The 57,517-nt window shown below is 55.9% G+C and carries 54 protein-coding genes (2 of these 54 cut by a window edge); 24 read left to right on the top strand and 30 right to left on the bottom strand.

The features are described 5' to 3' along the window. The 6 genes from V5P19_RS17845 to mdcA form a co-directional block, all read right to left on the bottom strand. Positions 1 to 470, bottom strand: partial view of an AEC family transporter gene (locus tag V5P19_RS17845; RefSeq protein WP_334405657.1) — the start only. 490 nt of this gene lie to the left of the window's left edge; the window shows 470 of its 960 coding nt (coding positions 1-470); the start codon lies at positions 468 to 470; the stop codon falls past the left edge of the window. Positions 471 to 596: 126 nt separating this feature from the next. After that, the gene (gene mdcE, locus V5P19_RS17840) at positions 597 to 1,397 is read right to left on the bottom strand and encodes a biotin-independent malonate decarboxylase subunit gamma (protein WP_334405699.1); all 801 of its coding nucleotides are present in this window, start codon (positions 1,395 to 1,397) and stop codon (positions 597 to 599) included. Beyond that, positions 1,397 to 2,230, bottom strand: a complete 834-nt coding sequence (locus V5P19_RS17835) for a biotin-independent malonate decarboxylase subunit beta (protein ID WP_334405655.1) — start codon at positions 2,228 to 2,230, stop codon at positions 1,397 to 1,399. Before V5P19_RS17835 ends, mdcE begins: the two co-directional genes overlap by 1 nt. Then, complete coding sequence (mdcC, locus tag V5P19_RS17830; RefSeq protein WP_334405653.1) at positions 2,223 to 2,522, bottom strand: malonate decarboxylase acyl carrier protein; 300 nt, start codon at positions 2,520 to 2,522, stop codon at positions 2,223 to 2,225. Before mdcC ends, V5P19_RS17835 begins: the two co-directional genes overlap by 8 nt. A gap of 9 nt (positions 2,523 to 2,531) precedes the next feature. Beyond that, positions 2,532 to 3,389 (bottom strand): triphosphoribosyl-dephospho-CoA synthase, encoded by an 858-nt coding sequence (locus V5P19_RS17825; protein ID WP_334405651.1) that lies wholly within the window; start codon positions 3,387 to 3,389, stop codon positions 2,532 to 2,534. Then, complete coding sequence (mdcA, locus tag V5P19_RS17820; protein ID WP_334405649.1) at positions 3,389 to 5,044, bottom strand: malonate decarboxylase subunit alpha; 1,656 nt, start codon at positions 5,042 to 5,044, stop codon at positions 3,389 to 3,391. Before mdcA ends, V5P19_RS17825 begins: the two co-directional genes overlap by 1 nt. A 228-nt stretch (positions 5,045 to 5,272) precedes the next feature. Between mdcA and V5P19_RS17815 the strand changes: the two genes are divergently transcribed. From V5P19_RS17815 to V5P19_RS17805, 3 genes are read left to right on the top strand one after another with little or no spacing between them, the layout of a single operon-like run. Further along, a complete protein-coding gene (locus V5P19_RS17815; protein WP_334405647.1) occupies positions 5,273 to 6,295 on the top strand; it encodes a hydrolase in 1,023 nt (340 codons plus the stop codon). Then, complete coding sequence (locus V5P19_RS17810) at positions 6,292 to 6,510, top strand: YheU family protein (protein WP_334405645.1); 219 nt, start codon at positions 6,292 to 6,294, stop codon at positions 6,508 to 6,510. Before V5P19_RS17815 ends, V5P19_RS17810 begins: the two co-directional genes overlap by 4 nt. A gap of 30 nt (positions 6,511 to 6,540) precedes the next feature. Next, positions 6,541 to 7,410 (top strand): phosphoribulokinase, encoded by an 870-nt coding sequence (locus tag V5P19_RS17805; protein ID WP_334405643.1) that lies wholly within the window; start codon positions 6,541 to 6,543, stop codon positions 7,408 to 7,410. A gap of 65 nt (positions 7,411 to 7,475) precedes the next feature. Here the strand turns inward: V5P19_RS17805 and V5P19_RS17800 are convergent, their stop codons facing one another. Continuing rightward, positions 7,476 to 7,880, bottom strand: coding sequence for an OsmC family protein (locus V5P19_RS17800; RefSeq protein WP_119937652.1), 405 nt, complete (start codon positions 7,878 to 7,880; stop codon positions 7,476 to 7,478). Positions 7,881 to 8,190: 310 nt separating this feature from the next. Between V5P19_RS17800 and crp the strand changes: the two genes are divergently transcribed. Then, positions 8,191 to 8,823, top strand: coding sequence for a cAMP-activated global transcriptional regulator CRP (gene crp / locus V5P19_RS17795; RefSeq protein ID WP_000242758.1), 633 nt, complete (start codon positions 8,191 to 8,193; stop codon positions 8,821 to 8,823). A gap of 57 nt (positions 8,824 to 8,880) precedes the next feature. Continuing rightward, on the top strand, positions 8,881 to 10,968 hold the full coding sequence (locus V5P19_RS17790) for a YccS/YhfK family putative transporter (RefSeq protein WP_334405697.1): 2,088 nt from the start codon (positions 8,881 to 8,883) through the stop codon (positions 10,966 to 10,968). Here the strand turns inward: V5P19_RS17790 and V5P19_RS17785 are convergent. The 4 genes from V5P19_RS17785 to ppiA all read right to left on the bottom strand — a co-directional run bounded on the left by V5P19_RS17785 (position 10,965) and on the right by ppiA (position 14,129). Next, positions 10,965 to 12,185 carry an aspartate aminotransferase family protein gene (locus tag V5P19_RS17785; protein ID WP_334405640.1) on the bottom strand — a complete coding sequence of 407 codons (1,221 nt, stop codon included), beginning with the start codon at positions 12,183 to 12,185 and terminating at the stop codon, positions 10,965 to 10,967. The two genes, V5P19_RS17790 and V5P19_RS17785, sit on opposite strands and share 4 nt — an antisense overlap. Positions 12,186 to 12,271: 86 nt before the next feature. Beyond that, entirely contained in the window at positions 12,272 to 12,835 is a 564-nt protein-coding gene (pabA, locus tag V5P19_RS17780) for an aminodeoxychorismate synthase component 2 (protein WP_334405638.1), read from the bottom strand. 29 nt (positions 12,836 to 12,864) lie between these two features. After that, positions 12,865 to 13,449 (bottom strand): putative adenosine monophosphate-protein transferase Fic, encoded by a 585-nt coding sequence (locus V5P19_RS17775; RefSeq protein ID WP_334405636.1) that lies wholly within the window; start codon positions 13,447 to 13,449, stop codon positions 12,865 to 12,867. A gap of 107 nt (positions 13,450 to 13,556) precedes the next feature. Then, positions 13,557 to 14,129 (bottom strand): peptidylprolyl isomerase A, encoded by a 573-nt coding sequence (gene ppiA / locus V5P19_RS17770; protein WP_334405634.1) that lies wholly within the window; start codon positions 14,127 to 14,129, stop codon positions 13,557 to 13,559. 279 nt (positions 14,130 to 14,408) lie between these two features. Between ppiA and tsgA the strand changes: the two genes are divergently transcribed. Then, entirely contained in the window at positions 14,409 to 15,593 is a 1,185-nt protein-coding gene (gene tsgA, locus V5P19_RS17765; RefSeq protein ID WP_334405632.1) for an MFS transporter TsgA, read from the top strand. A gap of 4 nt (positions 15,594 to 15,597) precedes the next feature. Here tsgA and V5P19_RS17760 read toward each other — a convergent pair whose 3' ends face one another. After that, on the bottom strand, positions 15,598 to 16,914 hold the full coding sequence (locus V5P19_RS17760; RefSeq protein ID WP_334405630.1) for a cytosine deaminase: 1,317 nt from the start codon (positions 16,912 to 16,914) through the stop codon (positions 15,598 to 15,600). A gap of 237 nt (positions 16,915 to 17,151) precedes the next feature. On the opposite strand from V5P19_RS17760, the gene nirB reads away from it, so the two are divergent. From nirB to V5P19_RS17740, 4 genes are all read left to right on the top strand, one after another. Beyond that, entirely contained in the window at positions 17,152 to 19,695 is a 2,544-nt protein-coding gene (nirB, locus tag V5P19_RS17755) for a nitrite reductase large subunit NirB (protein ID WP_334405629.1), read from the top strand. Further along, on the top strand, positions 19,692 to 20,018 hold the full coding sequence (nirD, locus tag V5P19_RS17750; protein ID WP_334405627.1) for a nitrite reductase small subunit NirD: 327 nt from the start codon (positions 19,692 to 19,694) through the stop codon (positions 20,016 to 20,018). The genes nirB and nirD overlap by 4 nt, the downstream gene beginning before the upstream one ends. 135 nt (positions 20,019 to 20,153) lie before the next feature. Continuing rightward, a complete protein-coding gene (gene cysG, locus V5P19_RS17745) occupies positions 20,154 to 21,527 on the top strand; it encodes a siroheme synthase CysG (RefSeq protein WP_334405626.1) in 1,374 nt (457 codons plus the stop codon). A 143-nt stretch (positions 21,528 to 21,670) separates the two neighbouring features. After that, positions 21,671 to 21,841, top strand: a complete 171-nt coding sequence (locus tag V5P19_RS17740; RefSeq protein ID WP_334405624.1) for a YhfL family protein — start codon at positions 21,671 to 21,673, stop codon at positions 21,839 to 21,841. A gap of 103 nt (positions 21,842 to 21,944) precedes the next feature. Here the strand turns inward: V5P19_RS17740 and trpS are convergent, their stop codons facing one another. From trpS to V5P19_RS17680, 12 genes are all read right to left on the bottom strand, one after another. Further along, entirely contained in the window at positions 21,945 to 22,949 is a 1,005-nt protein-coding gene (trpS, locus tag V5P19_RS17735) for a tryptophan--tRNA ligase (RefSeq protein WP_010436358.1), read from the bottom strand. After that, a complete protein-coding gene (gph, locus tag V5P19_RS17730) occupies positions 22,942 to 23,703 on the bottom strand; it encodes a phosphoglycolate phosphatase (RefSeq protein ID WP_334405623.1) in 762 nt (253 codons plus the stop codon). Before gph ends, trpS begins: the two co-directional genes overlap by 8 nt. Beyond that, complete coding sequence (gene rpe, locus V5P19_RS17725; protein WP_334405621.1) at positions 23,696 to 24,373, bottom strand: ribulose-phosphate 3-epimerase; 678 nt, start codon at positions 24,371 to 24,373, stop codon at positions 23,696 to 23,698. Before rpe ends, gph begins: the two co-directional genes overlap by 8 nt. Positions 24,374 to 24,414: 41 nt before the next feature. Next, entirely contained in the window at positions 24,415 to 25,227 is an 813-nt protein-coding gene (dam, locus tag V5P19_RS17720; protein ID WP_334405619.1) for an adenine-specific DNA-methyltransferase, read from the bottom strand. Between the two features lie 67 nt (positions 25,228 to 25,294). Continuing rightward, a complete protein-coding gene (damX, locus tag V5P19_RS17715) occupies positions 25,295 to 26,599 on the bottom strand; it encodes a cell division protein DamX (protein WP_334405617.1) in 1,305 nt (434 codons plus the stop codon). 92 nt (positions 26,600 to 26,691) lie between these two features. Beyond that, positions 26,692 to 27,780, bottom strand: coding sequence for a 3-dehydroquinate synthase (gene aroB / locus V5P19_RS17710; protein ID WP_334405615.1), 1,089 nt, complete (start codon positions 27,778 to 27,780; stop codon positions 26,692 to 26,694). A gap of 57 nt (positions 27,781 to 27,837) precedes the next feature. After that, positions 27,838 to 28,359 carry a shikimate kinase AroK gene (gene aroK / locus V5P19_RS17705; RefSeq protein ID WP_010436374.1) on the bottom strand — a complete coding sequence of 174 codons (522 nt, stop codon included), beginning with the start codon at positions 28,357 to 28,359 and terminating at the stop codon, positions 27,838 to 27,840. Positions 28,360 to 28,649: 290 nt separating this feature from the next. Beyond that, the gene (hofQ, locus tag V5P19_RS17700; RefSeq protein WP_334405611.1) at positions 28,650 to 29,885 is read right to left on the bottom strand and encodes a DNA uptake porin HofQ; all 1,236 of its coding nucleotides are present in this window, start codon (positions 29,883 to 29,885) and stop codon (positions 28,650 to 28,652) included. Beyond that, a complete protein-coding gene (locus tag V5P19_RS17695) occupies positions 29,800 to 30,192 on the bottom strand; it encodes a HofP DNA utilization family protein (protein WP_334405609.1) in 393 nt (130 codons plus the stop codon). The genes hofQ and V5P19_RS17695 overlap by 86 nt, the downstream gene beginning before the upstream one ends. Then, the gene (locus tag V5P19_RS17690; protein ID WP_334405695.1) at positions 30,182 to 30,631 is read right to left on the bottom strand and encodes a HofO; all 450 of its coding nucleotides are present in this window, start codon (positions 30,629 to 30,631) and stop codon (positions 30,182 to 30,184) included. Before V5P19_RS17690 ends, V5P19_RS17695 begins: the two co-directional genes overlap by 11 nt. A 9-nt stretch (positions 30,632 to 30,640) precedes the next feature. Continuing rightward, entirely contained in the window at positions 30,641 to 31,135 is a 495-nt protein-coding gene (locus V5P19_RS17685; protein WP_334405607.1) for a PilN domain-containing protein, read from the bottom strand. Further along, positions 31,132 to 31,908, bottom strand: coding sequence for a DNA utilization protein HofM (locus V5P19_RS17680; RefSeq protein WP_334405605.1), 777 nt, complete (start codon positions 31,906 to 31,908; stop codon positions 31,132 to 31,134). Before V5P19_RS17680 ends, V5P19_RS17685 begins: the two co-directional genes overlap by 4 nt. Before the next feature lie 120 nt (positions 31,909 to 32,028). Here V5P19_RS17680 and mrcA point away from each other — a divergent pair, with 120 nt between their 5' ends. Then, the gene (gene mrcA / locus V5P19_RS17675) at positions 32,029 to 34,581 is read left to right on the top strand and encodes a peptidoglycan glycosyltransferase/peptidoglycan DD-transpeptidase MrcA (RefSeq protein ID WP_334405603.1); all 2,553 of its coding nucleotides are present in this window, start codon (positions 32,029 to 32,031) and stop codon (positions 34,579 to 34,581) included. 95 nt (positions 34,582 to 34,676) lie between these two features. Here the strand turns inward: mrcA and nudE are convergent, their stop codons facing one another. Continuing rightward, a complete protein-coding gene (nudE, locus tag V5P19_RS17670) occupies positions 34,677 to 35,237 on the bottom strand; it encodes an ADP compounds hydrolase NudE (protein ID WP_334405601.1) in 561 nt (186 codons plus the stop codon). A 324-nt stretch (positions 35,238 to 35,561) separates the two neighbouring features. Between nudE and V5P19_RS17665 the strand changes: the two genes are divergently transcribed. The 5 genes from V5P19_RS17665 (at position 35,562) to pckA (ending at position 41,707) form a co-directional block, all read left to right on the top strand. Then, positions 35,562 to 37,700: an intracellular growth attenuator family protein gene (locus V5P19_RS17665; RefSeq protein ID WP_334405599.1), complete on the top strand. Its 2,139-nt coding sequence runs from the start codon at positions 35,562 to 35,564 to the stop codon at positions 37,698 to 37,700. A gap of 64 nt (positions 37,701 to 37,764) precedes the next feature. Beyond that, positions 37,765 to 38,448 (top strand): GMP/IMP nucleotidase, encoded by a 684-nt coding sequence (gene yrfG, locus V5P19_RS17660; RefSeq protein WP_334405693.1) that lies wholly within the window; start codon positions 37,765 to 37,767, stop codon positions 38,446 to 38,448. Then, positions 38,445 to 38,846, top strand: coding sequence for a ribosome-associated heat shock protein Hsp15 (gene hslR, locus V5P19_RS17655; protein ID WP_334405597.1), 402 nt, complete (start codon positions 38,445 to 38,447; stop codon positions 38,844 to 38,846). Before yrfG ends, hslR begins: the two co-directional genes overlap by 4 nt. Before the next feature lie 24 nt (positions 38,847 to 38,870). Then, positions 38,871 to 39,749, top strand: coding sequence for an Hsp33 family molecular chaperone HslO (gene hslO, locus V5P19_RS17650; RefSeq protein WP_334405595.1), 879 nt, complete (start codon positions 38,871 to 38,873; stop codon positions 39,747 to 39,749). A gap of 338 nt (positions 39,750 to 40,087) precedes the next feature. Continuing rightward, a complete protein-coding gene (gene pckA / locus V5P19_RS17645; protein WP_334405592.1) occupies positions 40,088 to 41,707 on the top strand; it encodes a phosphoenolpyruvate carboxykinase (ATP) in 1,620 nt (539 codons plus the stop codon). Positions 41,708 to 41,804: 97 nt separating this feature from the next. Here pckA and envZ read toward each other — a convergent pair whose 3' ends face one another. Next, positions 41,805 to 43,151, bottom strand: coding sequence for a two-component system sensor histidine kinase EnvZ (gene envZ / locus V5P19_RS17640; RefSeq protein ID WP_008503047.1), 1,347 nt, complete (start codon positions 43,149 to 43,151; stop codon positions 41,805 to 41,807). Then, the gene (gene ompR / locus V5P19_RS17635; RefSeq protein WP_001157751.1) at positions 43,148 to 43,867 is read right to left on the bottom strand and encodes a two-component system response regulator OmpR; all 720 of its coding nucleotides are present in this window, start codon (positions 43,865 to 43,867) and stop codon (positions 43,148 to 43,150) included. The genes envZ and ompR overlap by 4 nt, the downstream gene beginning before the upstream one ends. Positions 43,868 to 44,100: 233 nt before the next feature. Here ompR and greB point away from each other — a divergent pair, with 233 nt between their 5' ends. The 5 genes from greB to feoC all read left to right on the top strand — a co-directional run bounded on the left by greB (position 44,101) and on the right by feoC (position 50,095). Continuing rightward, positions 44,101 to 44,574, top strand: a complete 474-nt coding sequence (gene greB / locus V5P19_RS17630; RefSeq protein WP_014072116.1) for a transcription elongation factor GreB — start codon at positions 44,101 to 44,103, stop codon at positions 44,572 to 44,574. 87 nt (positions 44,575 to 44,661) lie between these two features. Next, a complete protein-coding gene (locus V5P19_RS17625) occupies positions 44,662 to 46,992 on the top strand; it encodes a Tex family protein (RefSeq protein ID WP_334405588.1) in 2,331 nt (776 codons plus the stop codon). Between the two features lie 275 nt (positions 46,993 to 47,267). Continuing rightward, positions 47,268 to 47,495, top strand: a complete 228-nt coding sequence (gene feoA, locus V5P19_RS17620; RefSeq protein WP_010436417.1) for a ferrous iron transporter A — start codon at positions 47,268 to 47,270, stop codon at positions 47,493 to 47,495. Between the two features lie 30 nt (positions 47,496 to 47,525). Beyond that, complete coding sequence (gene feoB, locus V5P19_RS17615; RefSeq protein WP_334405585.1) at positions 47,526 to 49,844, top strand: Fe(2+) transporter permease subunit FeoB; 2,319 nt, start codon at positions 47,526 to 47,528, stop codon at positions 49,842 to 49,844. Between the two features lie 11 nt (positions 49,845 to 49,855). Next, entirely contained in the window at positions 49,856 to 50,095 is a 240-nt protein-coding gene (feoC, locus tag V5P19_RS17610) for a [Fe-S]-dependent transcriptional repressor FeoC (protein WP_334405583.1), read from the top strand. On the opposite strand, the gene bioH is transcribed toward feoC, so the two are convergent. After that, positions 50,067 to 50,849: a pimeloyl-ACP methyl ester esterase BioH gene (bioH, locus tag V5P19_RS17605; protein ID WP_334405581.1), complete on the bottom strand. Its 783-nt coding sequence runs from the start codon at positions 50,847 to 50,849 to the stop codon at positions 50,067 to 50,069. The two genes, feoC and bioH, sit on opposite strands and share 29 nt — an antisense overlap. A 36-nt stretch (positions 50,850 to 50,885) precedes the next feature. Between bioH and gntX the strand changes: the two genes are divergently transcribed. The 3 genes from gntX (at position 50,886) to gntT (ending at position 53,820) form a co-directional block, all read left to right on the top strand. Continuing rightward, positions 50,886 to 51,569 (top strand): DNA utilization protein GntX, encoded by a 684-nt coding sequence (gene gntX, locus V5P19_RS17600; RefSeq protein ID WP_334405579.1) that lies wholly within the window; start codon positions 50,886 to 50,888, stop codon positions 51,567 to 51,569. A gap of 61 nt (positions 51,570 to 51,630) precedes the next feature. Beyond that, entirely contained in the window at positions 51,631 to 52,206 is a 576-nt protein-coding gene (nfuA, locus tag V5P19_RS17595; protein WP_014072124.1) for a Fe-S biogenesis protein NfuA, read from the top strand. 297 nt (positions 52,207 to 52,503) lie between these two features. Further along, positions 52,504 to 53,820, top strand: coding sequence for a gluconate transporter (gene gntT, locus V5P19_RS17590; protein ID WP_334405576.1), 1,317 nt, complete (start codon positions 52,504 to 52,506; stop codon positions 53,818 to 53,820). A gap of 72 nt (positions 53,821 to 53,892) precedes the next feature. Here the strand turns inward: gntT and malQ are convergent, their stop codons facing one another. Both malQ and malP read right to left on the bottom strand, forming a co-directional pair. Next, positions 53,893 to 55,974, bottom strand: a complete 2,082-nt coding sequence (gene malQ / locus V5P19_RS17585) for a 4-alpha-glucanotransferase (RefSeq protein WP_334405574.1) — start codon at positions 55,972 to 55,974, stop codon at positions 53,893 to 53,895. Between the two features lie 9 nt (positions 55,975 to 55,983). Further along, positions 55,984 to 57,517, bottom strand: partial view of a maltodextrin phosphorylase gene (malP, locus tag V5P19_RS17580; RefSeq protein ID WP_334405572.1) — the 3' portion only. The gene runs 860 nt beyond the window's last position; the window shows 1,534 of its 2,394 coding nt (coding positions 861-2,394); its start codon lies beyond the right edge, outside the window; its stop codon occupies positions 55,984 to 55,986.

The following is a 57,517-nucleotide window of genomic DNA, read 5'->3' as shown; positions in this document are numbered from 1 at the left end:
GCGCGCGCTTTTTCACGCTCCAGGATCAGCAGGCAGAACGGGGTCATCAGCACTGAGCCGCAGGCAATAGAGACCGCGACGGACAGTGACGTGGAAGAACTTTCGCCCAGCACGCTGCCCAGAATCGGCAGGCCAAGCGCCGCGTAGTTTGGCAACGCTACCGTCAGCGTCAGCACGGCGGCATCCTGTGGCGATTTTTTAAAGACTTGTGTTGCGAGGAAGTAGATGGCCGCATAGGTTATCCACATCGCCAGGGTCAGCACCAGGATCAGCGGTGACTGAGCCACAATGCCGGTCCACGGGGTTTGCACGGTGGCGCTAAACAGCGCGGCAGGCAGTGCAAAATCCATGACGAAAATATTGAGCAGGGAAACATTTTTGTTATCGACCATCTTTGCCTTACCGGCCCAGAATCCCAGCAGCATGATGACGAAAATCGGTGCAAGAGCATGAACAATTACGTAAGTCATAAATCACCTGTAGTAAAAAAAGTTTTAGCACTGGCGCGATGATTATTATTTTTCAGGATGCAGGCCCCCACGCGGGCACGACAAGGGCGCCCACGGGGTTATGCATCTGGCAGGTCTCTTTTTTACTTACCAGCTCGCGCGCATACGTTCGCGTACGAGAGCAGAGCTGCGGCGGTTGTCAGCACCCAGACGATTTTTCAACGTGGTGTCCTGACGAGCGTCACTGATGGCCTGTTGCAGGGTTGTTTTCACCTGCGCCAGATCGTTATCGGACGGAGCATCCGGGTTGCTGATGTCCAGCAGGTTGGAGAGCAGCCCCAGCGTTGCGTAGTTGCTGATGTCATACGCCATTGGCGGGATCGTCGCCGCCAGTTTTTCCAGCGCCTCGACGGTGCGCAGCGTAATACGCGCGGCGGACTCTTTACCCATGGCGTGGATCAGCACGCCTTTGTCGTTAAAGGCAATCAGGCGGTTAGCCTGGTAGCCGTGTGCCAGAAACGCACCGGACATCGCCTTACCGACAATCAGCCCAATCACCGGATGTCCGGCCAGACGCGCGTTAGCATAGGCTGCCGCCGCACCGGCCAGCGCCTGATGAATACCAAATCCTTCTTCACGGCGGCCGTAGGCCTGGCTTGGGACGTCAATCACCGCCACAATCGGGCGCTTAACGGCTTTATCGGCATCCGCTGCTACGGTTTCACTGACGACTTTCGCCAGCGTCCAGCCTTCCAGCAGACCGACTTCACCTTTCGCCGCGCGTGGGAAGTGGTTATTGGCGTCTGGCACTACCGCAACAAAGCGCACCGCTTCGCCGTTAAGTTCACCGTCTGCCGCCTGTACGGACGGGCATAACCCTTCCACACGTTTTGCATTCGGGGCGAGGATATCCAGCCAGAGTTCGCCACGACTAATTGAGTGAGTCATCATTTCACCTCCCGGGCAAAAAGCGCGTTAATTTGTTCGGCATCGGCCTGTTTGCGGGTGTCGAAATTCGTTAGACGCTGCAGGTAATCGTCATAGTTATCGGTGCGATGTTTCGCCGGAACGCCTTTGGCAATCGCGTCGTTCATCGCCTGTTTCACCGCGTTGATACCGTCACCGACCAGCGCATCCACCAGCCCGCTTTGATAGCGCACTTCGCCGCCGGTCATGCTCCAGATAAACGGACGGTCGCGAGAGTCGTACTCTTCAATGCCCGCTTCCTGCTCGATAACCTGCGGACCGTTCAGGCCGAGACGCGCTTCGCGGGTCACAATCAGGTAACTGCACAGCGCGGCGGCGATGGACATACCGCCGAAGCAGCCCACGGTTCCGGCCACAATCCCGACAACCGGCGTGTAGCGACGCAGGTCAACAATTGCAGCGTGGATATCGGCAATCGCGGCCAGCCCGAGGTTCGCCTCCTGCAGACGCACGCCGCCGGTTTCGAGGCACAACACAGCCTGAGTCGGAATGCCGTTGCGGTTATCTTCTGCTGCCAGCTCTAGCGCTGCTGCCATTTTGGCGCCGGACACTTCGCCCATGCTGCCGCCCTGAAACGCACCTTCAATCGCAACGACAACGGCTGGCTGGCCGTTGATCGTGCCTTTCGCCACCACCATGCCGTCGTCCGCCTGCGGCACAATACCTTGCGGCCCAAGCCACGGAGAGATAATGCCTTCAAACGGATCCAGCAGTTCGCGGTAGCTGCCCTCGTCGAGCAGGGCCTGCGCACGCTGGCGCGCTTTTAATTCGATAAAGCTGCTGTCATCACGCATGGCTCACCCCCTCAAAAACCTGTTCGATACGAATACGGGCCACGCCCGGCGTCGCGCCGAAATCATGAATAGTCAGCTTTCCTGCCGGCAGGCTGCTGACGGTTTGCAGGCGGCTAAAGAGCGCCTCCCAGCGACCACGGCTGTTGTCGACTGAGGTGGTGATATCAATGGTTAACGTCTGGCCCGGTTCGGCGGTGAAGAGCACCTCCATATCCCCGGAGCCGACTACCCCTGCCAGTGCCCTGCCGCTTAACGCGCGGCTGGCTGGCACGGTCAATGTAATTTTTTCCATAACATCCTCTTAATGCTTTGAATAAGGCGTTTCGACGCGATCGAGAAACAGCGTGGCGGCAAGCAGGTCGGCAGCACCGCCCGGGGAGGCATTAAGTGCCAGCATCTGACGATCCAACATCGTCAGCGCCAGCTGGCCCGCGGCTGTCGCACAGCCACCGGCGTTCAGCACCGCACGTGCGCCGTCCTGCATCACGTCCAGCCCCTCCATCCCGGCGCGCGACAGCACGCAGGTATCGGTGAGCGAGGTCATAATGGCCATCAGCGCGTCGAGCCTGGCCTGAGCTTCAGTGCTGCCGTTCAGGCGGCTCAGGCGAAGCTGCGGCAGCGCGCGCTGCATCACGTGCGGAAACGCCTGCTGAGCCTCTTCACGGGCGCCCGGCACGCGATAACGGTGCGTAGCGCGCAGGCCTTTGCTGAACACCTTCGGCGCCGCATCGTCTGGCAGTCTTGCCAGCTGCGCGGCGGTGCTGGCAACGTCGTGCGCACGGGCATCTCCGCCCAGCATCGCCACCGCGCTAACCAGCAAACCCAGCGCCCAAATCGCGCCGCGATGGGTATTTACGCCACCGGTTGCGGCCATCATTTGCTGCTCGCCTTCGCGGCCGAGCCGCCCTACGGTTTGCCGAAGCGCAATGTCTGCCGGGCGCCGCCAGCTTTGCTGCGCCAGCGCCTGAAACGTGGAGGTCAGGCTGTGGGCGGAGCACTCCATCAGCGCAAGTGAAAGATCGTGGTGCGCGCCGTTCCCCCGACTGTCCACCAGACCGGGTTTCGGGCTTAAACGTGCTTCGTCAATCAGACACTGCGTGGCGGTTCGCGCCAGCCATTCGGCACCGCCTTCAACCTGAATCTGGGGCAGAAGTTTCATTACCAGCTCCGGAATTTCGCAGGTGGGTTATAGAGTCCGCCGGACCATTCCACCAGGTCAGACACGCTGCCAGCCGCCAACAGAGAGCGGGTGGCATCAGTACGGCGAATGCCCATGTCTTCCGGGTAAAGCACTTTGCCGCTCTGACGCAGTTCGGCCACGCGTTTGGCATCTACGCCCAGACCGATATCGGTGATCCCTGCGACGGCCGCGACCATGGCGCGACGTTCTTCCAGATCTTTCGCCCGGTAGAGGTAGGCAATCCCCTCTTCCGTCAAGACGTGCGTTACGTCATCGCCGTAGATCATCACTGGCGCCAGCGGCATACCGGAGGCTTTCGCCACGTCAACGGCATCGAGTTTCTCCACGAAGGTTGGCTTCACGCCCGCCTGGAAGGTTTCCACCATCTGCACGACGAGTTTTTTACCGCGCTGCATCGGGTCAGGCTCGGTGATCATGTTCAGCCAGGCCGGGGTAGCGTGACGACGACCATGCGGGTCATGGCCCATGTTTGGCGCACCGCCGAAGCCGGAAAGACGACCGCGCGTCACCGTTGAGGAGTTGGCGAAACCATCAACCTGCAGGGTTGAGCCGATGAACATATCCACCGCGTACTGGCCTGCCAGCTGGCAGAAGGCGCGGTTGGAGCGCATAGAGCCGTCGGCACCGGTAAAGAACACGTCAGGACGGGCACGGATGTACTCTTCCATCCCCAGCTCGCCGCCGAAGCAGTGCACGCTCTCGACCCAGCCGCTTTCAATGGCCGGAATCAGCGTCGGATGCGGGTTCAGCGTCCAGTGCTTACAGATTTTGCCCTTCAGGCCGAGCTGTTCACCGTAGGTAGGCAGCAGCAGCTCAATTGCCGCGGTGTTAAAGCCGATCCCATGGTTCAGGGACTGCACCTGGTGTTCAGCGTAAATGCCCTTGATGGCCATCATCGCCATCAGGATATGTTCCTGTTTAATCAGGCGCGGGTCGCGGGTAAACAGCGGTTCGATAAAGAACGGTTTGTCCGCCACCACCACGTAGTCAATCCAGGAGCCCGGAATATCGACGCGCGGCAGATCGCACTCGTCGTCCACCAGCTCGTTCACCTGCGCGATAACGATCCCGTCGTGGAATGCGGCAGCCTCGACCAGCGCCGGGGTATCTTCAGTACTGGCTCCGGTATAAAGGTTCCCTTTGCGGTCCGCTTTAAAACCGGCGATCAGCGCCACGTTTGGGGAAAGGTCGACATACAGACGCGAATAAAGCTCAATGTAGGTATGAATGGCACCAATTTCGAGCTGACCATCTTCCAGCAGCTGCGAGATACGCAGGCTCTGCGTCCCGGAGAAGGAGAAGTCCAGCTTGCGGGCAATGCCTTTCTCAAAGATATCCAGATGTTCGCTGCAGCCCACGCTTGGCATGATCATATGCAGGTCGTGCACGATTTGCGGGTTCACTTCAGCGAGGGAGCGGGAAAGGAAATCTGCCTGCTTCTGGTTGTTGCCTTCCAGAACGACTTTGTCGCCTGGTGCGATCAGTTTCTCCAGCATGGCGACAAGGTCGCCGGTTGGCAGTACCTTGCCCTGCACCGGTACGGACGCCAGGCGACGCGCTTTCTCGGTGCGTCGCGTGTTCCATTGCCGGGTGGGTGTTTGCCCAGATAACATTATTAACCTCCTGATTCAGCTAATCATTTTGATTTGCTTAACGTTGAGTAAAGTGTGCGCTCTGGTGAGAAAGGCATCAATTAAGCGTAGAGCGTAATCATTAGCCTGAGAGTAATAATCAAGGTAAAGATTTGTGATCGGGATCAGTTCATGTTTCGGAAAACCAGGCTAAACGGGGTACAATTCGGAAAGTATCGTTAATAACAGGCAATAATTAGCATCACCGTTATGACCCAAATCATTCCATCAGACTTCAACATTGCAGGCGAAGAGAGCGCAGAGTTTGTGCCCATGCGCGGCGTGGCCAATTGCCACCTGCAGACCATGCTGCCGCGCCTGATCCGCCGCAAAGTGCAGTTCACTCCGCACTGGCAACGGCTGGATTTGCCGGACGGTGACTTTTTGGATCTCGCCTGGAGCGAAGCGCCGGAGCAGGCCAAACATAAACCCCGTCTGGTGGTCTTTCACGGGCTGGAAGGCAGTCTGCGCAGCCCGTACGCCCATGGTTTAATCCAGGCGGCCAAAGCGCGCGGCTGGCTCGGCGTGGTGATGCACTTTCGCGGCTGCAGCGGCGAACCAAACCGCCAGAAGCGCATCTATCACTCTGGTGAAACCGAAGACGGCACCTGGTTTTTACACTGGTTGAGAGAAAACTTTGGCACGGTGCCGACGGCGGCCGTGGGCTATTCGCTGGGCGGTAATATGCTGGCCTGCCTGCTGGCGAAAGAGGGCAATACGGTACCGCTAGAGGCGGCGGTTATTGTCTCAGCCCCCTTCATGCTGGAGCAGTGCAGCTATCATATGGAAAAAGGGTTTTCCCGTGTGTATCAGCGTTATCTGCTTAACCTGCTGAAAGCCAACGCGGCGCGTAAGCTCAAGGCCTACCCTGACACTCTGCCGGTAAGCCTGCGACAGCTGAAAAAAGTGCGCCGAATTCGCGAGTTCGACGACCTGATCACGGCTAAAATTCACGGGTTTGCCGATGCGATTGATTACTATCGCCAGTGCAGCGCGATGCCGCTGCTCAGCAAAATCACCCAACCGACGCTCATCATTCATGCCAAAGATGACCCGTTTATGGATCATCATTCCATCCCCGCCCAGGAATTTTTGCCTGCCAACGTCCACTACCAGCTGACCGAGCATGGCGGCCACGTAGGATTTGTCGGCGGTACGTTGCGTCGGCCAACAATGTGGCTGGAGACGCGTATTCCTGACTGGTTAACCGCTTATCTGGACGGTGCTCAATGATTATTCCCTGGCAAGATCTCGCTCCCGAAACGCTCGATAGCCTGATTGAAAGCTTTGTATTACGTGAAGGCACCGATTATGGTGAACATGAACGTTCTCTTGAACAAAAGGTCAGCGATGTAAAACGCCAGCTTAAAAGCGGCGACGTGATATTGGTATGGTCTGAACTCCACGAGACAGTCAACATCATGCCCCGCAGCGCGTTTCACGGCTGATCGTTAAACCTTTCCAGTCAGGGAGTTGCTATGTCTGCCAGACATCCGGTTATTGCCGTTACGGGCTCAAGCGGTGCGGGAACCACCACCACCAGCCTCGCCTTTCGCAAGATTTTCGCCCAGCTGAATCTCCGGGCGGCAGAGGTTGAGGGCGACAGCTTTCATCGCTACACGCGCCCTGAAATGGACATGGCCATCCGTAAGGCACGCGATCTGGGTAAACACATCAGCTACTTTGGCCCGGAAGCCAATGACTTCGGCCTGCTGGAACAAACGTTTCGTGAATACGGCCAGAGCGGCAAGGGTCAATCCCGCAAGTATTTGCACACTTACGATGAAGCCGTGCCCTGGAACCAGGTACCCGGCACCTTTACGCCCTGGCAGCCGCTGCCGGAACCCACCGACGTGCTGTTTTACGAAGGGCTGCACGGCGGCGTGGTGACCCCTCAGCACGACGTGGCGCAATATGTGGATCTGCTGGTGGGCGTGGTGCCGATTGTTAACCTTGAGTGGATCCAGAAGCTGACCCGTGACATCAGCGAACGCGGTCACTCGCGCGAGGCGGTGATGGATTCGGTCGTCCGCTCAATGGAAGACTACATTAACTTCCTGACGCCGCAGTTCTCCCGCACCCATATCAACTTCCAGCGCGTCCCCACGGTGGACACCTCCAACCCGTTCGCCGCCAAAACGATACCCTCTCTGGATGAGAGCTTTGTGGTGATTCATTTCCGCAATCTCGAAGGGATCGATTACCCGTGGCTGCTGGCGATGCTGCAGGGCTCGTTTATTTCGCACATGAATACGTTGGTGGTGCCGGGCGGAAAAATGGTGCTGGCGATGGAATTAATCATGACGCCGCTGGTACAGCGGTTGATGGAAGGTAAGCAGATCGCGTGATCCTATTCCCTCTCCCACACGGAGAGGGTTAGGGTGGGGGCATCAGAACGCACGATGCCCCTTCATTAGGCCTCGATCACTTCATACGAATGCGTAATGTTCACCGCTTTCTCCAGCATTAACGCCACCGAACAGTACTTCTCCGCGGACAGATCGACCGCGCGTGATACCGCCGCATCCTTCAGTTCTTTACCGGTAACGATAAAGTGCAGGTTAATGTGGGTGAACAGGCGTGGCGCCTCTTCGCGACGTTCTGACGTGAGCTTAACTTCGCAATCGGTCACATCATGACGACCTTTTTGCAGGATCGAAACGACGTCGATCGCGCTGCATCCCCCCGCCGCCATCAGCACCATTTCCATAGGGCTTGGCGCTTTGTCACCGGAGTTACCATCCATCAAAATCTGGTGTCCTGAAGCGGACTCGCCCAGGAACGTTAAACCTTCAACCCATTTCACACGCGCTTGCATATACATAACTCCGACGTTGCATTTTTGGTGACAGATTACGCGTGCGTTACAATTCTCGCAACGGAAGGCGACCTGCATCATGCTGAAGCGAGACACCAGGAGACACGCGGCAAAAGCTATGCTAAAACACTCTGGATGCTACAGTAATACATTGACGTTACACATGTATGCAGAGGACATCAAACTTTACTGGCTGCGAAACGTTACGACAGCCGACTTCCCAGGGTATGGGTAAGAATTCGATTGCAACCCCAGAGTCCGGATGCATCTTATGGCTCTGGTGACAGCTTATAACAGAGGATAACCGCGCATGGTGCTTGGCAAACCGCAAACAGACCCGACTCTCGAATGGTTCTTGTCTCATTGCCACATTCATAAGTACCCATCGAAGAGCACGCTGATTCACCAGGGTGAAAAAGCGGAAACGTTGTATTACATCGTTAAAGGCTCGGTGGCAGTGCTGATCAAAGATGAAGAAGGGAAAGAGATGATCCTTTCTTATCTGAACCAGGGCGACTTCATCGGTGAACTGGGCCTGTTTGAAGAGGGCCAGGAACGTAGCGCCTGGGTTCGTGCAAAAACTGCATGTGAAGTCGCTGAAATTTCTTATAAGAAATTCCGTCAGCTGATTCAGGTTAACCCTGACATCCTGATGCGTCTTTCTTCGCAGATGGCACGCCGTCTGCAGGTCACGTCAGAGAAAGTGGGTAACCTTGCCTTCCTGGACGTTACCGGTCGCATCGCGCAGACACTGTTAAACCTGGCGAAACAGCCAGACGCCATGACCCACCCGGACGGCATGCAAATTAAAATTACCCGTCAGGAAATCGGTCAGATCGTCGGTTGCTCCCGTGAAACAGTGGGTCGTATCCTGAAAATGCTGGAAGACCAGAACCTGATCTCTGCCCACGGTAAAACTATCGTGGTCTACGGGACCCGTTAATTCCGGTAAAACGGCGTGTCATCGCAAGGTGACACGCCGTTTTTGTCTCTATTCCCCATGTGGCGCAGGCTGATTTATCACCCGGAAGTTAACTACGCACTGCGACAAACGCTGGTGTTGTGCCTTCCTGTGGCCGTAGGTCTGCTCCTCGGACACCTGCAACAGGGTCTGCTGTTTTCCCTCGTGCCCGCCTGCTGCAACATCGCCGGTCTGGACACGCCGCATAAGCGCTTTTTCAAACGCCTGATTATTGGTGGCAGCCTGTTTGCAGGATGTAGCCTCGCCGTGCAGCTGTTGCTTGCCCGGGACATTCCTCTCCCTCTGATATTAACCGTGCTGGCGATGACCCTCGGCGTGACTGCCGAAATCAGCTCGCTGCATGCCCGCCTGCTTCCCGCCTCGCTCATTGCCGCCATCTTCACGCTGAGCCTTGCTGGGAATATGCCGGTATGGGAACCGCTGCTGATCTACGCCCTTGGCACGCTGTGGTACGGGCTGTTTAACTGGTTCTGGTTCTGGATGTGGCGGGAGCAGCCGCTGCGCGAATCCCTGAGCCTGCTCTACGTGCAGCTTGCGGACTATTGCGACGCTAAATATACCCTGCTCACCCAGCATACCGACCCGGAAAAATCGCTACCGCCGCTGCTCGCGCGTCAGCAAAAAGTGGTCGATCTGATCAGCCAGTGCTATCAGCAGCTGCACATGCTCGCCGCCAACCGGAATCATGATTACAAACGGCTACTGCGCACCTTCCAGGTGGGTCTGGATCTGCAGGAGCATATCTCCGTTAGCCTGCATCATCCGCAGGAGGTGCAAAAGCTGGTCGAGCAAAGCCACGCCGAAGCGGTGATCCGCTGGAATGCGCAAACCGTGTCGGCGCGCCTGCGCGTGCTGGCGGATGACATTCTCTATCATCGCTACCCCACGCGCTTTAACATGGAAAAACAGCTCGGTGCGCTGGAAAAAATTGCGCGCCAGCACGCGGAAAATCCGGTCGGCCAGTTTGCCGCCTGGCACTTTAGCCGCATCGCGCGCGTCTTGCGAACGCAGCGTCCGCTCTATCCCCGCGACCTGATGGCCGACAAACAAAAACGCCTGCCGCTTCTGCCTGCGCTGAAAAGTTACCTCTCCCTGAAATCTGCCGCGCTGCGCAACGCCGCGCGGATTAGCGTGATGCTCAGTATCGCCAGCCTGATGGGGATGGCCCTGCATCTGCCGAAGCCCTACTGGATATTAATGACCGTGCTGTTTGTCACACAAAACGGCTACGGTGCCACGCGGGTTCGTATTCTGCATCGGGCGGGCGGGACGTTGGCCGGGCTAATTATTGCGGGTGTGACGCTGCACTTCCACGTCCCGGACGGCTATACGCTGGCGGGTATGCTGGTAATTACGGTAGTGAGCTACCTGATTATTCGCAAAAATTACGGCTGGGCGATGGTGGGCTTTACCGTGACGGCGGTATACACCTTGCAGTTGCTCACGCTCAATGGCGAACAGTTTATTGTCGCCCGACTGGTCGATACGCTAATTGGCTGTCTGATTGCCTTCGGCGGCATGGTCTGGCTGTGGCCGCAGTGGCAGAGTGGGCTGTTAAGGCAGAACGCCCACGATGCGCTGGAAGCGGACCAGCAGGCCATACGCCTGATCCTGAGCGACGATCCGCAGCCCTCGCCGCTGGCGTATCAGCGGATGAAGGTCAACCAGGCGCATAACGCCCTGTTTAACTCGCTGAACCAGGCGATGCAGGAACCCGGGTTTAACGCGCACTATCTGGCAGATATGAAGCTTTGGGTTACCCACAGTCAGTTTATCGTCGAGCATATCAACGCCATGACCACGCTGGCGCGCGAGCACACCATGCTGACGCCGGATCTGGCGCAGCGCTATTTGCAGTCGTGTGAAATTGCCCTGCAGCGGTGTCAACAGCGTCTGGAGTATGACGCTCCGGGCGAGGCGGGAGATTCGAACATTCTGGAAGCGCCTGAAACGCTGACCCACGGCCCCATGAGCACTCTGGAGCAGCATTTGCAGCGCATATTGGGGCATCTGAACACCATGCACACCATTTCATCAGTGGCATGGCGTCAGCGTCCGCATCACGGGATTTGGTTAACCCGTCGGCTGAAGCGAACCGAGTATTAGCCTTTCACGATCTTCGCGACCGCCGCTGCAAAACGAGCTAACCCGTCTTTGATATCTTTCTCTTCCACCACCAGCGATGGCGCAAAACGCATCACGTCCGGCCCGGCATTAAGCACCATCACCCCTTCGTGAGCCGCTGCATGCAGGAAATCGCGCGCGCGGCCTTTGTACTGCGGCTTCAGCTCAGCACCTATCAACAGTCCCATGCCGCGGATCTCGCTGAACACGTCGAACTGGTCATCTATCTGCTGCAAATGCTTCACGAACAGCTCGCGCTTCGCGTTCACACCGTTCAGCACTTCCGGCGTATTGATGATGTCGAATGCCGCACCGGCAATGGCGCAGGCCAACGGGTTACCGCCATAGGTAGAACCATGCGACCCCACGTGGAACGCCGAAGCGATGTCCTGAGTGGTCAGCACCGCACTTACCGGGAAGCCGCCGCCAAGCGCTTTGGCGCTGGTCAGAATATCCGGCGTCACGCCGTAGTGCATGTAAGCGAAGAGATCGCCGGTACGCCCCATCCCGCTCTGAACTTCATCAAACACCAGCAGCGCCTGATGCTCATCGCACAGCTCGCGCAGCCCTTTCAGGAACGCCGGGGTTGCCGCCGTTACGCCACCTTCCCCCTGAATCGGCTCGACCACCACCGCGCAGGTATGATCGTCCATCACCGCTTTCACCGCATGCAGATCGTTAAACGGTACGTGGATGATATCGGCAGGTTTTGGGCCAAAACCGTCGGAATACTTCGGCTGACCGCCAACGGAGACGGTAAACAGGGAACGACCGTGGAAGGCGTTATGGAAGGCGATAATTTTGGTTTTGTACGGGCTATGGCGCGTGGAGGCATAATAGCGCGCAAGCTTGAAGGCGGTTTCGTTGGCTTCGGTGCCCGAGTTCATAAACAGCACGCGCTCAGCGAAGGTCGCCTCGATGATCTTGCGGCCAAGACGCAGCGCCGGTTCGTTGGTGAACACGTTGCTGGTGTGCCACAGGGTTTCGCCCTGGGTTTTCAGCGCCTCCACCAGCGCAGGATGACAATGGCCCAGCGCCGTCACCGCAATCCCGCCCGCGAAATCAACATACTCTTTACCCTGCTGATCCCAGACTCGGCTGCCTTTCCCTTTTACCGGGATAAACTCAGCTGGCGCATAAATCGGCAGAATCACTTCATCGAAAGTCGCGCGGGTAATTGCAGGTTGTTCAGTTGCCATGTCATGCCCATCCATTTTATGTCACATCGATTGTGAAAATATAATCACAAAATATGCATAAAAAATCACAACAAGGCAATAGATATTCAGCGATTAAGGAAATTCGCCAGCAGCTGATGGCCCTGTTCGCTAAGGATGCTCTCCGGGTGGAACTGCACCCCTTCAAGATCCCATTCATGGTGCAGAATCCCCATGATCTCACGGGTATCGCTCCAGGCCGTCACCTCAAAGCATGCGGGCAACGTTGGCGGGTCAATCACCAGAGAATGGTAGCGCGTCACGGTTAACGGATTATTCAAACCTGCGAACACGCCCGTTCCGGCGTGCGTAATGGGGGAGGTTTTGCCGTGCATCACTTTTGCAGCCCGCACGATAGTCGCCCCAAAGGCTTGAGCAATAGCCTGATGGCCAAGGCAAACGCCGAGAATCGGCAGCGTACCGGCATACTCGCGGATAACATCCAGCGAAACGCCGGATTCGGAGGGCGTACACGGCCCCGGCGAGATAACAATTTTCTGCGGGGCCAGCGTTTCAATCGCGGCCAGGCTGATGTCGTCATTACGGCGAACAATAACCTCAGCGCCCAGCTCGCAAAAGTATTGGTAAAGGTTCCAGGTGAAGGAATCGTAGTTATCAATCAGCAGGATCATGGCGGCTCCAGAACAAAGGCCGCCCTATTCTACTCAGTTTCTCGCGCGTCGCTCACTACTTTGGCAAAGATAGCGGACAAGTCGGTCAAATCGCCCGTTGCACCGCTTCGGTTAGCTGCCACCCACAGTTCGGGATCGATATCGCGCCAGTCCAGCGCATAACCCGCGTGGATCGCCAACTGCTCAAAGAAAACGCGTTGGGCAATACCGTTGCCGCGCATAAAAGGATGCAGCATATTGATTTCGCAGTAATAGTGGCTAACTCTGTCAATAAACGCCTCTTTCTGAAGGCCTGCCAGATACCTGTCACTTTCCAGCGCCGCCATCAGCTCATTACCCATCTTCTCGATGTATTCAAAATGGCAGAAGGGAATATCACCTTTAAAAATATCGTCGGTACGGAACTCGCCTGCCTGCTTCATCTCTCTGCGGTACAAATGGCGATGAATAAGGCACAGATGGGGTAAGCCGGGCGCGGGTGGCCCAAGTTCCAACGTCTCAATATTGGGTTCTGAGGGACCATTACCTTTTTCAAGGAGACAACTGGCCTGAAGATTGACGTTACGCTGCTGCTCCCAGAGACGGGATTTTTGCTTGTCGGTGAGTTTTTTCACTTAACGCCTCCCTGAATGTATCCGTTTGCCACAAGTATAAGCAGCAAAACGCGCTTTCGCAGGGAGGGTTAACTAACACGGGCGAGAATTGCCCGTGTATAAGAAGATTACGGCAGCACTTTCGCGGAGAGGATAACCACCGGTTTTGACGGCACATTCTGGTACGGGCCGACGTCATGGGTTGGTACCTGAGAAATCTTGTCAGCCACGTCCATTCCTTTCACAATTTTACCGAAAACGGCATAACCGAAATCACGCTGGCCATGATCCAGGAAGGCGTTGTCCGCCACGTTGAGGAAGAACTGGCTGGTTGCGCTGTCTTTATCTGCGGTGCGCGCCATAGAGATGGTACCGCGCTTGTTCAGCAGGCCGTTGTCCGCTTCGTTTTTGATCGGTGGGTTAGGCTGTTTCTGCTGCATCTGTTCGTTAAAACCGCCGCCCTGCACCATGAAGCCCGGGATCACGCGGTGGAACGTGGTGTTGTTGTAAAAGCCACTGTTCACGTAGTCGAGGAAGTTTTTCACCGATACAGGAGCTTTCTGGCTATTCAGTTCCAGCTCAATATTCCCGGCGGAGGTGGTCAGCAGGACGTGAGGGTCACCCTTAGCTGCCAGCGCAGCAGGGGAAATGGCAGAAAGAGCAAACACAGCTGCGACAGCCGCCAGTGTTGATTTGAGCATGAGAATTCCTTAACAAAGCGCAGTATAAAAAGCGAATGGCTTGATTCTAAAGAGCAGTATGAACGGAGACCAGCCTTTTACCTAATTTTACGAAATTGAAACAGTTGTTACCGCGCAAACGATTGGTTATCGCGCCATTTAATGTGATGCTGATCACATAAAAATCTGCAATAGCGCTCATATTTCCTTTAAAAGATAGGAATAGATCACTTTCGAGACTAAAATCTGCCCGCTCTCAGCGCCTGATGGGCGCTCTTCTTTATCTTGAACAGGCCAGACATGACTAACAGCAATCGCATCAAGCTCACATGGATCAGCTTCTTCTCCTACGCCCTTACCGGTGCGTTGGTGATCGTCACCGGGATGGTGATGGGAAATATCGCAGACTATTTCCAGCTCCCCGTCTCCAGCATGAGTAACACCTTCACCTTCCTCAACGCGGGGATCCTGATCTCCATCTTCCTGAATGCCTGGCTAATGGAAATCGTTCCGCTGAAAACGCAGCTGCGTTTCGGCTTTGTGCTGATGCTCGCCGCCGTCGCGGGTCTGATGCTGAGCCACAGCATCGCCCTGTTCTCTGCAGCCATGTTCGTACTCGGTCTGGTAAGCGGTATTACCATGTCGATCGGTACGTTCCTGATTACGCACATGTATGAAGGCCGCCAGCGCGGCGCGCGCCTGCTGTTTACCGATTCGTTCTTCAGCATGGCCGGGATGATTTTCCCGATGGTGGCTGCCGTCCTGCTGGCGCGCAGTATTGAATGGTACTGGGTGTACGCCTGCATTGGTCTGGTTTACGTCGCTATCTTTATCCTGACCTTTGGCTGCGACTTCCCGGTTCTGGGCAAAAAGGCGCAGAGCACGGCTGAACCCGTCGCGAAGGAAAAGTGGGGAATTGGCGTGCTTTTCCTCTCCCTCGCCGCCCTGTGCTACATCCTCGGGCAGCTGGGCTTTATCTCCTGGGTACCGGAATATGCGAAAGGCCTGGGCATGAGCCTGAACGACGCGGGTAAACTGGTGAGCGATTTCTGGATGTCTTACATGTTCGGCATGTGGGCGTTTAGCTTTATTCTGCGTTTCTTCGATCTGCAGCGCATTCTGACCGTGCTGGCGGGCCTGGCAACAGTGCTGATGTATCTGTTCATCAACGGCTCCCCGGAGCATATGCCGTGGTTCATTCTGACCCTGGGCTTCTTCTCAAGCGCGATTTACACCTCGATCATTACGCTGGGTTCTCTGCAGACCAAAGTGGCTTCGCCGAAGCTGGTGAACTTCGTGCTGACCTGCGGCACCATCGGCACCATGCTGACCTTCGTGGTCACGGGCCCGATCGTCGCCCACAGCGGCCCGCTGGCGGCGCTGCATACCGCTAACGGCCTGTACGCCGTCGTGTTCCTGATGTGCTTCGCTCTGGGCTTCGTGACCCGCCACCGCCAGCATAACGCGGCAGTGACGTCTCACTGATCCCCTACGCCCCTTTGCGCTCAGCAGAGGGGCTGTTTCTGGCAAAGCTCACCTCTTCTCCCCCGCTGTCCATCTGAATCCACGTCTGCGCCAGCTGGGTTGTGGCGATAATCCTCCCCTGACGAATCGACCAGCGTACCGGAACCTGACAACGCACCGCTTCAAACCCGCTCTCGGCAGGCAGAACGATCAGGTTCGCCGGATTCCCCGTCTCGATACCGTAATCACTCAGACCAAAGGTTCGGGCGCTGTTATGGGTAATCAGATTCAGGCCGCTGTCGATTTGCGGATAGCCCATCATCTGACACACGTGTAGCCCCATGTGCAGCACCTGCAGCATATTGCCGGTACCAAGCGGGTACCACGGATCAAAGACATCGTCATGACCAAAGCAGACGTTAATCCCGGCGGCCTGCAGCTCCTTCACCCGGGTGATCCCCCGACGTTTCGGATAGTCGTCAAAGCGCCCCTGCAAATGAATGTTCACCAAAGGGTTAGCGACAAAGTTAATCCCAGACATCTTCAGCAGGCGGAAGAGTCGCGATGTGTACGCGCCATTGTAGGAATGCATGGCCGTGGTGTGGCTGGCCGTAACCCGATCGCCAATACCGGCCTCATACGCCAGCGTTGCCACCGTCTCCACAAAGCGGGACTGTTCGTCATCGATTTCATCGCAGTGAATATCCAGGGGACGGTCATATTTCTTCGCCAGCTCAAAGGCGATATGCAGCGATTGCACACCGTACTCGCGGGTGAACTCGAAGTGTGGGATCGCCCCCACCACATCGGCGCCCAGCCGTAAGGCCTCTTCCAGCAGCGCCTCACCGTTGGGATAAGAGAGGATACCTTCCTGCGGGAAGGCAACGATTTGCAGCGTGACCCACGGCGCGACCTCCTGCTTCACCTCCAGCATCGCCTTCAGGGCGGTCAGCGTGGGATCGGAGACATCGACGTGGGTGCGGACAAACTGAATACCGTTGGCAATTTGCCACTTCAGCGTTTTCCACGCGCGCGCTTTGACATCCTCATGGCTGAGCATCGCCTTGCGCTCGGCCCAGCGCTCAATGCCTTCAAACAGCGTACCGGACTGGTTCCAGTTCGGCTCGCCTGCCGTCTGGGTAGTATCAAGGTGAATATGCGGCTCAATAAACGGCGGGATCGCCAGCCCGCCGCGGGCGTTTAAAATCTCGTAACTTTCGGCGTGCGTGTCGTCCATCGGCGTGATGTCACCAAAACGACCGTTCTCAATGGCGATTTGCCACAGCCCTTCCCGACCCGGTAAACGCGTATTCTGGACAAGCCAAAGCGGTGTTGTAGACATATCTCTTCCCCGAAAAACGCAGCTGATATTTGGGCGCTCTCATTTTTTAAAACGCCACTCTTTTGTACACAAAATCGACGAACGCGAAAAGCCAACAATTTCCATAACTTATAAAAATCCTGACAAATCAGTCATATACTACCTAAGGAGTAGGCGAAGGCGTATTTGATTTGCATCAATAAGTGCCCCTGCTGAATCGTTAAGGTAGGCAGTAATAGAAAAGAAATCGAGGCAAAAATGAGCAAAGTCAGACTCGCTATCATCGGTAACGGCATGGTCGGTCACCGCTTTATCGAAGATCTTCTCGATAAAGCCGATGCCGATCGATTCGACATTACCGTGTTTTGTGAAGAACCCCGCAAGGCTTACGACCGCGTGCACCTGTCTTCCTACTTCTCCCATCATACCGCCGAAGAGCTCTCTCTGGTGCGTGAAGGTTTCTACGAGAAGCATGGCGTAAAGGTGCTGGTAGGCGAACGCGCTATCACCATTAACCGCCAGGAAAAAGTGATCCACTCCAGCGCCGGCCGCACGGTTTTTTACGACAAGCTGATTATGGCGACGGGCTCTTATCCGTGGATCCCGCCTATCAAAGGCTCTGACACGCAGGATTGCTTCGTTTACCGTACCATTGAAGACCTTAAGGCTATCGAAAATTGCGCCCGCCGCAGCAAACGTGGCGCGGTCGTTGGCGGCGGTCTGCTTGGTCTTGAAGCGGCTGGCGCGCTGAAAAATCTCGGCGTTGAAACCCACGTCATCGAATTTGCCCCGATGCTGATGGCTGAACAGCTGGACCACATGGGTGGTGACCAGCTGCGCCGTAAAATTGAAAGCATGGGCGTGAAAGTTCACACCAGCAAGAACACCAAAGAAATCGTTCAGGAAGGCACCGACGCGCGTAAAACCATGCGCTTTGCCGACGGCAGCGAGCTGGAAGTGGACTTTATCGTCTTCTCCACCGGTATTCGCCCGCGCGACAAGATGGCCACCCAGTGCGGCCTGGCCGTTGCGCAGCGTGGCGGGATCATGATTAACGACGCCTGCCAGACCTCCGACCCGGATATCTATGCGATCGGCGAATGCGCCAGCTGGAACAACCGCGTCTACGGCCTGGTCGCACCGGGGTACAAAATGGCGCAGGTTGCCGTTGACCATATTCTCGGTACCGAAAACGCCTTCACCGGCGCAGATATGAGCGCCAAGCTGAAGCTGCTGGGCGTCGACGTCGGTGGCATCGGCGATGCGCACGGCCGCACCCCGAACGCCCGCAGCTACGTTTATCTCGACGAAAGCAAAGAAGTGTATAAACGCCTGATCGTCAGCCAGGACAACAAAACCCTGCTCGGGGCGGTACTGGTGGGCGACACCAGCGATTACGGCAACCTGCTGCAGCTGGTGCTGAACGCCATTGAGTTACCGGAAAACCCGGACGCACTGATTCTCCCAGCTCACGCCTCCAGCGGTAAGCCGTCGATTGGCGTCGATAAACTGCCGGACAGCGCGCAGATTTGCTCCTGCTTCGACGTCACCAAAGGCATGTTGATTTCTGCCATCAACAAAGGTTGCCACACCGTTGCGGCGCTGAAAGCCGAAACCAAAGCCGGTACCGGCTGCGGCGGTTGTATTCCGCTGGTGACGCAGGTGCTAAACGCCGAACTGGCGAAACAGGGCATCGAAGTGAACAACAACCTGTGCGAGCACTTCTCGTATTCTCGCCAGGAGCTGTACCACCTGATCCGCGTGGAAGGCATTAAATCTTTCGATGAACTGCTGGCGAAGCACGGTCAAGGCTACGGCTGCGAAGTGTGTAAACCGACTGTCGGTTCTCTGCTGGCATCCTGCTGGAACGAGTATGTTCTTAAACCTGAACATACTCCGCTGCAGGACACCAACGACAACTTCCTGGCGAATATCCAGAAAGACGGAACCTACTCTGTTATCCCACGTTCAGCGGGCGGCGAAATCACCCCGGAAGGGCTGGTGGCCGTGGGCCGCATCGCACGAGAATTTAATCTCTACACCAAAATCACCGGCTCCCAGCGTATCGGCCTGTTCGGTGCGCAAAAAGACGACCTGCCGGAAATCTGGCGTCAGCTGATTGAAGCCGGCTTTGAAACCGGCCATGCCTATGCCAAAGCGCTGCGTATGGCGAAAACCTGCGTGGGTAGCACCTGGTGCCGTTACGGTGTCGGCGACAGCGTAGGCTTCGGCGTAGAGCTGGAAAACCGCTACAAAGGCATCCGTACGCCGCACAAAATGAAGTTCGGCGTCTCCGGCTGTACCCGTGAATGTGCCGAAGCGCAGGGTAAAGACGTGGGGATTATCGCCACCGAGAAAGGCTGGAACCTGTACGTATGCGGTAACGGCGGGATGAAGCCACGCCATGCTGACCTGCTGGCGGCGGATCTGGATCGCGATACGCTGATTCAGTATCTCGATCGCTTCACGATGTTCTACATTCGCACCGCCGATAAGTTAACCCGTACCGCCTCCTGGCTCGATAACCTGGAAGGCGGTATCGACTACCTGAAATCGGTCATCATTGACGACAAGCTGGGCCTGAACGAACAGCTGGAAGCCGAGATGGCACGCCTGCGTGACGCGGTGATTTGCGAGTGGACCGAAACCGTCAACACCCCGGCGGCGCAAACGCGCTTCAAACACTTTATTAACAGCACCCAGCGCGACCCGAACGTGCAGGTTGTGGCAGAACGCGAACAGCATCGTCCGGCGACACCTTACGAACGTATTCCTGTGACTCTGGTGGAGGAAAACGCATGAGCCAGTGGGTAAACATCTGTAGCATTAACGACATTCTGCCGGCAACCGGCGTCTGCGCGCTGCTGGGCAAAGAACAGGTTGCCATTTTCCGCCCGCGTCACGACGAACAGGTTTATGCCATCAGCAATATTGACCCGTTCTTCGACGCCAGCGTCCTCTCTCGCGGGTTAATTGCCGAGCATCAGGGTGAACTGTGGGTCGCCAGCCCGCTGAAAAAGCAGCGCTTCCGCTTAAGCGATGGGTACTGCATGGAAGATGAGAGTTGCTCAGTGAAGCATTACGACGTCCGCGTGAAGGACGGCAAGGTGCAGCTGAAAGGCTAACCCCCTCGCCTTTCCGATTGGAAAGGCTTATGCCCCTTATGGGTAACGGCAGGAAAAACCGTATGTTCTGCGCGATTCCTGCTGTTATCCTGACGTCAATTCTTACCCCCTCCATGAATGCTGTGAGGTAATGTCGTGGATCACCTGCCGATTTTTTGTCAATTACACAACCGCGACTGCCTGCTCGTGGGCGGCGGCGATGTGGCTGAACGCAAGGCACGCTTGCTGTTAGAAGCAGGCGCTCGCCTCACCGTCAACGCCCTCGCCTTTGCCCCACAGTTTGAAGCCTGGGCAAAAGAAGGGTTGCTCACGCTCATGCCGGGTGAGTTCAATGAATCCCTGCTTGATACCTGCTGGCTGACCATAGCGGCCACGGATGACGATGAAGTCAACCAGCGCGTCAGTGACGCCTGCGAATCTCGCCGTATCTTCTGTAACGTGGTGGATGCGCCAAAAGAAGCGAGCTTTATCATGCCGTCGATTATCGACCGCTCGCCGCTGATGATCGCGGTCTCTTCCGGCGGCCGCTCTCCCGTTCTGGCCCGACTGCTGCGGGAGAAACTGGAAGCATTGCTGCCCCAGCATCTTGGCCAGATTGCACACTATGCCGGACAATTACGCTCACGCGTGAAGCAGACTTTCGCGACCGTAAGTGAACGCCGCCGCTTCTGGGAAAAATTCTTCGTGAATGACAGGCTGGCGCAATCGCTGGCGAATCAGGATCGGGACGCGGTAGAAGAGACAACAGAACACCTGCTCGCCGAGCCGCTGGATCATCGTGGTGAAGTGGTCCTGGTAGGCGCGGGGCCGGGCGATGCAGGCCTGCTGACGCTAAAAGGGCTACAGCAGATCCAGCAGGCAGATACCGTCGTTTATGACCGTCTGGTTTCCGATGAGATCATGAATCTGGTGCGCCGCGATGCTGACCGCGTGTTTGTGGGCAAACGCGCGGGCTATCACTGCGTTCCGCAGGAAGAAATTAACCAGATCCTGCTGCGTGAAGCGCAGAAAGGGAAACGCGTGGTGCGCCTCAAAGGTGGCGATCCCTTTATCTTTGGGCGTGGCGGCGAAGAGCTGGAAACGTTGTGCAATGCTGGCATCCCGTTCTCGGTGGTTCCAGGGATCACAGCCGCCTCCGGCTGCTCGGCCTACTCCGGTATCCCGCTGACCCACCGCGACTACGCGCAGAGCGTGCGCCTGGTGACGGGTCATCTTAAGACCGGCAGTGAACTGGACTGGCATAACCTGGCCGCTGAAAAACAGACGCTGGTGTTCTATATGGGCCTTAACCAGGCCGCCACCATTCAGGCAAAACTGCTGGAACACGGCATGGATAAAGAGATGCCCGTCGCGCTGGTAGAAAACGGTACGTCCATTAAACAGCGCGTGGTGGACGGCGTGCTAACGCAGCTAGGCGAACTGGCGCAACAGGTTGAAAGCCCGGCGCTGATCGTTGTGGGTCGTGTGGTTGAGCTGCGCGAAAAGCTTAACTGGTTCTCCAGCCACTAACGCATAACCTCCCTGCCTGGGGTAGTCCTTAACCGGACTACTCCCCTCTTACCGCTATCGATAACATACCGCCCGCGAAATGGAACTTTTCCATTTATTCCCTCGTGTTACATCCAACTTTCGTTTTAAGACAAGGATTGCGTATGTTCAAACTGGCAAAGGCTGCCATTCTGGTAGGCCTGTTATCGACTCTGACCGCCTGCACCGGTCACGTTCAAAATACCAAAAATAACTGCAGCTACGATTACCTGCTGCACCCGGCGATCTCTATTTCGAAGATCATCGGCGGTTGCGGAGCAGCGGCACAGCAATAAGCGTTTATCAGACGTAAAAAAACCGGGAATTTCCCGGTTTTTTTGTTTAAGGAAGAGAGTTCAAACCCTAAAAACGGTAACGCCATTACCGTTTTTCTTTTACCTACGGCTTAGCCACAAACCCAATCGCTTCGTACACCGCTTTCAGCGTTTCTGACGCGCGGGCGCTGGCTTTCTCTGCGCCGTCTTTCATCACTTTCTGCAGGAAAGCTTCGTCGTTACGGTAGCGGTTGTAGCGCTCCTGCAGTTCGGTCAGCATGCCGGAGACCGCATCGGCAACTTCGCCCTTCAGGTGGCCGTACATCTTGCCTTCGAAGTGCTGCTCCAGCTCAGGAATGCTCTGACCGGTTACACCGGAGAGGATATCCAGCAGGTTGGAGACGCCCGCTTTGTTCTGCACATCGTAACGCACAACAGGTGGCTCGTCGGAATCGGTCACCGCACGCTTGAGCTTCTTGACCACGGATTTCGGATCTTCCAGCAGGCCGATAACGTTGTTGCGGTTATCGTCTGACTTAGACATCTTCTTGGTTGGCTCCAGCAGTGACATCACGCGCGCGCCTGATTTCGGAATAAACGGCTCAGGCACTTTGAAGACATCGCCGTAAATCGCATTAAAACGCTGGGCGATATCGCGGCTCAGCTCCAGGTGCTGCTTCTGGTCTTCACCGACTGGAACCTGGTTGGTCTGGTACAGCAGGATATCTGCCGCCATCAGCACCGGGTAGTCAAACAGCCCGGCGTTGATGTTTTCAGAGTAGCGCGCAGATTTATCTTTGAACTGGGTCATGCGGCTCAGTTCACCAAAATAGGTGTAGCAGTTCAGCGCCCAGCCCAGCTGTGCATGCTCCGGTACGTGAGACTGAACAAAGATGGTGCTCTTTTCTGGATCGATACCGCAAGCCAGATAAAGCGCTAGCGTATCAAGCGTGGCTTTACGCAGTTTCTCAGGATCCTGACGCGCAGTAATCGCATGCAGATCCACGATGCAATAAATGCAATGGTAGTCGTCCTGCATGCTTACCCACTGACGCAACGCACCCATGTAGTTACCAATGGTCAATTCACCTGACGGCTGTGCGCCACTAAAAACGATGGGCTTAGTCATTTTTCAATTCCTGATGTTCACTGTGCGAAAGCCCGAGTGCGGGCAACAAATCGTTGAAGCGATCGAACACAACGTCCGGCTCACTCAGCGTGATGGATTCACCGTAGTTGTAGCCATAGGTTAATCCAACGGAAGGACATCCTGCCGCTCTGGCCGCCAGAATATCATTGCGTGAATCACCGACAAAGAGCAGCTCCGCGGGCGTTAAGGATAATTTTCCTGCCACCAGCAGAAGCGGTTCCGGATGCGGCTTTTTGTTCTTCACGTCATCGCCGCCCACAATCACGGAGAAATACTTCGCGATATCCAGCGCGACAAGCAGCGGGGCGACAAACGGGGTCGGCTTATTCGTCACCAGCCCCAGCGGAATGCCTTGGGCATGGAGCGCGTTCAGAGTTTCTGCCACGTCCGGGAACAGGAAACTGCCCTCTTCGACAGTCTCTTCGTAGTAACGGTCGAACAATTTACGCAGAACACGCTGCTGCTCTTCCTGTGGAATAGCGGCGTGATCGACGCTGGGTTTACCTTGTGCCGCGCGCTGCGACGCACGCTCCTGGCGAGCCCAGGTCAGGGCGCGTTCCATCAGCACATCGGCACCGTTACCAATCCACGTCACGACACGCTCTTCGCCCGCAACGGGAAGTTCAAGGGCATACAGCGCCTGGTCGACGGCGCTGCTTAAACCTGGCGCGCTATCGACCAGCGTGCCGTCGAGGTCGAATGCTACACCCCGAATTGCCTGCAATTTATTCATGACTTACCTTTGCCAGTTCGTGGCGCATTTCATCAATAACTTTTTTATAGTCCGGCTGGTCGAAGATCGCTGAGCCTGCAACAAACATATCCGCGCCCGCTGCGGCGATGTCACCAATGTTATTGACCTTCACCCCGCCATCCACTTCCAGACGGATGTCATAGCCCGATTCATCGATGCGGCGGCGCACTTCACGCAGCTTATCGAGCGTCTGAGGGATAAACGACTGGCCACCAAAGCCCGGGTTCACGGACATCAGTAAAATAACATCCAGCTTATCCATCACGTAATCGAGATAGCTTAGCGATGTTGCCGGGTTAAAGACCAGGCCCGCTTTACAGCCGTTCTCTTTGATCAGCTGCAGCGTGCGGTCTACATGTTCGGACGCTTCCGGATGGAAGGTTATGATGCTGGCTCCCGCAGCGGCAAAATCAGGCACGATGCGGTCAACAGGTTTCACCATCAGATGGACATCAATCGGTGCGGTAATGCCGTAATTGCGCAGCGCCTTAAGCACCATAGGACCGATGGTCAGATTCGGAACGTAGTGGTTATCCATAACGTCGAAATGGACGACATCCGCGCCAGCCGCAAGTGCTTTCGCAGTGTCTTCGCCCAGGCGGGCAAAGTCGGCCGACAGAATTGAGGGAGCAATCAAAAACTGTTTCATCCGCATCTCCTTGAAATGTGTTTACCGGCGGGCAAAACGGCTCAGGGGCGATAAAGAGCCAGAAGTTCATCCACCTTTTTACGTGTGCCGCCGTTGCTGCTTATGCTACGCCGCACTTTGACCTGAAAATGCTTCGCGGCTTTGTACCATTCACGCGTATCAGGGGTATCGTGATTCGAAATTAACACCGGAATTCTTTTGCTGACCAGCTTTTCCGCCATCTCCGCCAGACGAGCCTGCTCGGCCGGGCTGAAGCTGTTGGTGTGATAAGCGGTAAAATTGGCTGTCGCAGACAGCGGTGCGTAAGGTGGATCACAATAGACCACCGAATTTGCATCCGCCTGTTCCATACATGCTTCATATGAGAGGCAGTGGAATTCTGCATTCTGCGCTTTTTGGGCAAAGTGATACAGCTCGGCCAGCGGAAAATAGGGACGCTTATAACGGCCAAACGGCACGTTAAATTCACCGCGCAAATTATAACGGCACAGGCCGTTGTAGCCATGACGGTTAAGATAGAGGAAAAGCAACGCGCGACGGAACGGATCCTGGCTCTGATTAAACTCAGTGCGGAACTGATAGTAAACGTCCGGGTTATTGTTCTCTGGCGTAAATAGCTTACGCGCCTCATCGACGTACTCATCGGTACGCAGCTTTACGATGTTATAGAGGCTGATAAGGTCGCTGTTGATATCCGCAAGAATATAGCGAGAAAAGTCGGTGTTCAGGAACACCGACCCAGCACCCACGAAGGGCTCGATAAGACACTCGCCTTTCGGCAGGTGCTTTTTAATATCATCGAGCAGGGGGTATTTCCCCCCTGCCCACTTCAGAAAAGCGCGATTTTTTTTCATGCTGACTAACTGATTACACCTTCTCCGGCTGTGGAGAAAGCTCCGACAGCATCCTGCGCTTTAAACATTACTTCAGATCTGACTGAACCTGATGAATCGGCTTCGCCCACGGGTTCTTCGCCTGAACGTCGGCTGGCAGAGTGGCAACGGCACGTTTCGCTTCATCTTTAGAAGCATACACGCCGCTTACCAGCACATACCACGGCTGACCGTTACGGGTGGTCTGATAAACCACGTAGTTTTTCAGATTCGATTTCTTCGCCCAACTGTTGAGGTTGTCATAGTTAGACGAACTGCTCAGCTGCAGCGTGTAGTTGCTTGATGGCGCAGATTTCAGAGAACCGACGTTGCCTGCCGTTTTACCTGCTGCGGTGCTGGACGCTGTAGCGGTAGCAGCCGGTGCTGCAGTCGCGGCAGGTGCAGTGGTCGTCGCCGTAGCTTTCGGTGCTGTCTGCGTCACTGGCGCTTTCGCCGGTTCGCTGACCGCGGCAGTTTCAGTGTGTTTAGTCTGAGCCGGAGCCTTCACTTCAGGCGCTTTTACCACTGACTGAGGTTTGGTTTCACGTTTCGGTTCAATCACGGTCTGCTTACGTTCCTGACGTGGGGCAGTCTGAGTTTGAGTCTGACGTGGCTTAGTTTCGGTCGCAGCAGTTTGCGGTTGAGCGTTGCCGCCACGGATCGGGGCAACGGTTGCGGGTTCAGTTGGCAGCGTAGAGTTAACCACTACGTTATTCACCTGATCCTGGTTTTGCGGTTGCGTCAGCGCATTGTTCAGGTCGCCCTGAACTTCTACACGCTGTTGGCCTTCTGGCGTAACAGGTGCCTGACCCTGAGCTGGCGTAGAAGAAACTGGCGGCAGAGAAACATCCTGCGGCGTCGTGGTGTTTCCGGCGGTCTGCTCTGCGGAGGTGGTCCCCGGCGCTGGCTGTACGCCATTCGCCTGATCGGCCGCATCGTTACCAGACAGGTTGATGCTCTTCTCAGCGGAAGCCGTTGGCTCTGTTGAATTCGTTGACGGTGCTTTGAGCGCGGAACCGATGCCGACAATCAGCAGCACGAGAACCAGGATACCTAGCCCCATCATGATGTACTGGCGGGAAGCTGGCTTCGCCGCTACCGCTTTTTTACGTTTCCGCGGGCGACGCTCTACAGGCTCTTCGTCCATTGAATCTTCTTCGGACTCATAACCCTCTTCTTCTCGCTCATCACGCGCGTTGCGACTGCGCGAAGGGCGACGATCGTCTGCATCCAGATCAACATCGTCAAAGTTGATCTGCGGCTCGTTATCACGTTCTGAAGATTGACGAGAACGACCAGTACGACGATCGCTGGGATCGGGTTTCAGCTCGTCTTCTGGTTTGAATTCATCCATTTAACACCCCACTCAAAGGCTTATGCTAACGACTTTGCATTTCGCCTGAAGCTAAACGACCACCTTTAACGGTGGCCTGACCTTTCTAGTTGTTACGCCTGCTGACAATCAGCGATAGCGCCAAGAACGACATCGTGCGGCACTCCGCCGCGCACTTCACTCTTCCCTATTGCAAGCGGGAGTACAAGACGCATCTCACCTGCTAATACTTTTTTATCGCGCATCATGTGGGGTAAATACGCGTCTGCCGACATCTCCTTCGGCCCGGTAACCGGTAAGCCAGCACGCTCAAGAAGTGCAATAATGCGTACTGTCTCTTCAGCTGTAAATTGACCCAGGCGCTCAGATGCACGTGCCGCCATGACCATACCGGCAGCAACGGCTTCGCCGTGCAGCCAGTTGCCATAGCCCATTTCGGCTTCAATGGCGTGGCCAAACGTATGCCCCAGATTCAGTAAAGCACGTAAGCCGGTTTCACGCTCGTCTGCAGCAACAACTTCCGCTTTCAGCTCACAACAACGGCGAATACAATACGCCAATGCCTGACCGTCAAGGCCAAGCAGGGCGTCCATATTCTCTTCTAGCCAGTTGAAGAACTCGCCGTCAAGAATAATGCCGTATTTGATGACTTCAGCCAGGCCAGAAGCCAGCTCGCGTTTTGGCAGGGTTTTCAGACAGTCGAGATCCACCACCACCGATGCGGGCTGGTAGAACGCGCCAATCATGTTTTTCCCAAGGGGATGGTTGACTGCCGTTTTGCCACCGACAGAAGAGTCGACCTGAGACAGCAATGTGGTGGGAATTTGAATAAAACGAACACCACGTTGATAGCTTGCGGCCGCAAACCCCGTCAGATCGCCTACAACACCACCGCCCAGGGCAAGCAGTGTCGTATCACGACCGTGCGGTTTTTGCAGTAATGCGGTAAAGACGGTATCCAGTACCGCCAGGCTTTTATACTGCTCGCCATCAGGCAGAATCACACTGTCGACTTTCACGCCCGCCTGCTCAAGCAGGTGGCGAACACGGTCGAGATAAAGCGGAGCCAGTGTCTCATTGGTGACCAGCATTGCCTGATCACCCGCTTTCAGTGGTAAGAAGGAAGCTGGGTCGTTAAACAAACCAGCCGCGATGGTGATAGGGTAACTACGTTCCCCGAGAGTAACTGTAATCCTCTCCATGACGCGACATCCACCTTAAATGCTTTTACCCGCAGGCGAGTGTATATAAAGCCAGAATCAGTTGCTTTCCAGCATATGAATAATCTGGTTTGCAACCACTTTAGCGCTCTGATCGTCAGTACGAATGGTCACATCAGCAATCTCTTCGTACAGAGGATTGCGTTCACCGGCCAGGGCTTCCAGGACTTCGCGCGGCGGCGTTTCAACTTGCAGCAGTGGGCGCTTTTTATCGCGCTGCGTGCGTGCCAGCTGTTTTTCGATGGTCGTCTCAAGATAGACCACAACGCCACGGGCGGAGAGACGGTTGCGGGTTTCGCGAGATTTCACAGAGCCGCCGCCAGTTGCCAGCACAATGCCCTGTTTTTCCGTGAGTTCGTTGATCACTTTTTCTTCTCGGTCACGGAAACCTTCTTCGCCTTCTACATCGAAGACCCAGCCCACATCAGCTCCGGTTCGTTTCTCAATCTCTTGATCAGAATCGTAAAATTCCATATTGAGTTGTTGAGCTAACTGACGCCCAATAGTGCTTTTGCCGGCACCCATAGGCCCAACCAGAAAGATATTGCGTTTCTCTGCCATTTTTTCGGTACTACTAAGACTATTCGTTAATGGTAATCCCCGCTTCGCAGACACCTCGCGTAGCAGGACATGAACTGAAACCTCATATGCAATAGAGCGAGAGTCAGACTAAAAATTATCTCAATACTCCGGCTTGTTTGGCAACTGATTAAATCACCGTTCCAAACGCATAAGGAAATAAGACAGTCGTAAGCCCAACTCAAATCGGTACTCCTTGTATGCTAATTCATGCCCCACGTCAAACATCTGCAACAAACTGAAGGAAAAATCATTAGGAGGATCGCTGCCCTTTAGCGAATGCCGACCAGGCGTGGCGTGATAAATACCACTAACTCGCGCCGTTCGTTGTCTTTTCCATCATGGCGAAAAAACTGCCCAAGCCAGGGGATTTTTCCAAGTCCCGGTACGCTATCGCTTCCGGTTTTATTCTTTTGCGAGAAAATACCGCCCAGCGCCAGCGTTTCTCCGCTTTTTACCTCTACCTGCGTTTCTATTTCTTGCTTATCGATAGCCAGAGTTTCGCCATCTGCCTGTTGCAGCACCTGGCCCGGCATATTTTCGCTGATGTGGAGTTTCAGGCGTACGCGTCCGCCCGGTAGGACAACCGGCGTGACCTCCATTCCCAGCACGGCCTCTTTAAATTCCACGGAGGTCGCACCGCTCTCACCGCTGGAGACCTGATAAGGAATTTCACTGCCCTGTTTGATACTGGCCGGTTGCATATGCGAGGCCAGCAGTCGCGGGCTGGCAATGATATCGACCTGCTGCTTTTGTTCGAGCGCCGACAGCTCCAGATCCAGCAGTCTGCCGTTAATGCGCCCGATATTAAAACCCACGTGCGTGGAGGCACTGGCAACGGATAAATCAGCACCCAGCGTGGTGATTTGCCCCACGTTGCTCACTCCCGCGGCGTCTGCGAGATTCCACTTCACCCCCAGTTCTCGGAGGCTTTTCTCATTGATGGTCACAATATGCGCCGCCAGTTCTACCTGTTCGACAGGAATATCCATCTGCACTGCCCAGCGTTGCAGCGTATCCAGTACCGACTGGTTATCCCGCACCAACAGACGGTTGGTGCGCTTGTCGAGCGATAAACTCCCTTTTGGGCTAAGAAGCTTTTCCGCCGCTTTTTGCAGCTCTCCGGCATCAGCATATGAAAAGGGAATGCTGTGTGAGACCAGCGGCGCATCGAGCTGTAAACGCGCCTGTTCCTGTTCCTTGCGGTCTTGCTGTTCACGCTGCCACGCCGCGGTGTGGACGTAAAAAATCCCTCTCTCTTCCCGCAGAACAAGCCCGGCGCTGGTAACAACCGTCTGCAGCGCCTGCCGCCACGGAACGCGCGTAAGATTCAGAGACAGCGAACCACTCACATCAGGCGACACCACCAGATTACGCTCCTCCTGTGCGACCAGCGCCTGTAAGACCTGAACCACGGGGACATTATCCACCACCAGCGTGACTGGCTTTGGTGCGGCGTTCAGCGGGCTGCTGAGCGCCAACAGCACTAGCATTATCCTTAAATTCATTTTTATTCGTTCCTTCTCGTTGCCATGTCCATTGCGTGGGGTCGCATTTTTCACCCACGCTTACGACGAGTTCAGCTTCATTCATCGAAATGATCTGCCAGCTAGCCGGTAAGCGCGCCTGCGTTTTCACACGGTGCCAGCGCGTTAGCCCGTCTTGCAAAATGCCAATGCCGCCCACCATTCCGCGGTAGTGCCACTGTGCCAGCTCACCGACGGCACACGGATCGTCCGGCGGATGAAAGGGATCGCGCATTCCGGTTAATAAGAGCGCAGAGCACACCAGCAGGTATCGTGCGCTATCTCGCATGGTCTTTCTCCAGCGCCACCCGCAGGCGTAACGCTGCACCTTGAGGCGAGAGGGTGAAAGCAGTAACCCGCACAGCCCGCTGGGCCAGCGCGGAAAATACCGCGGGGATCGCCTGCCAGTCTGCATCCAGCGTGAGTTCCCCGCCGCTTTGGAGCGGCTTCCAGTTAACCAGCCGGGTACCCGTGGCCTGAAAATCAAGCGGAGAAAAGGGCCGCAAAACCGCCACGTCAGGCGCGACGGGCTGTTGCGGCACCTTGCGCGCAGCGGGCCACAACGAGGCATTGGTCCGTTCAGCGTGAAGCAGCTGGCGCGCAGCAAGCTGCTCATGTGTCGGCCTGAGCAGCGCCCCCCATGCCGTCACTCCTAGGCTAAGTACGCTCAGGAACCAGCAGAGCACCCGCTGCCAGGGACGACATTGACACCAGCGTTCAACCATCATGTCCACGTGTTACTCCTGGTTTTTAAGCTGAAAAGTGAACATCCATCGACCCTGGCTATCCTGATACAGCTCCCCTGCCTCGCCCGCAGTAAATCCCGCTATTTTCCCGAGCGCATCATGCATCGCCGAAAGCGCCGGGAATGCGGTGGCATACCCGATAACCATCAGCGAAGGCGGTTGATAACGAAGTTCTGTCAGCCATGCCTGCGACGGCATCACGTTGGAGAGGGATTCCAGCACCGGTTGCCACGCCAGGCGTTGAGGCTGTTGCGGGGAAATCTGCGCCGGGGCATTCTGCTTCTGGCGAGACAGAAGCCCGTTCTGCACCGACTGCGCTCCCGCCAGCTGACGGTGCAGGGCATTCAGCAACAGAACGTTATGCATTCGCTGGCTGCACACGCCCGCCAGCGTCAGCAGGACCGCTGCCGCAAACATGCCTCCCCAGAAACGCAGGCATCGCCTGCGACGTTGCTGTCGCCACGGCAGCAGGTTGGGCATGCTCATTCAGGCACCTCGCTCATGGCCAGCGCCAGCGCGACGGTATAATCGGCACCACATTCAGGCAGCGGCGGCTGGCATCGCGCCAACATTTCCCACGGATCGCGGTGGGTGTCAAACAGGGCGATGTCGTCCGGCGCGAGGGCAAGCAGCGCCGCCAGTTCAGGCACATTGTCTGCTTCAGCGGTGAAGCGTCGCCCCCACTGATGGCGCATCGCCCATAGCCACTGGTGCTCATCTCTCCAGGCGACACACGTCGCGGGCACAATGGCAGGAAGAAGATTCGCCAGCGCGCTGGCATCCGGCGTAATGGCCACCAGCCGCAAGCGCAGCGTTTTCGCCATCGTCAGAAGCGTTTCAACCTCCTTGTTCTGAGCGGCGGTCACATGGAATGTGTTGCTGAACGTGTCTTGCGCATAATCGAAGCACAACGCATCGGCGGGCATCTCCAGCTCGCGTGACAGCGCCGCCCCTAGCCATGAGAGCTGCTCGCTGTCACGCAGCACGATTGCCGGGCGAGGGAGCGATCTTTGCAGGGTACGTGCCGACGGAAACGAGAGAAACACCCGATGGTGGTGAGGCAACGTTCTTCGCCAGTCGCGTAACGCATCAACCAGTTGTTCTGGCTGACAAATTTTACCGTCGCGGAGGATACCGTCGGCAAGAGGTACAGCCCACCAGCGGCGCAAGCACCAGGCTGATTTGTCACGCACCAGGGAGACAATCAGTACTTTATCTTGTTGAATATGAACGCCTGTTTGCCATGTTTTGAAAGCCATGCTTCACGATCTCCTTATCGCCCGTCAGAGTGACGGCTATATCAATGAATCAGGCTTGCCTTTATACTACCGCGCGATTGTTTAGAAACTGCCCAAGTGAAACCAAATGGGAAATCTCCGGTGAAGTTCGTAAAGTATTTATTCATCCTTGCAGTCTGTTGCATTCTGCTGGGAGCAGGCTCGATTTACGGTTTGTACAAATATATTGAGCCACAGCTACCTGATGTCGCCACGCTTCGTGATGTGCGGCTCCAGATCCCTATGCAGGTCTATAGCGCCGATGGCGAATTGATGGCGCAATACGGTGAAAAACGCCGTATTCCGCTGACCTTAAACCAGGTTCCACCCATTATGGTGAAAGCCTTTATCGCCACCGAAGACAGCCGTTTTTACGAGCATCACGGTGTCGATCCTGTGGGGATTTTCCGTGCCGCAAGCGTTGCGCTGTTCTCGGGGCATGCCTCTCAGGGTGCCAGTACCATTACCCAGCAGCTGGCGCGTAACTTCTTCCTGAGCCCTGAAAAGACGCTGATGCGTAAGATCAAAGAGGTGTTCCTCGCGATCCGCATTGAGCAACTGCTGAGCAAAGACGAGATCCTCGAACTTTATCTCAACAAGATTTACCTGGGCTACCGCGCTTACGGCGTTGGGGCGGCCGCGCAGGTGTACTTCGGGAAACCGGTAGAACAACTGACCTTAAGCGAAATGGCGACCATTGCCGGCTTGCCGAAAGCCCCCTCAACGTTTAACCCGCTCTATTCGCTGGATCGCGCTACGGCACGCCGTAACGTTGTCCTGTCGCGTATGCTAAGCGAAGGCTACATCAGCCAGGCCGAGTACGATCAGGCGCGCAACTCAGCCATCGACGCCAACTACCATGCGCCAGAAATTGCCTTCTCCTCTCCGTACCTCACTGAGATGGTTCGCCAGGAGATGGTTAGCCGCTATGGTGAGAAGGCCTACGAAGATGGTTATCGCGTCTACACCACGGTGACCCGTAAAGTCCAGCAGGCGGCGCAGCAAGCGGTGCGTAACAACGTGATGGACTACGACATGCGTCACGGCTACCGCGGCCCGTCTAACGTGTTGTGGAAAGTGGGCGAAGGCGCGTGGGACAGCAAGAAAATCACGGACTCTCTGAAAACACTGCCTACCTATGGGCCTCTGCTGCCTGCCGTTGTGACGCAGGCCGATCCGCAGGAAGCCATCGCGATGATGGCCGATGGCACGTCAGTATCGCTGCGCATGGACGGAGTTCGCTGGGCGCGGCCATACCGCTCAGACACTCTGCAAGGCCCAACGCCGCGTAAAGTGACCGATGCGATACAAACGGGGCAGCAAATCTGGGTACGCCAGGTGGGCGATGCCTGGTGGCTTGCACAGGTGCCGGATGTAAACTCCGCGCTGGTCTCAATCAATCCGCAAAACGGTGCGGTAATGGCATTGGTCGGCGGGTTTGACTTCAACCAGAGCAAGTTTAACCGTGCCACTCAGGCGCTGCGTCAGGTTGGCTCTAACATCAAGCCGTTCCTCTACACCGCCGCTATGGATAAAGGGTTAACGCTCGCCAGTATCCTCAACGACGTACCTATCTCTCGCTGGGATGCCGGTGCCGGTTCCGACTGGCAGCCGAAGAACTCCCCGCCACAATATGCCGGTCCAATCCGTCTTCGCCAGGGTCTGGGACAGTCGAAGAATGTGGTAATGGTTCGCGCAATGCGTGCGATGGGCGTGGATTATGCAGCAGAGTATCTGCAGCGATTTGGCTTCCCGGCGCAGAACATTGTGCACACCGAATCTCTGGCACTCGGTTCTGCCTCCTTTACCCCGCTGCAGGTAGCGCGCGGATACTCGGTGATGGCGAACGGCGGGTTCCTGATTGACCCGTACTTCATCAGCAAAATCGAGAACGATCAGGGCGGAGTGCTGTTCGAAGCAAAACCGAAGATTGCCTGCGCGGAATGTGACATCCCGGTGATTTACGGCGATACGCAGAAGTCCAACGTGCTTGAGAACAAAGACATGGAAGACGTTGCCATTTCTCAGGAGCAACCGAACACCGTGGCGCCGCAACCTCAGCTTGAACAGGCTAACCAGGCACTGGTCGCCCAAACCGGCGCGCAGGAGTATGCCCCGCACGTGATTAACACGCCGCTGTCATTCCTGATCAAAAGTGCGCTGAACACCAACATCTTCGGTGAGCCAGGCTGGCAGGGAACCGGATGGCGCGCAGGGCGTGATTTGCAGCGCCGCGACATCGGCGGTAAAACCGGGACTACCAACAGCTCCAAAGATGCGTGGTTCTCTGGTTACGGGCCAGGCGTGGTGACCTCCGTCTGGATCGGCTTTGACGATCACCGTCGCGATTTAGGTCGTACAACCGCCTCTGGCGCGATCAAAGATCAGATTTCCGGCTACGAAGGCGGTGCGAAGAGCGCGCAACCGGCGTGGGATGCGTACATGAAGTCTGTGCTTGAAGGCGTTCCGGAGCAGCCGCTGACGCCGCCGCCGGGCATCGTGACCGTCAATATCGATCGCAGCACCGGGCAGTTAGCCAACGGCGGGAACAGCCGCGAAGAGTATTTCATTGAGGGTACGCAGCCAACAACGCAGGCGGTGCATGAAGTGGGTACAGAGATTATTGATAACGGCGAAACGCACGAGCTGTTCTGATGCTCACAAAAAAGCCGGGTAGCGGCGACGCCTGACCCGGCCTACATTTCTAATGCAAAACGGCAACCTTATGGTTGCCGTTTTTACGGATGACGCTACAGCCGCCCCTGCCCCTTCAACCACTCGCGCACCAGGAATAATGCGCTCACGTTTCGCGCCTCGTTAAAGTCAGGCTCTTCCAGCAAATCCATCATATGTGCCAGCGGCCAGCGAACCTGCGGCAGTGGCTCCGGCTCATCTCCTTCCAGCGATTCTGGATAGAGGTCTTCAGCCACCACGATATTCATTTTGCTTGAAAAATATGAGGGCGCCATGCTCAGTTTTTTCAGGAACGACAGCTCGTTTGCGCCAAAACCGACTTCTTCTTTTAACTCACGGTTCGCGGCTTCAAACACCGTCTCGCCCGGATCGATAAGCCCTTTCGAGAACCCTAGCTCGTAAGACTCCGTTCCCACAGCGTATTCGTGGATCAAGATCAGATGATCGTCGACAATGGGTATTATCATCACCGCTTCGCGTGACGAGGGGCGCATACGTTCATAAACGCGACGCACACCGTTGCTGAACTCCAGGTCCACACTTTCGACATTAAACAGGCGCGATTTGGCGACGGTTTCAACATTCAGAATGGTGGGTTTTTGTAGTGGTTTGCTCATCGTGATGGGTCTTTGCTGTGTGAACTGGCTTTATTGTGCGATATGCCGCACGGTTTCGGCAATGTCAATTGTTCTTTATTTACATTTGTGCAACGTAACAAGAATCAATCCTCATTTCAAAACAAAAGTCAAGAGGTTGAAATGTTTCCAGGAATTTGCTGATATCGCGCCATCACAGGCTTTGCTATCATCACCGGTCACTGGGATGCGCTTCAGAATGCTCAAGTTCGACTCCATGCTTGCCGATAGCCAACCACAGACTCTCATTCACTGTTAAGGTGCAACTGACTACACCTGTAAGAAGAAAAGTAAGATGGGGAATGCATGAGCACCATTTTGATTGTTCTCGCTGCTATGCTGGCCGGCGTGCTGGTTGCAGTGTGGGCGTACAGACGCCGCATACAGCGGCGATATCGGCTGCCCTTTTTGAATGCCTTTGCCGGTGCGTCCACGCGCAAGCTTACGCCGGAAGAGCGCGGAGCCGTTGAACATTATCTCGAGACGCTAAACCGTTCTCAGTTGACGCCTGGGCCAACGGGAGCCACTGCTGCTCCGGTCTCACTCAGCCTGAATGCACAAAGCGACACGGTGCTCTGCGTCACGCGCTCTATCACCCGCTATGGCATCACCACCGACGATCCCAACAAATGGCGCTACTACCTCGATTCTGTCGAAGTCCATCTGCCGCCCTTCTGGGAACAGTACATCAATGACGAAAACAGCGTTGAGCTGATCCACACCGACTCGTTGCCGCTGGTTATCTCGCTTAACGGCCATACCCTGAATGAATACGTCCAGGAAGCGCCACGATTTGCGTTGGAGCGCGCAAGCTCAACCCAGGCCTCCATCCGCGGAGAAGAAACAGAGCAGATTGAGCTACTGAACATCCGTCAGGAGACCCATGAAGAGTATGCGTTGAGCCGCCCGGATGGCATCCGTGAAGCGATACTGATCGTCGCCGCCTTCCTGCTCTTTTTCTTCTGCCTGCTGACGCCTGACGTGTTTGTCCCGTGGCTGGCGGGGGGCGCAATGCTGCTTCTGGCTGCCGGGCTTTGGGGCATGTTTGCCCCACCGGCTAAAACCTCGTTGCGCGAAATCCACTGCCTGCGCGGCACACCAAAACGCTGGGGTTTGTTCGGCGAGAACGATCAGGAACATATCAACAATATTTCGCTCGGCATTATCGATCTCATCTACCCGCGCCACTGGCAGCCGTGGATTGCCCAGGATTTAGGGCATCAAACTGATATTGATATCTACCTTGACCGCCACGTTGTGCGTCAGGGGCGCTATTTATCCCTGCATGATGAAGTGAAAAACTTCCCGCTGCAGCACTGGCTGCGCAATACGATCATTGCAGGCGGTGCGGCGCTGGTGTTTGCCATGCTGCTCCTCTGCGTGCCGCTGGATATGCCGATAAAATTCACGCTGTCGTGGATTAAAGGTGCGCAAACCGTTGAAGCCACCAGCGTTAAGCAGTTGGAAGAGGCGGGCGTGCGGGTCGGGGATACGCTCCGCCTGAAGGGGACGGGGATGTGTAATATTCATACCCCTGGTGCCTGGAACACGCGCCAGAACTCTCCGTTCACGCCGTTCGATTGCTCTCAGATTATCTGGAACGAAGCGCCGCCGCTGCCGCTGCCGGAATCGGATGTCGTCACAAAAGCGACGGCGCTCACCCAGACGCTCAGCCGCCAGCTGCACCCGAAAACGGAAGATGATTCACGCGTTAGTCCTGCCCTGCGCTCGGCAATTCAGAAATCAGGCATGGTACTGCTGGACGACTTTGGTGAAATCGTCCTGAAAACGCAGGATTTATGTTCCGCTCAGGATGAGTGCGTGCGCCTTAAGAATGCCCTGGTAAACCTCGGCAACAGCAAAGACTGGGACGCGCTGGTTAAACGCGCGGAAGACGGACGACTGGACGGCGTCAACGTGTTGCTGCGTCCGGTCAGCGCCGAATCGCTGGAAAACCTTGTCGCTACCTCCACCTCACCGTTCGTGATGCGTGAAACGACCCGCGCGGCTCAGGCACTGAACAGCCCGGCACCGGGTGGCTTTGTGATTGTCAGCGACGAGGGTAGCGATTTGGTCGATCAACCTTATCCGCAGATCGCCCTGTATGACTACCCTGCTCAGGAGCAATGGGGTGAATTCCAGCGTCTGGCACAGATGTTGATGCGAACGCCGTTCAGCGCCGAAGGGATCGTCACGGGTATCTACACGGATGCCAACGGCACGCGCCATATCGACCTGCACCGGATGCCAGACAGCGCAGGTTTGTGGCGCTATGTGGGTACCTCTCTGCTGATGATGGCGATGCTAGTGTGCATTTTCTGGAACGGTTTTATGGCCCTGCGCCGCTATCAGCGCGCTCGTACGCGACTGGCTGATATCCAGCAGTATTATGAAAACTGCCTCAATCCTACGCTGATCCCCTCCCCCGATAGCCTGATCGGATAACGTCACTGCGCGACAAGTTGTGCTACCCTGTCGCGCACGTTTCTTCTGGCTGGAGTTCCCCTTTATGCATCTTGATATCGCCTGGCAGGAGGTTGATACCGTCCTGCTGGATATGGACGGCACGCTGCTCGATCTCGCCTTTGATAACTATTTCTGGCAAAAGCTGGTGCCTGAAACCTATGGCGAACAGCAGGGTATCTCCCCGGCAGAAGCGCAGGAATTCATTCGCTCGCAATATAGCGCGGTGCAACATACGCTAAACTGGTACTGTCTGGACTACTGGAGCGAGCGCCTCGGTCTGGATATTTGTGCGATGACCACCGCCCAGGGTCCACGTGCCGTACTGCGTGAGGATACCGTGCCCTTTCTGGACGCGCTGAAAGCGAGCGGAAAACGCCGTATTTTGCTGACCAACGCGCATCCGCATAATCTGGCCGTGAAGCTGGAACATACGGGTCTGGCGTCACACCTTGATTTATTACTTTCCACCCACACATTTGGTTATCCGAAAGAGGATCAGCGGCTGTGGCATGCGGTGGCGGAAGAGACCGGTTTACAGCCGGAACGCACGCTGTTTGTCGATGACAGTGAACCGATTCTGGATGCCGCAACGACATTCGGTATTCGCTATTGCCTGGGCGTGACCAATCCTGATTCTGGCCTCGCTGAAAAAAGCTATCTGCGCCATCCGGGAATGAACGACTATCGCCGGATGATCCCCTCACTGCTCGTGAAGGAGACGCCATGAAAGAAAAACCCGCTGAAGGGGTAAGACTGGATAAATGGCTGTGGGCGGCCCGTTTTTATAAAACGCGCGCCCTTGCCCGTGAAATGGTTGACGGCGGGAAAGTGCATTACAACGGCCAGCGCAGCAAGCCGAGTAAGCTGGTTGAGCTAAATGCCACTCTAACGCTGCGTCAGGGCAACGATGAACGAACGGTAGTGATTAAAGCCATTACCGAACAGCGTCGGCCCGCAACCGAAGCCGTACAGCTTTATGAAGAGACGGCAGAAAGCATTGAAAAACGCGAGAAAACCGCGCTGGCGCGCAAAATGAACGCGCTGACAATGCCACACCCGGACCGGCGACCGGATAAAAAAGAGCGCCGCGATCTGATGAAATTTAAACACGGTGAGACCCAGTAACCCTCACCCGCACGAGAGACTAAAATGGCCCAACACGACCAATTACACCGCTATCTGTTTGAACAATTCGCCGTGCGTGGCGAGCTGGTCACCGTATCCGAAACCTGGAAACAGATTCTGGAGAACCATAACTACCCGCAGCCGGTAAAAACCGTGTTGGGCGAACTGCTGGTTGCCACCAGCCTGCTGACCGCCACGCTGAAGTTTGCTGGCGACATCACCGTGCAGCTGCAGGGCGATGGCCCAATGACGCTGGCCGTGATCAACGGCAATAACCAGCAGCAAATGCGCGGCGTGGCTCGCGTACAGGGCGATGTTCCTGAAGACGCAGACCTGAAAACGCTGGTGGGTAATGGCTTCCTGGTCATCACCATTTCACCCGAAGAAGGTGAGCGTTATCAGGGCGTTGTCGGACTGGAGGGCGATACGCTGGCGGCCTGCCTTGAAGATTACTTTATGCGTTCTGAACAGCTGCCAACGCGTCTGTTTATCCGCACCGGTGAAGTCGATGGCCAGCCTGCTGCTGGCGGCATGCTGCTGCAGGTTCTCCCTGCGCAAGATGCACAGCCTAACGATTTCGAACACCTGGCTATGCTGACGGAAACCATCAAGGCGGAAGAGCTGTTAACCCTGTCGGCAACCGACGTGCTGTGGCGTCTGTATCACGAAGAGGAAGTGACGGTTTACGACCCGCAGGCGGTGGAATTTAAGTGCACCTGTTCCCGCGAGCGTTGCGCTGGCGCACTGAAAACCCTGCCGGATGAAGAGATCGACAGCATCATGGCAGAAGACGGTGAAATCGATATGCACTGTGACTACTGCGGCTCTCACTATGTGTTCAATGCGATGGATATCGCCGAGATCCGCAATAACGCCTCCCCAGCGGATCCACAGGTGCACTAACACTTCCCCTTACTTCCCCTCTCCCCCAAGGGAGAGGGGAAAGTCCTGCCCAAGCTGAATCGTTTTCATAATGTAACCCTTACGTAATTTTCCAACATGTATGCGATTACATTCACATTCTTTCGGTTAAATTCACTAGCCCATAACCTTTTAAGAACATTTTCCCCAACCAAAAAGCGAATCCTGCGATAATCCGCCTGCCCTGTGACTGGAGTCGCAGCGTTTTCCGTTAGTAAGGGTTTTGTCCAGATACGTAAATCTATGAGCCCCGTCGCGGTTAACAACCTCAGAAAAACCCTACAATTTCAGGCAGTACATATTGGCTAAGGAGCAGTGATATGCGTGTTACTGGTTTAACCCCGCAAGATCTCAAGGCTTATGGTATTCACGACGTCCAGGAAATCGTCTACAACCCCGATTACGATACGCTGTATCAGGAAGAGCTCAATCCAGCACTGGAAGGATACGAGCGAGGTGTGTTGACGAACCTTGGTGCTATCGCCGTCGATACCGGTATTTTTACCGGTCGTTCGCCGAAAGATAAGTACATCGTCCGAGACGAAACCACCCGCGATACGCTGTGGTGGGCTGATAAAGGCAAAGGGAAGAACGATAACAAACCGCTCTCCCCGGATACCTGGCAGCACCTGAAAGGTCTCGTCACCCAACAACTCTCCGGCAAGCGTCTGTTTATTATCGATGCTTTCTGTGGCGCTAACGCCGACACCCGTCTTTCCGTGCGTTTCATCACCGAAGTGGCCTGGCAGGCACATTTCGTGAAGAACATGTTTATTCGTCCAACCGACGAAGAGTTACAGGATTTCACCCCTGATTTCATCGTGATGAACGGTGCAAAATGCACTAACCCACAGTGGAAAGAGCAGGGTCTGAACTCGGAAAACTTCATTGCCTTTAACCTGACCGAACGTATCCAGCTGATTGGCGGTACCTGGTACGGCGGCGAGATGAAGAAAGGAATGTTCTCCGTCATGAACTACCTGCTGCCACTGCGCGGTATTGCCTCCATGCACTGTTCGGCAAACGTGGGTGAAAAAGGTGATGTGGCGGTGTTCTTTGGCCTGTCCGGCACCGGTAAAACGACCCTCTCAACCGATCCGAAACGCCGCCTGATTGGCGATGATGAACACGGCTGGGATGATGACGGGGTGTTTAACTTCGAAGGCGGCTGTTACGCGAAAACGATCCGTCTGTCTGAAGAGGCCGAGCCAGATATTTTCCACGCTATCCGACGCGACGCGCTGCTGGAAAACGTCACCGTACGCGCCGATGGAACGATCGACTTCGACGATGCATCGAAAACCGAAAACACCCGCGTATCTTATCCGATCTACCACATCGACAATATCGTGAAGCCGGTGTCGAAAGCGGGACACGCGACGAAAGTGATTTTCCTGACCGCGGATGCGTTCGGCGTGTTGCCGCCGGTTTCTCGCCTCACCGCCAGTCAGACGCAGTACCACTTTCTGTCAGGCTTTACGGCCAAACTGGCAGGCACCGAGCGCGGCGTGACGGAGCCTACACCCACCTTCTCCGCCTGCTTCGGCGCAGCGTTCCTGTCTCTGCACCCAACGCAATACGCTGAAGTGCTGGTGAAACGCATGCAGGCCTCCGGCGCGCAGGCCTATCTGGTCAATACCGGCTGGAACGGCACCGGCAAACGTATCTCGATCAAAGATACGCGTGCCATTATCGACGCCATTCTGGATGGTTCTCTGGATAACGCCGAAACCTTTACCCTGCCGATGTTCGATCTGGCGATCCCAACGGCGCTGCCTGGCGTGGATACGCGTATCCTTGACCCGCGCAATACCTACGGTTCACCGGAGCAGTGGCGTGAGAAGGCGGAATCGCTGGCAAAACTGTTTATTGAAAACTTTGAGAAGTATACCGATACCCCGGCAGGTGAAGCGCTGGTGAGTGCGGGACCTAAGCTGTAGGAAAAAGCAAAAAGGCAACGAAAGTTGCCTTTTTTAAGGTTTTCTCCCTCTCACCGTGGGAGAGGGCCGGGGTGCGGGCATCATGCCGCACCCTTTTTTAACTCTCTTTCACCTGTCCCCGCGTCACCGGCACCGGTAACCACGCGCGAATGCTCAACCCCCCCCGTTCGCTGGTACCAATCTCCAGCAACCCGTTATGGTTATCGACAATACGCTGCACAATCGCCAGACCTAACCCGGTTCCACTGGTACTGCGGGCGCTGTCGCCGCGTACAAACGGCTGGAACAAGTGCTTACGCTGCTCAGGCTTGATGCCCGGGCCATCATCTTCCACCTGGAACCAGGCGCGGTTGAGTTCAGAGCCACTGCTGACCTTAATCCAGCCATTGCCGTAGCGCGCCGCATTGACCACCATGTTGGCGACCGCACGCTTGATGGAGAGCGGATGCATACGGACCTGGATTTCACCGGCCTGAAGGTCGGTATCAATTTCACGTTCATAGCCGCTTTCAGCCGCCACCACTTCGCCCAGCACCGCGTTCAGGTCGGCCATTTCCATCGGCATCTCCTGCCCGGTACGCAGGTAGTCAATAAACTGCTCAATGATGGCATTACACTCTTCAATGTCCTTGTTAATGGACTCCGCGAGATAACCGTCCTCTTCGCCCATCATTTCCGTTGCCAGACGGATACGCGTCAGCGGAGTTCGCAGGTCGTGACTCACCCCCGCCATCAGGAGCGTGCGGTCGTCAGCCAGCTGCTTCACGCCTGCCGCCATATGGTTAAACGCTCGCGTCACCGAACGAACTTCCGATGCGCCATACTCACGCAGCGGTGGTGGAATGATCCCTTTACCGACCTGTAGCGCTGCGTGCTCCAGGTCGACCAGCGGTCGGTTCTGAATACGAATAAACAGCCACGCGCCCCCTATCGCCAACAGCATTATGGCAAGGGTATAGCGGAACAGCGGTGAGAAGTCCCCCTGATGGATTTCGGTCAGCGGGACGCGCACCCAGATATTGGGTGACAACCACGTTTTCAGCCAAACGACGGGGGAGCTTTTGTTAACCTCAACGCGCACTTCCGTAGGGCCGCCAAGCTGCTGTGCCATCTGCTGACTGAGGAATTCATAGTGCTGCGCCCAACGCAGGCCAGCATCTTCCGCCGCCTCATTCGAGTAAAGCGAGATACCCAGTTCACGGTAGATTTCACGACGAAACGCCGGAGGAACGACCAGCTGCGTGCCGTCCTCCAGCTGCAGTTTATCGGTCATCAGCATACGGACTTCGTATGCCAGGACCTTATTAAACTGCTGGAGGCTTGGCAGAATCGCAAAGTTCAGCACAACCAGATAGGTCGTCACCAGGCTGACAAACAGCAAGGTGACAATCAACAGCAGGGTGCGGGCAAACGAGCTTCGCGGCGAGAAGCGCATTCGCCTCATGCTTTAGAACCGTCCGGGACAAATACGTAGCCCAGACCCCATACGGTCTGAATATAACGAGGATGCGCCGGATCTTCTTCGACCATGCGGCGCAGACGAGAGATCTGCACGTCGATGGAGCGTTCCATTGCGGAGTATTCGCGGCCACGCGCCAGGTTCATCAGCTTGTCACGGGAAAGCGGTTCACGCGGGTGGCTCACCAGCGCTTTCAGTACCGCGAACTCGCCGCTGGTGAGCGGCATTGGCTCATCTTCACGGAACATCTCGCGCGTGCCGAGGTTCAGCTTGAACTTACCGAATGCGATAACGGCTTCTTCCTGCGACGGTGCGCCCGGCAGTTCGTTCGCCTGACGACGCAGCACGGCACGGATACGCGCCAGCAGTTCACGCGGGTTAAACGGTTTTGGAATGTAGTCGTCGGCGCCAATTTCCAGGCCTACGATACGGTCGACCTCTTCCCCTTTCGCCGTGACCATGATGATTGGCATCGGGTTGCTCTGGCTACGCAGGCGACGGCAAATGGAAAGCCCGTCTTCTCCTGGCAGCATCAGATCCAGCACCATAAGGTGGAAGGATTCACGGGTCAGCAGACGATCCATCTGCTCAGCGTTCGCGACGCTACGAACCTGGAAGCCCTGCTCGGTCAGATAACGCTCAAGCAGCGCGCGCAGGCGCATGTCGTCATCCACGACCAGAATTTTGTAGTTCTCTTGCATTGTGTGTACTCCCAAAGGTTCGGATAGTCTTTGTAACAGCGTATTCTAAAAAAGTGCACGTATTCGACCAGCTAATTCTGGTATAAATTCTAGTCGAAATTGTTACAAAGCATATTTAACAGCAGCTTATCTGCACATTTCATCACATAAATCATTATTAACGCTGTCTGTTATTCTATTTGATACGTAATGTGCGCAAGGTTTGCAATGATGTCGAGTCTGAAGGTCGCCCCATGAAAACGCCCCTGATCACCCGCGAAGGGTACGAAAAACTCAAAAAAGAGATGGATTACCTGTGGCGCGAAGAGCGTCCGGAAGTGACCAAAAAAGTCACCTGGGCGGCAAGCCTTGGGGATCGCAGCGAGAATGCTGACTACCAGTACAACAAGAAGCGCCTGCGCGAAATCGATCGCCGCGTACGCTATCTGACCAAGTGCCTTGAGAACCTCAAAATTGTTGATTACTCCCCGCAGCAGGAGGGCAAGGTATTTTTTGGTGCCTGGGTGGAGATTGAAAATGATGACGGCAACACCCTGCGTTTCCGCATCGTCGGCTATGATGAAATTTTTGGCCGCAAGGATTACATCTCCATAGACTCACCTATGGCCCGCGCGCTGCTGAAAAAGGAAGTGGGTGATTTGGCCGTCGTTCAGACACCAGCAGGTGAAGCAAGCTGGTACGTGAACGAAATCGAGTACGTTAAATAGTCCGAGAGCGCCCTCCGTGGCTGGCATTTTACCGTGTCAGCCCGTATAACTATCCCCTGATTTTTTGACCCACAAGATGATAAAGCCATGATGAAAGATTCGCTCTGCCGCATTATTGCGGGTGATATTCAGGCCAGGGCCGAACAGGTAGAAGCCGCCGTTCGCCTGCTTGATGAAGGGAACACCGTGCCGTTTATTGCACGTTATCGTAAGGAAGTCACCGGCGGTCTGGATGATACACAGCTGCGTAACCTGGAGACCCGTCTGGGCTACCTGCGCGAGCTGGAAGACCGACGTCAGGCGATACTCAAATCCATCGGTGAACAGGGCAAGCTGACGACCGATCTGGAAAACGCCATTAACGGCACCCTGAGCAAAACCGAACTCGAAGACCTTTATCTTCCGTATAAACCGAAGCGCCGCACGCGCGGGCAGATTGCGATTGAAGCCGGCCTCGAGCCGCTGGCCGACCTGCTGTGGAACGCACCGTCACACGATCCTGAAACCGAAGCCGCCAAATTTGTCGATGCCGACAAAGGTGTAGCAGATATCAAAGCCGCTCTCGATGGCGCTCGCTACATCCTGATGGAACGCTTCTCTGAAGACGCGGCCCTGCTGTCGAAAGTGCGAGATTATCTGTGGAAGAACGCCCATATCGTCTCCACCGTAGTAACAGGCAAAGAGGAAGAAGGGGCGAAATTCCGCGACTACTTCGATCACCACGAACCGATTTCAACCGCCCCTTCTCACCGCGCGCTGGCGATGTTCCGCGGCCGTAACGAAGGCGTGCTGCAGCTCTCCCTGAACGCCGATCCGCAGTTTGATGAACCCCCGAAAGAGAGCCACTGCGAGCAGATCATCATCGATCACCTTAATCTTCGCCTGAACAACGCCCCGGCGGACAGCTGGCGCAAAGGCGTGGTGAGCTGGACATGGCGTATCAAGGTGCTGATGCACCTCGAAACCGAGCTGATGGGCACCGTACGCGAGCGCGCGGAAGACGAAGCGATCAACGTCTTCGCCCGTAACCTGCACGACCTGCTGATGGCCGCGCCTGCGGGCCTACGCGCGACCATGGGCCTCGATCCGGGCCTGCGTACCGGCGTAAAAGTCGCGGTGGTTGACGGCACCGGTAAGCTGGTGGCAACCGACACGATCTATCCGCACACCGGCCAGGCAGCAAAAGCGGCCGTCGTCGTTGCTGCTCTGTGCGAAAAGTACAACGTTGAGCTGGTCGCTATCGGTAACGGTACGGCGTCCCGCGAAACCGAGCGTTTCTATCTTGACGTGCAGAAGCAGTTCCCGAAAGTGACGGCCCAGAAGGTGATCGTCAGCGAAGCGGGTGCATCCGTTTATTCCGCCTCTGAACTGGCCGCGCTGGAGTTCCCGGATCTGGACGTATCCCTGCGTGGTGCGGTCTCGATTGCACGTCGCCTGCAGGATCCGCTGGCGGAACTGGTGAAAATCGATCCGAAATCCATCGGTGTGGGCCAGTATCAGCACGATGTGAGCCAGACTCAGCTGGCGCGTAAGCTGGATGCGGTCGTAGAAGACTGCGTTAACGCCGTCGGCGTTGACCTGAACACCGCTTCCGTTCCCCTGCTGACCCGCGTGGCGGGCTTAACCCGCATGATGGCGCAGAACATTGTTGCCTGGCGTGACGAGAACGGCCAGTTCCAGAACCGCCAGCAGCTGCTGAAGGTTAGCCGCCTGGGCCCGAAAGCCTTTGAACAGTGTGCGGGCTTCCTGCGCATCAATCACGGCGATAATCCGCTGGATGCGTCCACCGTTCACCCGGAAGCGTATCCGGTAGTTGAACGCATTCTGGCTGCCACCCAGCAGGCGCTGAAAGACCTGATGGGCGACAACAGCGCGCTGCGCAACCTGAAAGCGGTTGATTTCACCGACGAACAGTTCGGTGTGCCAACGGTGACCGACATCATCAAAGAGTTGGAAAAGCCGGGCCGCGATCCGCGCCCAGAGTTTAAAACCGCGACCTTCGCGGACGGTGTCGAAACGATGAATGACCTGTTGCCGGGTATGGTGCTGGAAGGTGCTGTCACCAACGTCACCAACTTTGGTGCGTTTGTCGATATCGGCGTGCATCAGGATGGTCTGGTGCATATCTCCTCCCTTGCCGACAAGTTCGTCGAAGACCCGCACACCGTGGTCAAAGCAGGCGATATCGTTAAGGTGAAAGTGCTGGAAGTGGACCTGCAGCGCAAGCGTATCGCCCTCACTATGCGTTTGGACGAGCAGCCGGGTGAAACCAATGCTCGTCGTGGCAGCAATGGCGGTGGTCGCGAGCAGCAGCGTCCGGCAGCAAAAGCGGCAAAACCGCGCGGGCGTGATGCTCAGCCAGCGGGTAATAGCGCGATGATGGATGCGCTGGCGGCGGCGATGGGTAAAAAACGCTAACCCCTCACCCTCTCCCCATAGGGGAGAGGGTGCAATAGGGTACCGTAATATATGAAACCGATTGCACATCCATATTTAAACCACAAATTATCACTTCGTTAACAAATATCCCTCTTCTCTGAATCTCCGCATTTCAGTAAATATTGAGCAAGGTCAAACAGGCCGTAAATTAATACCGCAAACAACATTCCGTCACAGTTTTATTATTGCTGATACAAACTATTCTCATTATCATCGCATAGTAGATTATTTAACCTCTTGTGAAAGTAGGCGCTATGCAATTCACTCCAGACAGTGCATGGAAAATTACCGGTTTTACCCGCGAAATTAGCCCGGCCTATCGGCAAAAACTGCTGTCGCTGGGCATGCTGCCAGGCTCGTCATTCCAGGTCGTGCGCGTTGCCCCGTTAGGCGATCCTGTTCATATCGAAACCCGACGCGTCAATCTGGTTCTGCGTAAGAAAGACCTCGCATTAATAGAAGTCGAAGCCTTATCCCAATAACACGCCAGCGGTTTCAGTGAGTCTAAAACAATGAAAAAATTAACTATTGGCTTAATTGGCAATCCTAATTCCGGCAAGACAACATTATTTAATCAGCTCACGGGCGCACGTCAGCGTGTCGGTAACTGGGCGGGCGTGACGGTTGAACGCAAAGAAGGTCAGTTCTCGACAACAGATAATCAGGTCACCCTGGTGGATCTGCCCGGCACCTATTCGTTAACCACTATTTCGTCACAAACCTCTCTCGATGAACAAATCGCCTGCCACTATATTTTGAGCGGCGATGCAGACCTGCTCATCAACGTGGTTGATGCCTCCAATCTTGAGCGCAACCTGTACCTGACGTTACAGCTGCTGGAGCTGGGTATCCCCTGCATCGTGGCGCTGAACATGCTCGACATAGCCGAAAAGCAAAAGCTACGCATTGATATTGATGCGCTTTCTTCGCGTCTGGGCTGCCCGGTGGTTCCGCTGGTCTCTACGCGCGCACGCGGTATTGATGCCCTGAAACTTGCCATAGACCGTCATACGGGCAACGCCAGCGTGGAGCTGGTGCACTATGCGCAGCCCTTACTGCGTGAAGCCGATAAGCTGGCGCAGGCAATGGATAAATCCATGCCCGCCAAACAGCGCCAGTGGCTGGGCCTGCAGATGCTGGAAGGGGATATCTACAGCCGTGCCTACGCCGGCAATGCCGCAGATAAGCTGGACGTTGCGCTGGCGCATCTGAGCGACGAGCTGGATGACCCGGCGCTGCACATCGCCGATGCCCGTTATCAGGCCATCGCCGCAATTTGTGACGTGGTCAGTAATGCCCTGACTGCCGAGCCGAGCCGCTTTACCGCCGCGGTGGATAAGGTGGTACTCAATCGCTTCCTCGGCCTGCCGGTGTTTTTACTGGTGATGTACCTGATGTTCCTGCTTGCCATCAACATCGGCGGGGCGCTACAGCCTGTTTTCGATGCCGGTTCCGTTGCAATCTTCGTGCACGGCATCCAGTGGGTGGGTTACACCCTGCATTTCCCGGAATGGCTGACCATCTTCCTCGCCCAGGGTATCGGGGGCGGGATCAATACCGTCCTGCCGCTGGTACCGCAAATCGGCATGATGTACCTGTTCCTCTCTTTCCTTGAAGATTCCGGCTACATGGCGCGCGCGGCTTTCGTGATGGATCGTCTGATGCAGGCGCTGGGCCTGCCGGGGAAATCCTTCGTTCCGCTGATTGTCGGCTTTGGCTGTAACGTGCCGTCAGTCATGGGCGCACGCACGCTGGACGCGCCGCGAGAACGTCTGATGACCATCATGATGGCGCCGTTTATGTCCTGCGGTGCGCGTCTGGCGATCTTCGCGGTTTTCGCGGCGGCCTTCTTTGGTCAGCAAGGGGCGCTGGCGGTCTTCTCGCTGTACGTGCTGGGCATCGTCATGGCGATCCTGACCGGCCTAATGCTCAAGCATACCATCATGCGCGGCGAAGCATCGCCGTTCGTCATGGAGCTGCCGGTGTATCACGTGCCGCATCTCAAAAGCCTGGTGATCCAGACCTGGCAGCGCCTGAAAGGTTTTGTGCTGCGCGCCGGTAAAGTGATCGTCATCGTGAGCATCTTCCTGAGCGCGCTGAACAGCTTTACGCTGAGCGGCGAGGCGGCGGATAACATCAACGACTCCGCCCTCGCCTCCGTCAGCCGCGTGATTACACCGGTATTCAAACCGATCGGCGTGCATGAGGATAACTGGCAGGCGACCGTGGGTTTGTTCACCGGCGCCATGGCAAAAGAGGTGGTGGTCGGTACGCTGAACACGCTCTACACCGCTGAAAATATTCAGGAACAAGAATTTAACCCGGCGGAGTTTAACCTCGGCAACGAGCTGCTGGGCGCCGTTGAAGAAACCTGGCAGAGCCTGAAAGACACCTTCAGCCTGAGCGTGCTGGCGAACCCCATCGAAGCCAGTAAAGGTGATGGGGAAATGGCAACCGGTGCCATGGGCGTGATGAGCGAGAAATTTGGCAGCGCCTCTGCGGCCTACAGCTACCTGATTTTCGTCCTGCTCTATATTCCATGCATCTCGGTGATGGGGGCGATTGCCCGCGAGTCCAGCCGCGGCTGGATGGGCTTCTCTGTCTTGTGGGGGCTGAATATCGCCTACTCGCTGTCGACGGTATTTTATCAAACCGTCAACTTCAGCCAGCACCCGCGATACAGCCTGACGTGTATCCTGGCGGTTGTCCTGTTCAACGTGGTTGTGATTGGCCTGTTGCGCAGAGCCCGTAGCCGCGTTGATATCAACCTGCTGGCGACGCGCAAAACCGCCGCCAGCTGCTGCAACAGTGCGGCAGGCGACTGTCACTAAGGAGTCCGACAATGGCATCGTTGATTCAGGTTCGTGATTTACTGGCGTTACAGGGGCGGATGGAGGCCAAACAGATCAGCCTCAGCCTACATACGCCGCAGCCGATGATCGATGCCATGCTGGAGAGACTGGAAGCAATGGGCAAAGCAATTCGTATTCAGGAAGAGCCGGACGCTTGTTTGTCCGGCAGCTGTAAACGTTGCCCGGAAGGTAAAGCCTGTCTCAGGGAGTGGTGGACACTTCGCCGGTAAAATCGAGTAACGCTGAACAAAACTCAGCGGGATGAGAGATAAACGGCGCGTGCGCCGCTTTGGCAATCACTCGCGATTCACTCTCAGGCCATAGCGCATCCAGCAGCGGAACCACTTTGCGCGGCACAAGCCCATCCAGATAACCATAAATGCGCAGGTGCGGTATTGTCAGCGAGGCTAGCGGCTCGCGCAGATCGGTAGTCTTCAGGATTTCAAGACCGCCGTTAAGCACCTCACCCTCCGGCATCGGCAGAGCAAGGACGGTCTTTTTCAAGGTGCGTGCATCCTGACGCGCGGTTTCGGTGCCCATGGTCTGCAATGCCAGGAAGCGTTCCACCGTCCGCTGGAAGTCTTCGCTCAGCTGCTGCTGAAAACCGGCCAGCACCTCAGGTTTAATCCCCGGCCACGCGTCCTGTGCGCCAAAACACGGTGACGAGGCAACGGTGACCAGCCCCTGCACGCGCTCAGGGTGCGCCAGCGCAATCTGGCTTGCTACCAGCCCTCCCAGACTCCAGCCCAGCCAGATGGCTTTTTGCGGTGCGGCATTCAAAACGTGCTCCGCCATCTCATCGCAGGACATTGCGCCAAAGCCGTGGCTGCGGCCATACCCCGGTAAATCCACCAGATGTAATGTAAATTGCGAGGCGAGTTCCTCGCTTACGCAACGCCACACCTCAGCATTCAGTCCCCATCCGTGCAGCAGCACAAGATGACAATTTCCCGTCCCAACGGTCTGCCACCACAGCGTCTTCATCAGTTACTGTTCTCTTTTTTCACATGGAGGTTATATATGCTAACAGTGCCTGGCTTGTGCTGGCTATGCCGAATGCCGCTTGCACTCAGCGGATGGGGGATCTGCTCGGTCTGCACGCGCGCGCTGGAAGGCCGTCTCATCGGGTGTCCGCAATGCGGATTACCGGCCTTCAGCCAGACATTGCCCTGCGGCCGTTGCCTGAAAAAATCGCCGCCGTGGAGCGCCCTGGTTGCCGTAGATGATTACATCCCGCCGCTGAGCAGGCTTATCCATAATCTGAAGTTCTCCCACCAGAGCTCGCTGGCACAACCTCTCGCCCGCCTGCTGCTGCTGGCGGTGTTGCACGCGCGACGCACCCGCGCGTTGCCGAAGGTAGACAGGGTGATGAACGTGCCGCTATATCAACGTCGCCACTGGCGGCGCGGCTACAACCAGAGTGACCTCCTCTGCCGCCCGCTCGCCCGCTGGCTCAACTGTCGGTACGATGCGGCTGCGATTAAACGCGTTCAGGCCACCGCAATACAGCACCAGCTCAGCGCCCGGCTGCGCAAAAGGAACCTTAAAAATGCCTTTCGTCTTGAATTACCGGTCAACGGCCTCCATATCGCCCTGGTGGATGATGTCGTCACCACGGGCAGTACCGTTGCTGAACTTTCCCGACTGCTTTTGCAAAGCGGTGCCGCGTCGGTTCAGGTATGGTGTCTGTGCCGTACCTTGTAGCCCTTCTTCAATGGGCGTATGATTATACCCAGGTAATTTAGTCAACTATTAGGCCAAAGCTATGATCCGTATTTCCGATTCTGCACAAGCGCACTTTGCCAAACTGCTGGCAAATCAGGAAGAAGGGACGCAGATCCGCGTGTTTGTGATCAATCCAGGCACTCCGAATGCAGAATGTGGCGTTTCTTATTGTCCTCCGGACGCTGTGGAAGCAACCGACACTGCCCTTAAATTTGAACAGCTCACCGCGTACGTTGATGAGCTGAGCGCGCCGTATCTTGACGATGCGGAAATTGATTTTGTCACCGACCAACTGGGCTCTCAGCTGACGCTGAAAGCGCCAAACGCGAAAATGCGTAAAGTGTCTGACGACGCGCCGCTGATGGAACGCGTAGAGTATCTGCTGCAATCGCAGATCAACCCGCAGCTGGCTGGCCACGGCGGTCGTGTTTCCCTGATGGAAATCACCGAAGACGGTCTGGCGATTCTGCAGTTCGGCGGCGGCTGTAACGGCTGTTCCATGGTCGACGTGACCCTGAAAGAAGGCATCGAAAAGCAGCTGCTGAACGAGTTCCCGGAACTGAAAGGCGTGCGCGATCTGACCGAACACCAGCGCGGCGAGCACTCTTACTACTAAGTGCTTCGTTGCTTGCCCGGTAGCGCTCCGCCTGCCGGGCTGTTTCCCCTCCCCCCTCCTTATATGTTGACCTGCGTCTCATAATTCAAATTTAGCCTGCCAGGGTGATTCTCAATCACGCCATGTTACCCGTATCATTCTCATGGGCACTAAGCACCCTCATAACAGCCGACTAAACTTAACAGTTTCCAAGGTATCAGTATTAGTGCCGTTAACGCTCTGTTCCCAGTTGGGACAATCGGAATTTGTCGTTGAAACAATGACGTTACCCATAACAATTCATAGGCCAGGTAAATCATGCCATTAGTCATCGTCGCTATCGGTGTTGTGTTATTACTGCTCTTGATGATCCGATTCAAACTGAACGGGTTTATCGCTCTGGTTCTGGTGGCACTTGCAGTCGGTCTGATGCAAGGGATGCCGCTGGTTAAAGTTATCAGTTCCATTAAAGCCGGTGTTGGCGGCACGCTTGGCAGCCTGGCGTTGATCATGGGCTTTGGTGCCATGCTCGGCAAAATGTTGGCGGACTGCGGTGGCGCGCAGCGTATTGCCACCACGCTGATTGCCAAATTCGGCAAAAAACACATTCAGTGGGCAGTGGTATTAACCGGTTTTACCGTCGGTTTTGCGCTGTTCTATGAAGTGGGCTTTGTGCTGATGCTGCCGCTGGTGTTCACCATTGCGGCTGCGGCAAACATTCCGCTGCTGTTCGTGGGTGTACCGATGGCAGCGGCGCTGTCCGTTACGCACGGCTTCCTGCCTCCGCACCCGGGCCCAACCGCTATTGCCACCATTTTCCACGCCGACATGGGTAAAACCCTGCTGTTCGGTACGATTCTGGCAATCCCGACCGTGATTCTCGCAGGCCCGGTATTTGCACGTTTCCTGAAAGGCATTGATAAGCCCATCCCGGAAGGTCTGTACAGCGCGAAAACCTTCACCGAAGAAGAGATGCCAGGTTTTGGCGTCAGCGTCTGGACCTCTCTGGTACCGGTGATCCTGATGGCGATGCGTGCTGTCGCAGAGATGGTTCTGCCAAAAGGTCATGCGTTCCTGTCAGTTGCCGAGTTCCTGGGTGACCCGGTCATGGCAACGCTGATTGCGGTGCTGATTGCAATGTTCACCTTTGGTCTGAACCGTGGTCGTTCAATGGATCAGATCAACGACACCCTGACTTCGTCCATCAAAATCATTGCCATGATGCTCCTGATCATCGGCGGTGGCGGTGCATTCAAGCAGGTTCTGGTCGACAGTGGTGTGGATAAATACATCGCTGCAATGATGCATGAAACCAACGTGTCGCCGCTCTTTATGGCCTGGTCTATCGCCGCGGTACTGCGTATCGCCCTGGGTTCAGCAACCGTTGCGGCCATCACTGCCGGTGGTATCGTCGCCCCGCTGATTGCCACCACGGGCGTAAGCCCTGAGCTGATGGTTATTGCCGTCGGTTCTGGTAGCGTGATTTTCTCTCACGTAAACGATCCGGGCTTCTGGCTGTTCAAGGAGTACTTCAACCTGACGATCGGTGAAACCATCAAGTCCTGGTCAATGCTGGAAACGATTATTTCGGTGTGTGGTCTGGTCGGGGTTCTGCTGCTGAATATGGTTATCTGATGTAAAAAAGCCGGGTGGCGCTAGCGCTCACCCGGTCTACCTTCTCTTCTCTCTCCCTCTGGGAGAGGGAAACTACCGCTTCTTACCCACCGCCCTTCTGCGCTTGTCCAAATCCTTAATCAGCCTGTTCACCTCGTCATCGGCAAACATCTTCTCAAGGGTTGTGGAGAGCTTGCGACGCCAGTTCTTGTACTGATAGCTGGTACCCGGAATGTTGACCGGCTCCGCCATATCAATCCAGTCTTCTGGCTGCAGGCCCAGCAGTGCACTGTTGCTGTCAGCAATGTAGCGCTGCAAACCACGGTTAAGCGTTGACGTCATCGACATCAGCGAGGCCTTATGTCCGGCACGCTTCGGCAGACAGCCCTGTTTGTGTAGCGCATCCAGAAGCCCTTGCTTTGACAGCTCGCGGTCCTGATAAAGGCCCCGCAGCACCTCTTCATCCGGATACAGCCCCAGCGTTTTGCCAAGCGTCAGATCGCCGCTTTCCCAATAGCCACGCAGCGTAGGAAGGTCATGCGTCGTCGCGACAGCCATTGATTGTTCCGGGTACGCTTTCGGCGCGCGGAAGGTTTTCTCATGGTCGTTTTCAAAATAGAGCACTTTATAGGAGTAAACGCCGCTGTCGCGGAGCTTACTGACAATTTCTACCGGCACGGTGCCGAGATCTTCGCCGATCACCATGCAACGGTGACGCTTGCTTTCCAGCGCCAGGATCGACAGCAGATCGTCGACCGGATACTGCACGTAAGCCCCATGATCGGCCGTTTCACCATACGGGATCCACCACAAGCGGAGCACGGACATTACGTGATCGATACGCAACGCGCCGCAGTTTTGCATATTGGCGCGCAGCAGATCGATAAATGGCTCGTAAGCACGCGCGGCCATCACGTGCGGATCCATCGGCGGTAACCCCCAGTTCTGCCCGAGCGGGCCAAGAATGTCCGGCGGCGCGCCGACGGAGGCTTTCAGGCAGTAGAGTTCACGGTCACACCAGGTTTCCGCACCGCCCTCTGCCACGCCAACGGCCAAATCGCGATACAGGCCGATCGGCATGTTGTAGCTCTGGCTTACCTGCCAGCAGGCGGCAAACTGGCTGTACGCCAGCCACTGCAGCCAGAGATAGAAATCCACCTCATCGGCCTGTTTTTTACAGAAGGCTTTCACTTCCGGGGTGTCGACGGTCTGATACGCTTCCGGCCAGACCGGCCAGCCCCAGCGCATTTCATCCTCTTTCACCTGATACGCATGCAGCGCATCGAACGCTGCCTGCCAGTAGAGACTTTCGCCCTCCTGGGTCACAAACTGGCGAAAGGCTGCCATCTGCTCGTCATCACGCTGAGCAAAACCTTTCCACGCCAGGCGCAGTGCGGCCATCTTCAGCGCGGTGACCGTGGCATAGTCCACCCAGTCGGCATCACGCGCCTGCTTCAGCGCCTGCTGCGTGGTGCTGAGTTTCCACCAGTCCTGCGCCTCTTTGCTGTTGGTGAAGTCCTCTAAGGCATTCACGTCAATATAAATCACGTTCAGCCAGCGGCGGGATGAGGGGCTATACGGGCTTGCGCTTTCCGGGTTCGCCGGATAGAGCGCGTGGATCGGGTTTAGGCCGATAAACGCGCCGCCACGCTCGCCAACATTCGCCAGCATCTTTTTCAGATCGCCGAAATCGCCGATGCCCCAGTTGCTGTCGGAACGCAGCGTATAGAGCTGCACGCAGGCGCCCCACAGTTTATTGCCTTCGAGCAACGCCTGCGGCTCATAGCAGCGTTTGGGCGCAACGATCACCCGGCAGTGAAAACGCCGGTCTTCCTGGGTGAGCGTTAAGGTGTGATAGCCCTCCGGCAACTTAGCCGGAAGGATAAGCGCTTTGCCACCGGTCGCGTGACCTTTATGCTGATGCCCCTCTTCGGTGGTCAGCAGCCAGCTAAACTCGCCGCGCCCTTCCACCGACAGCGGCATTTTTTTGCCCGCAGTAAACACCTTCACGTTGGGTACCGGCGCAACCGACGCTTTCGCGTCGGCTTTGTGCATGGCGTCCAGCAAACGTCTTTTGGTCTCAGCGCCAATTGACTGTGGTTTGCCGTGAGCATTGATGTAACTGAGGCTAATCCCCGCCGCCTGCGCGGCACTGTCCAGACGTTTACTCTCCATCGCGCTTCCTTAGCGTTTTGCCTGCCAGATACGAGCCTGATAATCACGGATTGAGCGGTCAGAGCTGAACATGCCGCAGCGCGCAGTGTTCAGGATGCATGCGCGGGTCCAGGCTTCCTGGTCGCGGTACAGCACGTCGACCTGCTTTTGCGCTTCTACATACGCCGTGAAGTCCGCCATCACCAGATACGGGTCGCCGCCCTGCTTGTCCATGCTGTGCAGCATTTGGTCAAACGCGTGCTTATCACCGTCGCTATATTTGCCGCTTTCAAGCTCTTTCAGCACCGCATCCAGCACTTTGTCTTTCTTACGCCATTTCACCGGATCGTAGCCTTTGGCCTTGATGGCTTTCACTTCTTCAACGGTATGGCCGAAGATAAAGATATTATCTTCACCCACCTGCTCGGCAATCTCAACGTTGGCACCGTCCAGCGTTCCGACGGTCAGCGCACCGTTCAGCGCCAGCTTCATGTTGCCGGTACCGGAAGCCTCTTTCCCCGCCGTGGAGATCTGCTCGGAGATATCCGCCGCCGGGATCAGCAGTTCTGCTGCGGAAACACAGTAATCCGGCAGGAACACCACCTTCAGCTTGTCGCCCACTGTCGGATCGTTGTTGATCGCCGCCGCCACTTTATTGATCGCGAGGATAATGTTTTTCGCCAGGTAGTAACCCGGTGCCGCCTTCGCGCCAAACAGGAACACGCGCGGTACGCGGTCGGCCTGCGGGTTTTCGCGGATCTCTTTGTACAGCGCCAGAATGTGCAGCAGGTTCAGGTGCTGACGTTTGTACTCGTGCAGGCGTTTAATCTGGATATCGAAAATCGCGTTCGGGTTGATTTCAATGCCGGTACGCACTTTGACGAACTCGGCCAGTCGAACTTTGTTCTCCCGCTTAATGGCGCGGTACTGCTCGCGGAATTTCGCGTTGTCAGCCTGTTTTTCCAGGTTGATCAGCTGGTCCAGGTCATTGGCCCACTCTTTCTTCAGGGTCTTGTCCAGCAGAGCGGCCAGCAGCGGATTGCACTGTTTGATCCAGCGACGCGGCGTGATGCCGTTGGTCACGTTATGGAATTTGGTCGGCCACAACTGGTGATATTCCGGGAACAGATCTTTCACCACCAGATCCGAGTGCAGCGCCGCCACGCCGTTAACGGCAAAGCCGCTCACCACGCACATATTCGCCATGCGTACCTGCTTGTCATGCACCACGGCCAGTTTCGCCCAGACCGCCTTGTCGCCAGGCCAGGTTTTTTCCACCAGAATCTTAAACTGGTCGTTAATCGTGTTGATGATCTGCATATGACGCGGCAGCAGCGTTTTCACCAGCTTCTCATCCCAGCACTCCAGCGCTTCTGGCATCAGGGTGTGGTTGGTGTAAGCGAAGGTGCGGCTGGTAATCGCCCAGGCGTCATCCCAGCTCAGCTGATGCTCGTCAATTAGCACGCGCAGCAGCTCAGGGATCGCAATCGTCGGGTGCGTGTCGTTGAGTTGAATCACTTCGAAGTCCGGCAGCTGCGCCAGCTTGCGGCCCGCCAGATGATGG

The sequence above is a fragment of the Enterobacter sp. UNJFSC 003 genome (genome assembly GCF_036903355.1).
GTDB lineage: Bacteria > Pseudomonadota > Gammaproteobacteria > Enterobacterales > Enterobacteriaceae > Enterobacter.
This window is presented reverse-complemented; position numbering and strand designations above follow the sequence as displayed.

Excerpts from the sequence above, each read along its gene's own strand:
- mdcE (WP_334405699.1), bottom strand. The coding sequence starts at position 1,397 with ATGACTCACTCAATTAGTCGTGGCGAACTCTGGCTGGATATCCTCGCC.
- V5P19_RS17835 (WP_334405655.1), bottom strand. The coding sequence starts at position 2,230 with ATGCGTGATGACAGCAGCTTTATCGAATTAAAAGCGCGCCAGCGTGCG.
- mdcC (WP_334405653.1), bottom strand. The coding sequence starts at position 2,522 with ATGGAAAAAATTACATTGACCGTGCCAGCCAGCCGCGCGTTAAGCGGC.
- V5P19_RS17825 (WP_334405651.1), bottom strand. The coding sequence starts at position 3,389 with ATGAAACTTCTGCCCCAGATTCAGGTTGAAGGCGGTGCCGAATGGCTG.
- mdcA (WP_334405649.1), bottom strand. The coding sequence starts at position 5,044 with ATGTTATCTGGGCAAACACCCACCCGGCAATGGAACACGCGACGCACC.
- V5P19_RS17815 (WP_334405647.1), top strand. The coding sequence starts at position 5,273 with ATGACCCAAATCATTCCATCAGACTTCAACATTGCAGGCGAAGAGAGC.
- V5P19_RS17810 (WP_334405645.1), top strand. The coding sequence starts at position 6,292 with ATGATTATTCCCTGGCAAGATCTCGCTCCCGAAACGCTCGATAGCCTG.
- V5P19_RS17805 (WP_334405643.1), top strand. The coding sequence starts at position 6,541 with ATGTCTGCCAGACATCCGGTTATTGCCGTTACGGGCTCAAGCGGTGCG.
- V5P19_RS17800 (WP_119937652.1), bottom strand. The coding sequence starts at position 7,880 with ATGCAAGCGCGTGTGAAATGGGTTGAAGGTTTAACGTTCCTGGGCGAG.
- crp (WP_000242758.1), top strand. The coding sequence starts at position 8,191 with ATGGTGCTTGGCAAACCGCAAACAGACCCGACTCTCGAATGGTTCTTG.
- V5P19_RS17790 (WP_334405697.1), top strand. The coding sequence starts at position 8,881 with ATGTGGCGCAGGCTGATTTATCACCCGGAAGTTAACTACGCACTGCGA.
- V5P19_RS17785 (WP_334405640.1), bottom strand. The coding sequence starts at position 12,185 with ATGGCAACTGAACAACCTGCAATTACCCGCGCGACTTTCGATGAAGTG.
- pabA (WP_334405638.1), bottom strand. The coding sequence starts at position 12,835 with ATGATCCTGCTGATTGATAACTACGATTCCTTCACCTGGAACCTTTAC.
- ppiA (WP_334405634.1), bottom strand. The coding sequence starts at position 14,129 with ATGCTCAAATCAACACTGGCGGCTGTCGCAGCTGTGTTTGCTCTTTCT.
- tsgA (WP_334405632.1), top strand. The coding sequence starts at position 14,409 with ATGACTAACAGCAATCGCATCAAGCTCACATGGATCAGCTTCTTCTCC.
- V5P19_RS17760 (WP_334405630.1), bottom strand. The coding sequence starts at position 16,914 with ATGTCTACAACACCGCTTTGGCTTGTCCAGAATACGCGTTTACCGGGT.
- nirB (WP_334405629.1), top strand. The coding sequence starts at position 17,152 with ATGAGCAAAGTCAGACTCGCTATCATCGGTAACGGCATGGTCGGTCAC.
- nirD (WP_334405627.1), top strand. The coding sequence starts at position 19,692 with ATGAGCCAGTGGGTAAACATCTGTAGCATTAACGACATTCTGCCGGCA.
- V5P19_RS17740 (WP_334405624.1), top strand. The coding sequence starts at position 21,671 with ATGTTCAAACTGGCAAAGGCTGCCATTCTGGTAGGCCTGTTATCGACT.
- trpS (WP_010436358.1), bottom strand. The coding sequence starts at position 22,949 with ATGACTAAGCCCATCGTTTTTAGTGGCGCACAGCCGTCAGGTGAATTG.
- gph (WP_334405623.1), bottom strand. The coding sequence starts at position 23,703 with ATGAATAAATTGCAGGCAATTCGGGGTGTAGCATTCGACCTCGACGGC.
- rpe (WP_334405621.1), bottom strand. The coding sequence starts at position 24,373 with ATGAAACAGTTTTTGATTGCTCCCTCAATTCTGTCGGCCGACTTTGCC.
- dam (WP_334405619.1), bottom strand. The coding sequence starts at position 25,227 with ATGAAAAAAAATCGCGCTTTTCTGAAGTGGGCAGGGGGGAAATACCCC.
- damX (WP_334405617.1), bottom strand. The coding sequence starts at position 26,599 with ATGGATGAATTCAAACCAGAAGACGAGCTGAAACCCGATCCCAGCGAT.
- aroB (WP_334405615.1), bottom strand. The coding sequence starts at position 27,780 with ATGGAGAGGATTACAGTTACTCTCGGGGAACGTAGTTACCCTATCACC.
- aroK (WP_010436374.1), bottom strand. The coding sequence starts at position 28,359 with ATGGCAGAGAAACGCAATATCTTTCTGGTTGGGCCTATGGGTGCCGGC.
- hofQ (WP_334405611.1), bottom strand. The coding sequence starts at position 29,885 with ATGAATTTAAGGATAATGCTAGTGCTGTTGGCGCTCAGCAGCCCGCTG.
- V5P19_RS17695 (WP_334405609.1), bottom strand. The coding sequence starts at position 30,192 with ATGCGAGATAGCGCACGATACCTGCTGGTGTGCTCTGCGCTCTTATTA.
- V5P19_RS17690 (WP_334405695.1), bottom strand. The coding sequence starts at position 30,631 with ATGATGGTTGAACGCTGGTGTCAATGTCGTCCCTGGCAGCGGGTGCTC.
- V5P19_RS17685 (WP_334405607.1), bottom strand. The coding sequence starts at position 31,135 with ATGAGCATGCCCAACCTGCTGCCGTGGCGACAGCAACGTCGCAGGCGA.
- V5P19_RS17680 (WP_334405605.1), bottom strand. The coding sequence starts at position 31,908 with ATGGCTTTCAAAACATGGCAAACAGGCGTTCATATTCAACAAGATAAA.
- nudE (WP_334405601.1), bottom strand. The coding sequence starts at position 35,237 with ATGAGCAAACCACTACAAAAACCCACCATTCTGAATGTTGAAACCGTC.
- V5P19_RS17665 (WP_334405599.1), top strand. The coding sequence starts at position 35,562 with ATGAGCACCATTTTGATTGTTCTCGCTGCTATGCTGGCCGGCGTGCTG.
- yrfG (WP_334405693.1), top strand. The coding sequence starts at position 37,765 with ATGCATCTTGATATCGCCTGGCAGGAGGTTGATACCGTCCTGCTGGAT.
- hslR (WP_334405597.1), top strand. The coding sequence starts at position 38,445 with ATGAAAGAAAAACCCGCTGAAGGGGTAAGACTGGATAAATGGCTGTGG.
- hslO (WP_334405595.1), top strand. The coding sequence starts at position 38,871 with ATGGCCCAACACGACCAATTACACCGCTATCTGTTTGAACAATTCGCC.
- pckA (WP_334405592.1), top strand. The coding sequence starts at position 40,088 with ATGCGTGTTACTGGTTTAACCCCGCAAGATCTCAAGGCTTATGGTATT.
- envZ (WP_008503047.1), bottom strand. The coding sequence starts at position 43,151 with ATGAGGCGAATGCGCTTCTCGCCGCGAAGCTCGTTTGCCCGCACCCTG.
- ompR (WP_001157751.1), bottom strand. The coding sequence starts at position 43,867 with ATGCAAGAGAACTACAAAATTCTGGTCGTGGATGACGACATGCGCCTG.
- greB (WP_014072116.1), top strand. The coding sequence starts at position 44,101 with ATGAAAACGCCCCTGATCACCCGCGAAGGGTACGAAAAACTCAAAAAA.
- V5P19_RS17625 (WP_334405588.1), top strand. The coding sequence starts at position 44,662 with ATGATGAAAGATTCGCTCTGCCGCATTATTGCGGGTGATATTCAGGCC.
- feoA (WP_010436417.1), top strand. The coding sequence starts at position 47,268 with ATGCAATTCACTCCAGACAGTGCATGGAAAATTACCGGTTTTACCCGC.
- feoB (WP_334405585.1), top strand. The coding sequence starts at position 47,526 with ATGAAAAAATTAACTATTGGCTTAATTGGCAATCCTAATTCCGGCAAG.
- feoC (WP_334405583.1), top strand. The coding sequence starts at position 49,856 with ATGGCATCGTTGATTCAGGTTCGTGATTTACTGGCGTTACAGGGGCGG.
- bioH (WP_334405581.1), bottom strand. The coding sequence starts at position 50,849 with ATGAAGACGCTGTGGTGGCAGACCGTTGGGACGGGAAATTGTCATCTT.
- gntX (WP_334405579.1), top strand. The coding sequence starts at position 50,886 with ATGCTAACAGTGCCTGGCTTGTGCTGGCTATGCCGAATGCCGCTTGCA.
- nfuA (WP_014072124.1), top strand. The coding sequence starts at position 51,631 with ATGATCCGTATTTCCGATTCTGCACAAGCGCACTTTGCCAAACTGCTG.
- gntT (WP_334405576.1), top strand. The coding sequence starts at position 52,504 with ATGCCATTAGTCATCGTCGCTATCGGTGTTGTGTTATTACTGCTCTTG.
- malQ (WP_334405574.1), bottom strand. The coding sequence starts at position 55,974 with ATGGAGAGTAAACGTCTGGACAGTGCCGCGCAGGCGGCGGGGATTAGC.